45 protein-coding genes (2 of these 45 cut by a window edge) are annotated in these 57,127 nt (G+C 74.1%); 5 read left to right on the top strand and 40 right to left on the bottom strand.

Features of this window, described 5'->3' with window-relative positions; genetic code table 11:
• The 5 genes from purB to HFV08_RS15645 all read right to left on the bottom strand — a co-directional run.
• Positions 1–504, bottom strand: the beginning of a protein-coding gene (gene purB, locus HFV08_RS15625; RefSeq protein WP_168539889.1) for an adenylosuccinate lyase. The gene continues 783 nt to the left of window position 1, outside the view; 504 of the gene's 1,287 nt are visible here — the first part of the coding sequence; the start codon lies at positions 502–504; the stop codon falls past the left edge of the window.
• Positions 505–572: 68 nt separating this feature from the next.
• A complete protein-coding gene (locus HFV08_RS15630; protein WP_168539891.1) occupies positions 573–2,087 on the bottom strand; it encodes a glutamine synthetase family protein in 1,515 nt (504 codons plus the stop codon).
• Between the two features lie 2 nt (positions 2,088–2,089).
• Positions 2,090–3,529 carry an amidase gene (locus HFV08_RS15635; protein WP_168539893.1) on the bottom strand — a complete coding sequence of 480 codons (1,440 nt, stop codon included), beginning with the start codon at positions 3,527–3,529 and terminating at the stop codon, positions 2,090–2,092.
• A 5-nt stretch (positions 3,530–3,534) separates the two neighbouring features.
• On the bottom strand, positions 3,535–5,454 hold the full coding sequence (locus tag HFV08_RS15640) for a hypothetical protein (RefSeq protein WP_168539895.1): 1,920 nt from the start codon (positions 5,452–5,454) through the stop codon (positions 3,535–3,537).
• Positions 5,454–5,789: a 4Fe-4S dicluster domain-containing protein gene (locus HFV08_RS15645; RefSeq protein ID WP_168539897.1), complete on the bottom strand. Its 336-nt coding sequence runs from the start codon at positions 5,787–5,789 to the stop codon at positions 5,454–5,456. The genes HFV08_RS15640 and HFV08_RS15645 overlap by 1 nt, the downstream gene beginning before the upstream one ends.
• A 592-nt stretch (positions 5,790–6,381) precedes the next feature.
• Here HFV08_RS15645 and HFV08_RS15650 point away from each other — a divergent pair.
• The gene (locus HFV08_RS15650; protein WP_168539899.1) at positions 6,382–7,167 is read left to right on the top strand and encodes a DUF3050 domain-containing protein; all 786 of its coding nucleotides are present in this window, start codon (positions 6,382–6,384) and stop codon (positions 7,165–7,167) included.
• Between the two features lie 151 nt (positions 7,168–7,318).
• Here HFV08_RS15650 and HFV08_RS15655 read toward each other — a convergent pair whose 3' ends face one another.
• The 15 genes from HFV08_RS15655 to HFV08_RS15725 form a co-directional block, all read right to left on the bottom strand.
• Entirely contained in the window at positions 7,319–7,609 is a 291-nt protein-coding gene (locus tag HFV08_RS15655; protein WP_168539901.1) for an acyl-CoA carboxylase epsilon subunit, read from the bottom strand.
• Positions 7,610–7,754: 145 nt separating this feature from the next.
• On the bottom strand, positions 7,755–9,329 hold the full coding sequence (locus tag HFV08_RS15660) for an acyl-CoA carboxylase subunit beta (RefSeq protein WP_168539903.1): 1,575 nt from the start codon (positions 9,327–9,329) through the stop codon (positions 7,755–7,757).
• Positions 9,330–9,368: 39 nt separating this feature from the next.
• Positions 9,369–10,043 carry a 4'-phosphopantetheinyl transferase family protein gene (locus HFV08_RS15665; protein WP_312885632.1) on the bottom strand — a complete coding sequence of 225 codons (675 nt, stop codon included), beginning with the start codon at positions 10,041–10,043 and terminating at the stop codon, positions 9,369–9,371.
• A 125-nt stretch (positions 10,044–10,168) separates the two neighbouring features.
• Complete coding sequence (locus HFV08_RS15670) at positions 10,169–11,110, bottom strand: alpha/beta hydrolase (RefSeq protein WP_168539905.1); 942 nt, start codon at positions 11,108–11,110, stop codon at positions 10,169–10,171.
• A 145-nt stretch (positions 11,111–11,255) separates the two neighbouring features.
• Positions 11,256–12,776 carry an FAD-dependent monooxygenase gene (locus HFV08_RS15675; protein ID WP_168539907.1) on the bottom strand — a complete coding sequence of 507 codons (1,521 nt, stop codon included), beginning with the start codon at positions 12,774–12,776 and terminating at the stop codon, positions 11,256–11,258.
• An 84-nt stretch (positions 12,777–12,860) separates the two neighbouring features.
• On the bottom strand, positions 12,861–14,318 hold the full coding sequence (locus tag HFV08_RS15680) for an FAD-dependent monooxygenase (RefSeq protein ID WP_168539909.1): 1,458 nt from the start codon (positions 14,316–14,318) through the stop codon (positions 12,861–12,863).
• Positions 14,318–15,259, bottom strand: a complete 942-nt coding sequence (locus tag HFV08_RS15685) for an aromatase/cyclase (RefSeq protein WP_168539911.1) — start codon at positions 15,257–15,259, stop codon at positions 14,318–14,320. The genes HFV08_RS15680 and HFV08_RS15685 overlap by 1 nt, the downstream gene beginning before the upstream one ends.
• A gap of 52 nt (positions 15,260–15,311) precedes the next feature.
• Positions 15,312–16,106, bottom strand: a complete 795-nt coding sequence (locus HFV08_RS15690; protein WP_168539913.1) for an SDR family NAD(P)-dependent oxidoreductase — start codon at positions 16,104–16,106, stop codon at positions 15,312–15,314.
• Between the two features lie 19 nt (positions 16,107–16,125).
• Positions 16,126–16,395 (bottom strand): acyl carrier protein, encoded by a 270-nt coding sequence (locus HFV08_RS15695; protein WP_168539915.1) that lies wholly within the window; start codon positions 16,393–16,395, stop codon positions 16,126–16,128.
• Positions 16,396–16,489: 94 nt separating this feature from the next.
• The gene (locus HFV08_RS15700) at positions 16,490–17,704 is read right to left on the bottom strand and encodes a ketosynthase chain-length factor (protein ID WP_168539917.1); all 1,215 of its coding nucleotides are present in this window, start codon (positions 17,702–17,704) and stop codon (positions 16,490–16,492) included.
• Entirely contained in the window at positions 17,701–18,972 is a 1,272-nt protein-coding gene (locus HFV08_RS15705; RefSeq protein ID WP_168539919.1) for a beta-ketoacyl-[acyl-carrier-protein] synthase family protein, read from the bottom strand. The genes HFV08_RS15700 and HFV08_RS15705 overlap by 4 nt, the downstream gene beginning before the upstream one ends.
• A gap of 1 nt (position 18,973) precedes the next feature.
• Positions 18,974–19,297, bottom strand: a complete 324-nt coding sequence (locus tag HFV08_RS15710; protein WP_040253440.1) for a TcmI family type II polyketide cyclase — start codon at positions 19,295–19,297, stop codon at positions 18,974–18,976.
• A gap of 581 nt (positions 19,298–19,878) precedes the next feature.
• Positions 19,879–21,366, bottom strand: a complete 1,488-nt coding sequence (locus HFV08_RS15715; protein ID WP_168539921.1) for a multicopper oxidase family protein — start codon at positions 21,364–21,366, stop codon at positions 19,879–19,881.
• Between the two features lie 153 nt (positions 21,367–21,519).
• Positions 21,520–22,209, bottom strand: a complete 690-nt coding sequence (locus tag HFV08_RS15720) for an antibiotic biosynthesis monooxygenase family protein (RefSeq protein WP_168539923.1) — start codon at positions 22,207–22,209, stop codon at positions 21,520–21,522.
• A gap of 67 nt (positions 22,210–22,276) precedes the next feature.
• On the bottom strand, positions 22,277–23,746 hold the full coding sequence (locus tag HFV08_RS15725; protein ID WP_168539925.1) for an FAD-dependent monooxygenase: 1,470 nt from the start codon (positions 23,744–23,746) through the stop codon (positions 22,277–22,279).
• 164 nt (positions 23,747–23,910) lie between these two features.
• Here HFV08_RS15725 and HFV08_RS15730 point away from each other — a divergent pair, with 164 nt between their 5' ends.
• Positions 23,911–24,360 carry a nuclear transport factor 2 family protein gene (locus HFV08_RS15730; protein ID WP_168539927.1) on the top strand — a complete coding sequence of 150 codons (450 nt, stop codon included), beginning with the start codon at positions 23,911–23,913 and terminating at the stop codon, positions 24,358–24,360.
• 203 nt (positions 24,361–24,563) lie between these two features.
• On the opposite strand, the gene HFV08_RS15735 is transcribed toward HFV08_RS15730, so the two are convergent.
• Complete coding sequence (locus HFV08_RS15735; protein WP_168540049.1) at positions 24,564–24,974, bottom strand: pyridoxamine 5'-phosphate oxidase family protein; 411 nt, start codon at positions 24,972–24,974, stop codon at positions 24,564–24,566.
• A gap of 265 nt (positions 24,975–25,239) precedes the next feature.
• Between HFV08_RS15735 and HFV08_RS15740 the strand changes: the two genes are divergently transcribed.
• Positions 25,240–25,848 (top strand): TetR/AcrR family transcriptional regulator, encoded by a 609-nt coding sequence (locus HFV08_RS15740; RefSeq protein ID WP_168539929.1) that lies wholly within the window; start codon positions 25,240–25,242, stop codon positions 25,846–25,848.
• A gap of 95 nt (positions 25,849–25,943) precedes the next feature.
• On the opposite strand, the gene HFV08_RS15745 is transcribed toward HFV08_RS15740, so the two are convergent.
• Positions 25,944–26,411 (bottom strand): ATP-binding protein, encoded by a 468-nt coding sequence (locus HFV08_RS15745; protein ID WP_168539931.1) that lies wholly within the window; start codon positions 26,409–26,411, stop codon positions 25,944–25,946.
• A 468-nt stretch (positions 26,412–26,879) separates the two neighbouring features.
• Between HFV08_RS15745 and HFV08_RS15750 the strand changes: the two genes are divergently transcribed.
• Positions 26,880–29,720 (top strand): helix-turn-helix transcriptional regulator, encoded by a 2,841-nt coding sequence (locus tag HFV08_RS15750; protein ID WP_168539933.1) that lies wholly within the window; start codon positions 26,880–26,882, stop codon positions 29,718–29,720.
• Positions 29,721–29,730: 10 nt separating this feature from the next.
• Here HFV08_RS15750 and HFV08_RS15755 read toward each other — a convergent pair whose 3' ends face one another.
• From HFV08_RS15755 to HFV08_RS15810, 12 genes are all read right to left on the bottom strand, one after another.
• Positions 29,731–30,693 carry a thioesterase II family protein gene (locus HFV08_RS15755; protein ID WP_168539935.1) on the bottom strand — a complete coding sequence of 321 codons (963 nt, stop codon included), beginning with the start codon at positions 30,691–30,693 and terminating at the stop codon, positions 29,731–29,733.
• Between the two features lie 83 nt (positions 30,694–30,776).
• Positions 30,777–32,555, bottom strand: coding sequence for an asparagine synthase (glutamine-hydrolyzing) (gene asnB / locus HFV08_RS15760; protein WP_168539937.1), 1,779 nt, complete (start codon positions 32,553–32,555; stop codon positions 30,777–30,779).
• Between the two features lie 5 nt (positions 32,556–32,560).
• Positions 32,561–34,357 (bottom strand): non-ribosomal peptide synthetase, encoded by a 1,797-nt coding sequence (locus HFV08_RS15765; RefSeq protein ID WP_168539939.1) that lies wholly within the window; start codon positions 34,355–34,357, stop codon positions 32,561–32,563.
• Positions 34,358–34,466: 109 nt separating this feature from the next.
• The gene (locus HFV08_RS15770) at positions 34,467–35,291 is read right to left on the bottom strand and encodes a fumarylacetoacetate hydrolase family protein (protein ID WP_168539941.1); all 825 of its coding nucleotides are present in this window, start codon (positions 35,289–35,291) and stop codon (positions 34,467–34,469) included.
• The gene (locus tag HFV08_RS15775; protein WP_168539943.1) at positions 35,288–36,373 is read right to left on the bottom strand and encodes a hydroxymethylglutaryl-CoA lyase-like TIM-barrel protein; all 1,086 of its coding nucleotides are present in this window, start codon (positions 36,371–36,373) and stop codon (positions 35,288–35,290) included. Before HFV08_RS15775 ends, HFV08_RS15770 begins: the two co-directional genes overlap by 4 nt.
• Before the next feature lie 38 nt (positions 36,374–36,411).
• Positions 36,412–37,254 carry an alpha/beta fold hydrolase gene (locus HFV08_RS15780; protein ID WP_168539945.1) on the bottom strand — a complete coding sequence of 281 codons (843 nt, stop codon included), beginning with the start codon at positions 37,252–37,254 and terminating at the stop codon, positions 36,412–36,414.
• Positions 37,251–39,356, bottom strand: coding sequence for a phosphopantetheine-binding protein (locus tag HFV08_RS15785; protein ID WP_168539947.1), 2,106 nt, complete (start codon positions 39,354–39,356; stop codon positions 37,251–37,253). Before HFV08_RS15785 ends, HFV08_RS15780 begins: the two co-directional genes overlap by 4 nt.
• The gene (locus HFV08_RS15790) at positions 39,353–40,114 is read right to left on the bottom strand and encodes a thioesterase II family protein (RefSeq protein WP_168539949.1); all 762 of its coding nucleotides are present in this window, start codon (positions 40,112–40,114) and stop codon (positions 39,353–39,355) included. Before HFV08_RS15790 ends, HFV08_RS15785 begins: the two co-directional genes overlap by 4 nt.
• 5 nt (positions 40,115–40,119) lie before the next feature.
• Positions 40,120–40,986, bottom strand: a complete 867-nt coding sequence (locus HFV08_RS15795; RefSeq protein WP_168539951.1) for a class I SAM-dependent methyltransferase — start codon at positions 40,984–40,986, stop codon at positions 40,120–40,122.
• Positions 40,983–42,206, bottom strand: coding sequence for a cytochrome P450 (locus HFV08_RS32360; protein ID WP_168539953.1), 1,224 nt, complete (start codon positions 42,204–42,206; stop codon positions 40,983–40,985). The genes HFV08_RS15795 and HFV08_RS32360 overlap by 4 nt, the downstream gene beginning before the upstream one ends.
• Complete coding sequence (locus tag HFV08_RS15805; protein ID WP_168539955.1) at positions 42,196–43,929, bottom strand: AMP-binding protein; 1,734 nt, start codon at positions 43,927–43,929, stop codon at positions 42,196–42,198. The genes HFV08_RS32360 and HFV08_RS15805 overlap by 11 nt, the downstream gene beginning before the upstream one ends.
• A 772-nt stretch (positions 43,930–44,701) precedes the next feature.
• Entirely contained in the window at positions 44,702–45,256 is a 555-nt protein-coding gene (locus HFV08_RS15810; RefSeq protein WP_168539956.1) for an ATP-binding protein, read from the bottom strand.
• A 333-nt stretch (positions 45,257–45,589) separates the two neighbouring features.
• Between HFV08_RS15810 and HFV08_RS15815 the strand changes: the two genes are divergently transcribed.
• Positions 45,590–46,432, top strand: coding sequence for an SGNH/GDSL hydrolase family protein (locus HFV08_RS15815; protein WP_168539958.1), 843 nt, complete (start codon positions 45,590–45,592; stop codon positions 46,430–46,432).
• Positions 46,433–46,954: 522 nt separating this feature from the next.
• Here HFV08_RS15815 and HFV08_RS15820 read toward each other — a convergent pair.
• The 6 genes in view from HFV08_RS15820 to HFV08_RS15845 are tightly spaced (at most 49 nt apart) and all read right to left on the bottom strand, a layout consistent with a single transcriptional unit that may run on beyond the window.
• The gene (locus HFV08_RS15820) at positions 46,955–48,940 is read right to left on the bottom strand and encodes an ABC transporter ATP-binding protein (protein WP_168539960.1); all 1,986 of its coding nucleotides are present in this window, start codon (positions 48,938–48,940) and stop codon (positions 46,955–46,957) included.
• Positions 48,941–48,989: 49 nt separating this feature from the next.
• Positions 48,990–50,177: a glycosyltransferase gene (locus tag HFV08_RS15825; RefSeq protein ID WP_168539962.1), complete on the bottom strand. Its 1,188-nt coding sequence runs from the start codon at positions 50,175–50,177 to the stop codon at positions 48,990–48,992.
• Positions 50,174–51,013: an alpha/beta fold hydrolase gene (locus tag HFV08_RS15830; RefSeq protein ID WP_040253401.1), complete on the bottom strand. Its 840-nt coding sequence runs from the start codon at positions 51,011–51,013 to the stop codon at positions 50,174–50,176. The genes HFV08_RS15825 and HFV08_RS15830 overlap by 4 nt, the downstream gene beginning before the upstream one ends.
• A 1-nt stretch (position 51,014) precedes the next feature.
• On the bottom strand, positions 51,015–51,350 hold the full coding sequence (locus tag HFV08_RS15835) for an acyl carrier protein (RefSeq protein WP_168539964.1): 336 nt from the start codon (positions 51,348–51,350) through the stop codon (positions 51,015–51,017).
• Entirely contained in the window at positions 51,340–56,022 is a 4,683-nt protein-coding gene (locus HFV08_RS15840; RefSeq protein ID WP_168539966.1) for a type I polyketide synthase, read from the bottom strand. The genes HFV08_RS15835 and HFV08_RS15840 overlap by 11 nt, the downstream gene beginning before the upstream one ends.
• Positions 56,023–56,027: 5 nt before the next feature.
• A protein-coding gene (locus tag HFV08_RS15845) for a type I polyketide synthase (protein WP_168539968.1) crosses the window boundary here: on the bottom strand, positions 56,028–57,127 show its final stretch. 6,061 nt of this gene lie beyond the right edge of the window; 1,100 of the gene's 7,161 nt are visible here — the last part of the coding sequence; its start codon lies off the right edge, out of view; it ends in the stop codon at positions 56,028–56,030.

The raw sequence follows: 57,127 nt of genomic DNA on the forward strand, positions 1-57,127 counted from the left end.
CCGGGTCAGCGAGCGGTCCACCGCGAAGGCGTACCCGGCGAGCTTGTGCCCGAAGGTGGTGGGCTCGGCGTGCACCCCGTGGGTGCGCCCGACGCAGACGGTGTCCCAGTGCTCCGCGGCCCGCTCGGCGAGGATCCGGCGCAGGGCGCGCGCCGCGTCGAGCAGCAGGTCGGTGCCGCGGGCCAGGGTGTGGCCGAGCGCGGTGTCGACCAGGTCGTAGCTGGTCATGCCGAGGTGGACCCAGCGGGCCGACTCCTCGGGGATCTCCTCGCAGTAGGCGGCGAGGAAGGAGAGCACTTCGTGGTCGCGCTCCTTCTCGATCTCGGCGACCCGGGAGGCGAGCGGCACGGGCGCCCGCCGCATGTCTTCCAGGGCACTGCCGGGTACGGCGCCGAGCCGCACCTGGGCCTCGGTGGCGAGGATCTCCACCCGCACCCAGGTCTCGTAGCGTGCCTGGTCCGAGAAGAGTTCCGCCATCTCGGGCCGGGTGTAGCGGGGAATCATCGGTGGCTGCCCCTCAGTCGGTGGACGAACTGGCGGTGTGTGTCAGGGAGTTGAGCCCCGAGGCCGGGTCAGAAGGCCTCGAAGTACTCGCGCTGCTCCCACTCGGTGACCTCGCCCTCCGGCGGCTGCTCCTTCTCGGCCCAGGTACGGAAGCGGTCCAGCTCGCTCTGCTTGAGCTTGGCCAGGCAGCGGGCGAGCGGGGTGCCGAGCAGATCGGCGGGGCTGCCCTGGCGGAAAGCGGACAGGGACTCGTCGAGGGAGCCGGGCAGCGTCTCGGCGCCCGCGGCGTCCGGGCCGAGGGCGGGGCGCGGCACCAGGGAGTCGCTGTTCATACCCTCCAGGCCGGCGAACAGCTGGGCGGCCAGGGCGAGATAGGGGTTGGCGCAGGGTTCGCCGGTGCGGTTCTCCAGGTGCCGGGAGCCGCCCGCGCCGACCACCCGGACCATCGCGGTGCGGTCCTCCGGGCTCCAGCCGATCCGGGTGGGCGAGAGGGAGAAGCCGGAGCCGAGGCGCCGGTGGCCGTTGACCGTCGGCACCGAGAGCAGGCACAGCTCGCGGGCGCGCCGCAACAGGCCCTCCGCGTAGGCGAGTCCGGCGGCGGAGAGCGGGGCCGCCGCGGGGTCGTCCGGGGCGAAGAGGTTGCGTCCGGTACGGGTGTCGACGACCGACTGGTGCACATGCCAGCCGCTCGGGTCGAAGCCGTCGACACGCGGCAGCGACATGAAGGTGGCGTGGTAACCGCCTTGCGCGGCCCGCTGCTTGACCAGGGTGCGGAAGAGCAGCATGGCGTCGGCGGTGTCCAGGGCGTGCATCGGCGCGAAGGTGGTCTCGATCTGCCCCGGACCCGACTCGTGCTCCATCGACCGCAGCGGCAGGCCGAGTTGGCGTAGCAGCGCGCTCAGCGGATGGGCGAAGGCCGCCACCGAGGCGAAGGCGTTGTCGGAGTTGAACTGGTAGCCCGGGTTCATGGCCGCCACCCGGGGCGCCTCCCCCTGGAGGCCGAAGCCGTTGCCCGCGTTCCCCACCGGTCCTTCCAGCCTGCGGGTGAGGTACCACTCCACCTCCAGGCCGAGGACCGGGGTGCACTCCTGGGCCGCGTAGGCCGCGATCACCTTGCGCAGGACGTGCCGGGAGGAGAGCGGGTGCGGCCTTCCGTCGGGCAGGTACTCCTCGCCGATCACCCAGGCGGTACGGGCCTCGCCGCCGGGCAGCAGCTGGAAGGTCACCGGGTCGGGGACGACCACGAAGTTGCCCGCGCCGAGGAGTTCGGGAACGTCCACCCCGGGGTTCGAGAGGAAGTCGACGGCGACCGCGTGGCCGGTGTCGAAGAGGAAGGGGCCCGGGCTGTAGTCCATCCCGCCGCGCAGGGCCGCGCGGAAGGCCTCCACGGTCAGCGTCTTGGACCGGGCGAGCCCGTGCGGATCGCCGAACACCAGCCGTATCAGGTCGACTTCGCCGAGGTGCGCCTCGATCTCCGCGGCCGCGGCGCGCTGTCGCTCGTCCCACAGACCGTGCTCGGCGACGAAGTCGCTGCGGCCGACTCCGTCCTCGGCGGCGGGCCGGGACCACTTGCGGGTGTACATCGCTAGAGCATCCTTTCGGAGACGCGCTGGGGTACTTCGGGCAGCGGACCGAGTCCCGCCTCCAGGTCCCGCGCGGTGTCGAGGACCAGGGCGTCCGCGCCGACGGGGCCCACCAGCTGGACCCCGACCGGCAGCCCGGCGCGGCTGAGGCCCGCGGGCAGCGAGAGGGCGGGCTGGCCGGTCATGTTGAAGGGGTAGGTGGCCGGGCTCCAGGCGAGCCAGAGCAGGCTCTCGGGGTCGCTCGCCCAGTCGGGACCGATCGCCTCCGGGGCGAAGGGCTCCACCGGGACGGTGGCCATCGCGAGGAGGTCATGGCGCTCCATCACCGCGGCGAGGCGGGTGCGCAGCTCCATCCGGACCTCCTCGGCGCGCATCACCGCGGCCCCGTCGAGCCCGCGGCCGTGGCGTACCACCGCGAGCCGGCCGGGGTCGCCGTCCGCCTCGTCGCCGGGCGCGGCACCGGCGGCCTCGGCGGCGGCGAGGATGTCCAGGAGCGCCGGGTACGGGTCGCGGAAGGGCACCTCGATGCGCTCCGGGTGGTGCCCGAGGGCGGCCAGGGCCTCCAGGGCGCGTTCGCTGACCCGGCGCACCTCGGGCGCGGTGCCCGGGAACTCGATCCAGCCGACCCTGAGGCCGCGCCGCTCGGGCCGCGACTCCAGGGCGCCGAGACCGGAGTCCGGGTCCTGGCGGTGCGGGCCCGGCAGCACCGCGGCGATCTCCATCACGTCCTCGACGCTGCGGGCCAGCGGGCCGAGGTGGGAGAGCCGGTCGGCGCCCGCGGGGACGTAGGGGACCCGCCCGAAGGAGGGCTTGTAGCCGACCACTCCGCAGAAGGCGGCCGGGATGCGGATCGACCCGGCGCCGTCGGTGCCGAGCGCGGCGGTGCACAGTCCGGCCGCCACCGAGGCCGCCGCTCCCCCGCTGGAGCCGCCCGCCGAGTACGCCGGGTCCCAGGGGTTGCGGGTGGGCGGCGAGACCCGGCTGACGGTGCTGGCGCTCCAGCCGTACTCGGAGGTGGTGGTCTTGCCGACGACGATCGCCCCGGCGGCCTTCAGCCGGGCGACCGCGGGGGCGTCCGCGGCCGGGCGGCGGTTGGGCAGCAAGGAGCCGCGGCGGGTGGGGAGTTCACCGGTCTGGATGAGGTCCTTGACCGAGACCGGGACGCCGAGCAGCGGCTGGTCCTGGAAGGCGGCCGGGCCGAGCGCGCGCAGCCGGGCGTCGGCGGCCGCGGCGGCCCGCAGCGCCTCCTCGCCCGCGACCGCGACGAAGGCGCCGAGGCCGGGGTCGTGTTCCTCGATCGCGGCGAGGTGGGCGGCGAGGTGCTCGGTGGCGGTGCGCTCCCCGCGGCCGAGCAGCGCCCGGGTCGCGGCGATGCCGTAGGCGGTCAACTGGGTCTCCTCGCTGGTGACGGGGCGGACGGATCCGGCCTCGGACGGGCTCATCCGGCTCAGCCGCGCGCCTTCACGGCCGCGCGGACGGACTCCCCGTGCCAGGCCGAGTCGAAGGAGGTGACCTCGATCTCCTCACCGGCGGCGACGAGTTCGGCGGCGAGGCCGGTGGCCCCGGCGACGAAGGCGGAGACCCGGTGGGCGGCGAGCAGGTCCTGTTCGCCGAAGGGGGTGCCCTCGCAGCGCAGCAGCCGGAGGTCCATGAAGCCGTTGAAGCGGCGCCCGTCGACCTCCACCGCCTGCGGGCTGCGGATGCTGAAGCGCACCTTGGCGGCGACGTGCCCGTGGTGGTGCTGGTCGGAGTAGAAGGCGATGTCCGGGAGGGTCGGCGGGACGAAGTGGTCCCGGGCCACCACCGCGGGCACCTTCGGCAGATTGCCCGCGATGAAGTGCCAGGAGTTGTACTGCATCCGGGAGGACATCGCCCAGGCGGTGTCGGCCAGCCGGTCCACCGAGTCGCCGAAGTGGCGGCGGGCCGCCGGGTCGGGCACCACGCAGCAGAAGAAGTCGGTGATCCCCCAGTCGGTGATCTCCGCCCAGGCCTGCGCCCGCAGCGCCTCGCGCAGCCCCGCGAGCGAGCGCATGCCGCGGCTCATCGCGAAGTCGGCCTCGAAGGCCTCGGTGGAGGCGGCCACCGAGGCGTACACCAGCGCTTCGAGCCCGGTGCGGAACTCGCCGTGCGGCTTGGTCAGCCAGGCCGGGGACTCGGCGAGGTGCGCGCCGAGCGCGTCGAGGTCCTCGCCCGCGAGCGGCAGCGCCTCGGTGAGGCGGGCGGTGACCTCGGCCTCGCGGTGGCGGGCGGCCGCGCCCCGGGGGGCGGCGGTCCGCTCGATCTTGTGCATCAGGGGGCCGTGGATCTCCCGGTAGAGCTGCACCTCGCCGAGCACCTCGGTCCGGCGCGCGCGCAGCGCCCCGGCCAGTGCGTCGAGGTCGGCCACCCGCGCCGAGGCGGCGGGCGGCACCGCCTCGCCCCGGGAGTGGGCGTTGTAGTTGCGCCGCACCCCCTCCAGGAGGTGGCCGACGTGGTCCGGGGTCAGCTGGGTGCCGTTGGCCTCCTCGACGCGGGCGTACGAGGCGGAGCGCACCAGGAGGGTCAGGCAGACCACCAGGACGGCCTCGCTGTCCGCCCACTGGTCGAGCGGGAGCCCGGCGAGGCTGCTCAGCGCGCAGTCCGGGTGCCCGGGCCACAGGGTCTTGCCGGTGAGGGTGTTGGGGTCCCGGAAGTTGGTGTACTGCCGGTCCTCCTGGTAGAGCACGAAGGGCGCGGTGCGCAGGGCGGCGTCCTTGAGCAGGTCGAGCAGCTCCTCGCGGGCCTGGGTGCTGTGCGCCGCGAGCCACTGGCGGCAGTCGACCACCGCCGAGGAGTAACGGGCCGCCGCCCGGGCCGACTCGGTGCGGTAGGCGTCGAGATCCGCCGCGGACCAGGGCACCTTGAGCGCCGGGGCGACCAGGTCCCCGCTCTCCGCGAGCGGGCCCTGCGAGGGCACCCGGACCAGGATCCGGCCGGTGGTGGACAGGGCGATCTCCCCGTCGAACACCGCCTCCTCCGGGGGGACTTGGGCCCGTTCGGCGAACACCTCGGACGCCTGGCCGCCGTCGCGCACCCCGCGCCAGGAGGCGCCGCAGAGCACCTTCAGGGCGGCCTCGTCGGCGGTGCGCAGGGCGCGCAGCTGGATGTCGCCGGGGACGTGCCCGTCGAGGGTGAGCAGCGCGTCCACCGCGGCGGGCAGTTCCTCGGCGGCGAGCGCCGCGCGCCAGGCGCGGTCGAGCAGCCCGGGGAAGCCCGCGCCGTCCGCGCGCGGATAGTCGGGGCCGGACGCCGCGCCGGCGGCGCTGCCGTGCCTGCTGGGTCTGCGGCTCTGCCGCTTCCTCGCGTTGATCTCGCGGCGGCTCAGGCCGCGTTCGGCCGGTGAGGGCATCAGGCACCGTCCGCGGTCAGCTCGATGTGCTTCCACAGGCTCTCGTCGGTGGGCGTCCAGTCCTCGTCGACGTAGATGCAGTCGACGGGGCACTCCAGGACGCAGGCCGGGCAGCCCGAGCACAGCTCGGGGATGATGACGACGTCGAGGCCGCGGTCGAAGATGGCGCCGAACTCCGCCGGGCAGCCGCGCAGGCAGCTGTCGCAGGTGATGCACTCGGCGGACTCGATGCGCCGCGGGGGCTTCTTCCAGTTCTCCTCACGGGCGCGTGCGGCGATCCGCGCGTCCCGTCCGCTCGTCTCCCCGCCGGCCGCCTCGTTCTTTTCCCAGGGCATGTCGAAGTCCCCCTCGTGTCTTCTTCTCTCGCGTCCACGGCAAGAGACCAGAAATCGCCGAGCCGGTGTGCCGACCTGTCGGCGCGCGCATGCGGAATCCCATTTCGGGGACAAGCAGGAACGCCGTTCCCGTATTCGGTACGGAGAACACCGCCGCCTGGATTCGCGGTAATCGGACAGCAACCACCGTCCGCAGGGAAGTGCGACCGATGGTCCCCCGATCGGCCAGGGGGCGCAACGCGGTCCAACTTTCACACCGGGCCGCCGCGGAACCCGGCCGCCGCTCCCCCATCAGAGCCCAACTGACCTGCCACGACAAGCCGTTCGACCCGAGACCCGGCAGAACCGGAACCGGGCCGCGGGACCACGGCCGGCCGCGCCGAAGAGCACCCCGGCGTGCAAGGGCGGAAATCCCGCAGTCGCACAGCGCCCCACCGGAAAACCCCATGGGACGCCGCGCAAGCCGCCCGCTTCACCCCGATCGCCCGTCCTCACATCTCCTTGCCGGGCGCTGTGAGATGCGGCCATAGTGCTCACCGAACGCACCGGAACAGTCAGAACACACAGCATTCTTTGGACGGGAGACATTTCTGTGTCGCGCTATGACTGGGGCAAAGAGAACGCTTCCATCGAGAAACTGCGGAAAGTCATCGACGACGCCCGCATCGAAGTCGTGAAGCACCCGATCTACCACCGCCTCGCCACACTCGAAGACGTCAACACCTTCAACGAGAACCACGTCTTCGCGGTCTGGGACTTCATGTCCCTCCTGAAGAGCCTCCAGCGCAGCCTCACCTGCGTGGACGTGCCCTGGGTGCCGCAGGGCAGCTCGGAGAGCCGGCGGCTGATCAACGACATCGTCCTGGTCGAGGAGAGCGACGAGCTCGGCGACGGCTTCATCAGCCACTTCGAGCTGTACGTCAACGGCATGGCCGAGGCGGGCGCCGACGTCACCGTGATCAACAACTTCCTGGACCGCATCCGCGGCGGCGAGGGCGTCAGGGCCGCCCTGGCCGGCGCCTCGGTCCCGGCGGCGGCCGCCACCTTCGTGAACGCCACCTTCGACTTCATCGAGGGGGCCCCGCTGCACTGCCGGGCCGCGGCCTTCGCCTTCGGCCGCGAGGACCTGATCCCGGAGATGTTCGACCAGGTCATCAAGGTCGACGACCAGGGCGGCAAGCTCGCCACCTTCCGCGAGTACCTGGCCCGGCACATCGAGGTCGACGGGGAGGAGCACACCCCGATGGCCATGGCGATGGTCGCCGACCTGTGCGGCGAGGACGAGGCCAAGTGGCAGGAGGCCGCCGAGACGGTGACCGCCGCGCTGCGCGCCCGGGTCGCCCTCTGGGACGGCATCGTGGCGGCCCTCGACGCCTGACCCCGGCGGCCGGGGCGGCCCCGGCGACCGCCCCGGCCCGTCTCCCGGCCCCGGAGGCCGCGTACGCCCGCGCGTACGCGGCCTCCGCGCGTCCCAGGGCGCGCGGGGGCGCGCAAGACTCTCCCGGCACCCGCCCCCGGCCTCCCGGGCCCTACCGCCCGCCGGTCGGGTGCGCGGCGGAGCCGGTGCCGCGCCAGGTGCGCGGGCCGTCGAACATCGAGCCGCGCTCGGGACGCCGCCAGCCGGCCACCGCCCGCCCCAGGGGACCGGCCGCCTCCGCCTCCGGTGCCGAGAGCCGGGCGAACAACAGGGCGGAGAGCGCGGCGAGTTCCTCCGGTGCCGGGTTGCCGCGCACCACCCTCAGCAACTGGCGGCAGGGCGTCTCCCGGCCGCCCTCACCGCTCTCCGGCTCCCCGGCCGCATCCGTGTTCCGCTCGGACATTCGCCTCACCTCTCTGCTGATTCCTTACGCGCTGCCGATTCCGTACGCGCTGCCCGCTCCCGCCCGCGCGACCGCTCCCGTACGAGCCGGGGCGACCGCCCCGCGAGCCGGGGCAGCCGCCTGCTGAGCGGGGGCGACCGCCCTGCTACTGCGGCGGGTTGCCGTGTTTGCGGCGGGGCAGGTCGGCGTCCTTGGCGGCCAGCATGGTGACCGCGCGGCAGAGCACCGCGCGGGTCTCGCGGGGGTCGATGACGTCGTCGACGAGGCCGCGTTCGGCCGCGTAGTAGGGGTGGACCAGCTCCTTGCGGTACTCCTTGATCTTCTGCGCGCGCATCTCCCCGGGGTCCGCGGCGGCGGCGATCTCACGCCGGAAGACCACGTTGGCGGCGCCCTCGGCCCCCATCACGGCGATCTCGTTGGTCGGCCAGGCGAGCGCGATGTCGGCGCCGATGGAGCGCGAGTCCATCACGATGTAGGCGCCGCCGTAGGCCTTGCGGAGGACCACCGAGACCCGGGGGACGGTGGCGTTGCAGTAGGCGTACAGGAGCTTGGCGCCGCGCCGGATGATGCCCTCGTGCTCCTGGTCCACGCCCGGCAGGAAGCCCGGCACGTCGACCAGGGTCACCAGCGGGATGCTGAAGGAGTCGCAGAACTGCACGAAGCGGGCGCCCTTCTCGCTCGCCCTGATGTCGAGGACCCCGGCGAAGGCGTTCGGCTGGTTGGCGACCACGCCGACCACATGCCCGTCGAGGCGGGCGAGCGCGCAGACCAGGTTGGGCGCCCAGGAGGCGTGCACCTCCAGGTACTCGCCGTCGTCCACGACCTCCTCGATCACCTCCCGGACGTCGTAGGCGCGGTTGCCGTCGGCCGGCACCACCTCGGTGAGCCGCTCGCCGGGCCGGTCGGCGGGGTCGGCGCTCGGCAGGTGCGGCGGCATGCTGCGGTTGTTGGACGGCAGGAAGGACAGCAGGTAGCGGACCTCGGCGAGGCAGGTCTCCTCGTCGTCGTAGGCGAAGTGGGCCACCCCGGAGGTACCGGCGTGCACCTCGGCGCCGCCGAGCCCGTTCTGGCTGATCTCCTCGCCGGTGACCGCCTGGACGACATCGGGCCCGGTGATGAACATCTGGGAGGTGTCGCGGACCATGAAGACGAAGTCGGTGAGCGCGGGGCTGTAGGCGGCGCCGCCCGCGCAGGGGCCGAGCATCACCGAGATCTGCGGGATGACGCCGGAGGCACGGGTGTTGCGCTGGAAGATGCCGCCGTAGCCCGCGAGCGCGGAGACGCCCTCCTGGATCCGGGCGCCCGCGCCGTCGTTGAGCGAGACCAGCGGCGCCCCGGCGGCCAGCGCCATGTCCATGATCTTGTGGATCTTGGCGGCGTGCGCCTCGCCGAGGGCGCCGCCGAAGATCCGGAAGTCGTGGGCGTAGACGAAGACCGTCCGGCCCTCGACCGTGCCCCAGCCGGTCACCACCCCGTCGGTGTACGGCTTCTTCGCCTCCAGGCCGAAGCCGGTCGCCCGGTGCCTGCGCAACTGCTCGACCTCGGTGAAGCTGTTCTTGTCGAGCAGCAGGTCGATCCGCTCACGCGCCGTCAGCTTGCCCTTGGCGTGCTGGCGTTCGGTGGCCCGCGGGTCGGGACCCTGCCGGGCCTCCTCCTTGCGCGCGCCGAGTTCCGCGGCGAGTGCGCGCGGGTGGTCGGTGTCCTCGGTGGCTGTGGCCATGGTTTCCCTTCCCCCAGTGGTGGCGTACGCGCCCGGCTGTCATCCGGTCGCGGGTACCCGGAGCGCGGCGGCTGCCGCGTGCCCCGGGCGGGCGGCGGTGTTGTGCACGGTCCAGTCCGGCGGGCGGGCGGCGAGGCCGCCGCTGCCCAGGTAGTCCGCGGCGAGCGGCCGGGCGAGCCCGGTGCCGAGTCCCTTGAGGTAGGCCTCCTTGCGGGTCCACAGCAGGGCGAAGGCGTCCGGGCGCTCCGACTCCGGCAGGGCGGTGAGTTCGGCCCGCTCGGCGGGGTGCAGCGAGGGCAGGCACCGCTCGACGGTGCGCACCCCCGGCACCCGCTGGACGTCCACGCCCACCGGATCGGCGGCGAGGGCGATGGCGACCAGGCCGTGGCTGTGCGAGAGCGAGAAGTGCACCGGCACCGGCGAGCCGAGCAGCCGGGGCTTGCCGCGCCGCCCGCCCTCGCGGCCGAACTCCAGCCGCTCGGGCGCCAGTCCAGTGTGGTCGGCGAGCAGCCGCCGCAGGACCAGATGGGCGCTCTCGTACTGCCTGCGGTCGGCGGGGCGCCTGAAGAGGCGGGCCCGGCGCCGCTCCTCGGGGCCGAGCGCCTCGGGTCCCGCCTCGGCACGGGTGGCCGGGATCCCCTCCTGGGTGAGGGAGTCGAAGATCCAGAGCCGGTAGGTGCCGGGCGCGGGCAGCGGTGCACGGGTGAGCGTCACGGCAGGAGACCTCCGGTCCGGGGGCGGCGGTGGCCGCCGCCCTGTGCGGCCAAGGGCCCGGGGTACGCCTCGGGCCCCGCTCGACGGCGGGCGGTGCGGAAGACCCCGGCGGGCGGCACGGCCGCTCACTCCCGGCCGGTGTGGGTGAGGCAGTCCTCCAGGAAGGCCAGCGAGCGCAGATGGTACGCGCGGGCCGCCCAGCCCAGGCTGATGTTGTGCCCGGCATCGGGCTGACGCTCCACCAGGACCCGTGGTGAGGCGGTGAGTTGGGCGGCCAGGTCGGCCAAGTCCTGTTCGCCGTGGCGCCACCAGGCCTCGTGCTCGGCGAAGGTGAGCCGCACCGGCACGCTGATCCGGGGCGCCAGGGCGGCGAACAGCTCGGGCCAGCGGGCGAGTTCACCCGCCTCGCGGGCCGGGACCGGGGCGACCAGGCCGGTGCTCTTGGCGAAGGTGTTCGGCGGGTAGAGCCGCAGCGGACCCCAGTGCCGCAGGGTGTTCCTGCGGGTGGTCCGGCCCTGGTCCGGCACGACGGCGTAGCGGTGGCCGCAGCCCGAGACGTCGAGTCCGAGCAGGGCGCGGTCCGGCTCGGCCCCGGCGGCGGTGGCCATCACCAGGGCGCCGCCGAGCGAGTGGGCGAGCAGGAAGAGCCCGGCCCCGTGGGCGTAGTGCCGGCGGAAGTCGTCGAGGGCGGCGTGCAGCACCACCGCCTGCTCGCCGAGGGTGAGTCCCTCGGGGAGCCAGGCGGCGGAGCTGCCGTAGCCGGGGCGGTCCACCGACAGGACGGTGTAGCCGAGTTGGGCGCCGAGCGTCATCAGGGACTGCTCCGGGTGGGCCTGCCCGTCGAAGTACCCGGCGCTCATGCCGCCGCCGTGCACCGCGACCACGGTGGCCCGGGGCGGGCCCTGCTCGGGCTCGCTCAGCAGCGCGGAGAGGTCGAGGCCGCCCGCGTCGAGGGTGATCCGGCGGACTCCGGTGGAGAAGGCGCCGGGTACGGGCGGGTCCGGTGCCGGGGGCTCCGGTGCGGGCGGGTCCGTGTCGCCGGTGGGCGTGCTGCCGAGCGCCGTCATGGCCGGGTCTCCCGAGGCCTCGAAGGGGCGAGGCCGGGGCCTCGCAGGGGGGCGGGCGGTGTGCCGGGTGCGCCACGTACCCGGCACACCGCCCTGGGGGTCCGGCACCCGTGCGGGCGGGCGCCGGTGCTCACGGCGGTCGGGATCAGGCGGACGACGCCTCGCCGAACCACTGGCGTACGGCATCCGTCAGCCCCTCGGTGGTCTCCCCGGCCCAGGCCACATAGCCGTCCGGGCGGACCAGGAGGGCGCGGACGCCGTCGAGGCGGTCGGCGTCGCCGGGGGCGGACTTGAGGGTGGCCGTGACGGTGGTGAGCCGGTCGGTCAGCCCCCCGCCCGCCGCGCGGACCCCGGCGTCGTCGGCGAGGTCGAGCAACAGGCCCCGCCCGCCGTGCAGTTCGGCGAAGACGGCGCTCTCGCCCTCCTTGCCGACCAGGGTGTGCTCGCCGAGCCGGTGGCCGGTGAGCGGGTGGGCGCCCTCGGGGGCCGCGTAGTGCACGTCGAGGTGGCTGACGACCCCGGCCAGGTGCTGCTTGACCTCCTCGTGGCCGAGGAGTTCGGCGATGACCGTGCGCAGCGGGTCGGCCGGTTCGCCGCCGAGGAAGACGAAGCCCTGGGCGCGGGTGTTCATCAGCAGGCGGCTGCCGACCGCGTGCCGCTCGGTGTGGTAGCTGTCGAGCAGCCCCGCGGGTGCCCGCCCGGTGACGGTGGCCGCCAGCTTCCAGCCGAGGTTGGCGGCGTCCTGCACACCGGTGCTCAACCCCTGGCCCCCGGCGGGGAGATGGATGTGCGCGGCGTCCCCGGCGAGCAGCACCCGGCCGCGGCGGTAGCTGTCGACCTGGCGGGCGGCGTCGGAGAAGGAGCTGACCCAGTCGGCGCCGCCGTGGCTGATGTCCTCGCCGGTGATGTGCTGCCAGGCGGCGGCGACCTCCTCGAAGGTGACGCTCTCGTCGCGGTCGCGGGCGGGGGTGCCGTGCGGGCAGACGATGATCCGGTCCACGCCCTCGGCGAGCGGGGCCGCCATCACCATCCCGTGCGGCAGGCGCTCGCCGAGGAAGCGGGGCTTGAGGTTCAGGCCGGTGACGTCGGCGAGGAACATCGCGCGGGTCGCGGGCAGTCCGGGGAAGGCGAAACCGGCCGCCTTGCGGACCTGGCTGCCGCCGCCGTCGCAGCCGACCAGATAGCCGGCGCGCAGGGTGCGTACGCCCTCGGGGGTGCCGAAGGTGACCTCGACGCCCTCGCCGGTGAGGAAGCCCTCGGCCAGCTCCAGGAACTCCCAGCCGCGGCGGATGTCCGCGCCGAGTCCGCCCGCCCACTCCTCCAGGACCGCCTCGGTCTGGTACTGCGGGATGCCGCGGGCGCCGAAGTGGGCGCCGGGCAGGGTGGTGAAGTCGAACTGCAGGCCGCCGAAGTGGCCCATCGGGCTGGTCTCCAGGGTCTCGCCCTGGCCGAAGCGGGGCAGCAGCCCGCGCTGGTCGAAGATCTCCATCGCGCGGGCGGTGAAGCCGAGCCCGCGGGACTGCCCGGTGGGCTCGGCGAGCCGTTCGGCGACGATGACGCGGGCGCCGCCGAGCCGGAGTTCACCGGCGAGCATCAGCCCGGTCGGTCCGGCGCCGACGATGACGACATCGGCGTCCACCGCGGTCCCCTGTGCTGTCCCTGCCATGGTTTCGGTCCCTTCGTGAGGTGTGGGCGTGCGGGTGGTGCCCGGCACGGTGGGGGGGCGGTGCCTTCGGGGCGGTGGGTCTCCTCAGGCGGTGGCCTCCCACCCCGGTCCGAGTGCCTCGGCGGGCGGTGGGGTCCCGGTGGAGCCCGCCCAGGCGACATGCCCGTCGGGCCGTACCAGGACGGAGTCCTTGTCGGTCAGCGGCCCCTCCTCGGGGCGGCCGGTGAGCGTGCTGAGACGGGCCCCGTCCGGCACGTCCACGCCCGGGTTGATCCACACTCCGCGTCCGGTGCGCAGCAACTCGCTGACGGACACCCGGCCCTGAGGGCTCGTCAGGACGGTGTGCGGCAGCCGGGCGCCGAGCAAGGGGTGCGCGGGGCCCGGGAGTTGGTAGCGGATGTCGAGTCCGCTGATCATCCCGGCCAGGTGCGCGCGGACCTTCTCGTGGCGGATGAGTTCGGTCAACAGGGTGCGCAGCGGCTCCACTTCGGGGCCGCCGAGCAGCAGCATGGCCTGCGCCCTGATGTTGCCGAGGACCCGGCGGCCGACCGCGTGCCGCTCGGTGTGGTAGCTGTCGAGCAGCGCCTCGTCGCCGGGGTCCCGCAGCTGCCGGGCGAGCTTCCAGCCGAGGTTGAAGGCGTCCTGGAGGCCGAGGTTGAGGGCCTGCCCGCCGATCGGCATCTGCACATGGGCGGCGTCGCCCGCGAAGAGGATGCGCCCGCGCCGGTAGTGCACCAGCTGCCGGGAGGCGTCGCCGAAGGTGTTCACCCACAGCGGGGTGCCGCCGGAGATGTCCTCCCCGGTGACCTGCTTCCAGGCCGCCACGACCTCCCCGAACTCGGCCTCCCCGGTGCGGGGTTGGGCGGTCGAGCCGAAGACGTGGGCCATCACCCGGGTCACCCCGTCGCCCCGCCGGGCGGCGATGGCCAGGCCCCGCGGCAGCCGCTCGAAGCGCCGATCGGGTACCTCGATGCCGTCCACGTCGGCGCGCAGCAGCTCCCGGGTGGCGCTCTGCCCGGGGAAGACGACCCCGGTCAGCCTGCGGACGGTGCCCTCCTCGCCGTCGCAGGCCACCAGGTGGCGGCCGCGCACCAGGACGCGCCTGCCGCCAGGTCCGGTGGCCTCGGCCTCGACGTACTCCGCCTGGTCGCCCGGGTTCAGCGCGTGCACCTGGTGGCCGCGGCGGATGTCCGCGCCGAGGCCGAGCGCCCACTCCTGGAGCAGTTCCTCGGTGCGGAACTGCGGCACCTTCCACTGGCCCGGATAGCGGCTGGGCAGCGTCAGATCGAGCGGGATGCCGCCGAAGTGGCCGCGCGGCTCCTGCGGCGGGGTGCCGAGGCCGGCCAGCAGTCCCCGGCTGTCGAGGATCTCCATGGTGCGGGCGTGCAGGGTGGAGGCCCGCGACTCGGTCGTGGGCGCCTCGCGCTGTTCGAGCACCACCACCTCGGCGCCGCCCAGCCGGAGTTCACCCGCGAGCAGGAGCCCGACCGGACCGGCGCCGACGATGATGACCTGGGTCTCCAGGCGGTCCGCGGTGTCCATCAGCCCTGGCGCTCCGCGTGGTCCTTGGCGTGGTTCAGGGTGGCGGTGCTGTTGGTGGACAGCGCGCCCTGCACATAGGCGCGGGCGTCGGCGACGGTGGCGTCGGCGCCGAGGATCTTCTCGATGTTCTCGGGGCGCAGGGTGACGGTGTGCTGGGAGGAGGCGGTGGTGTGGGTGCCGGTGGGATCCTCCTCGAAGGTCCAGATCCCGGTGTGCAGGGTCATCAGCGCGGGCAGGGTGACCTGCTTGTAGGCGATGCGGTGGTGGGGGAAGGTGACCCGGTAGGACTTGGTGGTGTGGGTGGAGCCGTCCTTGGCCCGGGTGTCCATCTCCAGCTCCTGGAGGCCGGGGGTGTCCTCGGCGAGCCGCACCCGTGCGACGTGCGGGAGCCGCTCGTCCCACTTGTCGGCCTGGTCGATGAAGTCGTACGCGTCCTTGGCGGCGCCCTCGATCCGCACCGTGTCCGTGAACGAGAACGTCAACTCCTCAGCGGCGTGCGCGAGTTCGACGTTCTCCTTCAGCCCGGCCAGTTCCTTGGTGCTGTTCTTGTCGACCGCCGTCTCGATCCACAGCAGATCGTGCGGGTCGTCGCCGATGGCCTTGAAGGCGTGCAGCAGCCGCACCCGCGAGGAGCCGGCGCCCTGCGGCTCGATGATCCAGGTGCCGTTCATCTCCGCCACGGGGGCGGGGCTGACCTCCTGGCGGAAGGTGATCCGCAGGCTCTCCTCGTCCAGCGTCCGGTGCGAAGTCCAGTTCTTGGCCTCGCCGTTGGCGGTGGCCCAGATGTGGATCCGCTCCTCGCCGGGGCCGAGGTCCTCGCGGTCGACGTAGATGGTCGGGGGGAAGATGCGGGGCCAGTTGGCCACCTCGGCGAGCAGCCGGTACACGGCCGCCGCCGGCGCCGCGATGGTGATCTCGTGCTCGACCTCACGGGTCGTCATAGCCACAACTCCAGTACAGGTGAAGGGGGGTGCGGGGGTTGCCGTACGGGCGTCAGAAGTTGCCGAGTCCACCGCAGACGTTCAGCGCCTGGGAGGTGAGGGAGGCGGCGGTGTCGGAGGCGAGGTAGCCGACGAGCCCGGCGACCTCCTCCGGGGTGGAGTAGCGGCCGAGGGGGATCTTCGCCTGGAACTTCTCCAGGATCGCCGCCTCGCTGGTGTCGTAGGCGTCCGCGTAGCCCTGGCGCACCCGCTGGGCCATGGGGGTCTCGACGTAGCCGGGGCAGACCGCGTTCACGGTGATCCCGGTCGGCGCCAGTTCATTGCCCAGCGCCTTGGTGAACCCGACGACGCCGTGCTTGGAGGCCGAGTACGGGGCGCCGAGGACGACACCCTGCTTACCGGCCGTGGAGGCGATGTTGATGATCCGGCCCCGGCTCTTGGCACGCATGCCGCCCGCGTTCAGGACCTCCTTGGTCATGCGGAAGACGCTGGTGAGGTTGGTCTCGATGACATCGGCCCACAGCTCGAAGGGGATGTCCGCGGTCACCCCGCCACCCGAGCGGCCCGCGTTGTTGACCAGCACGTCCACCGTCCCGAAGCGGTCCACGGCGGCCTGCACGAAGGCCCGCACCGAAGCGTCCTCCCGCACGTCCAGGACGGTGCCGTCCACGTCCAGGCCCTCGGCGGTCAGTTCCTTGACGGTCGCCGCGACCCGGTCGGCGTCCCGGGCCCCGAGGAAGACCCGGTGCCCCTGCTCGGCGAGCAGCCGCACACTCGCCAGTCCGATACCACTGGTGCCGCCCGAGACGAGGGCGAGGCGGCCGTTCTCCTGGGTGTTCTCGGTCATGGTGAAGGTTCCTTCGGGCTCAGGCCGCACCGGCGGTGGACAGGTGGGCGTTGACGGCGTCGATGAGGGCGCGCGGGGTGTCCGCGTCGGTGATGACCTCGTCGTCCAGCGAGATGCCGTACTCGCGCTCGATGGCGCCGCCGGTCTCCAGGAGGGCGAGGGATTCGTAGCCGAGGACCTCGAACTCGGTGTCGAGGATCTCGCCGTCCAGGTCGACGCCCTCGGCGGCGCCGGCGGACTGCAGCAGGATCCGCTTCAGGTCGTCGAGGGTGAACGCGGCGGTGGCCATGGGGTGTCCTTCCATCGGGATGTCACGGGGCGAGCGGGGCGGCGCGGGGACGGGGAGCCGGCGCGCACTCAACTGCGCGGCGGGGCAGGGTGGTTCACTCGGGGCCGCAGACCACGAGCGCGGAGTTGAAGCCGCCGTGCCCGCGCGCGAGGACCAGCGCGGTGCGCAGCTTCGCGGGCCGCGGCTGGGCGAGGACGAGGTCGAGCCCGTACTCGGGGCAGGGCTCCACATGCACGGTCGGCGGGATCACCTGGTCGCGCAGGGCGAGCAGGGCCGCGGTGACGTCCAGCGGCGCGGCCCCCGAGTACAGCCGCCCGGTCATGGTCTTCGGCGCGGTCACCGGGACGCCGCGGATCCCGAAGAGCGCGGTGAGCGCCTCGGCCTCGGCGCGGTCGGCGGCGGGTTCGCCCGCGGCGTCCGCGAAGACCACGTCGATGTCGGCGGCGTCCACGCCCGCGTCCGCGAGCGCCGTCCGCGCGGCCCGGAGCAGGGCGGGCGGGCGTCCGCTGCCCGGCCTCGGGTCGAAGGTGGCGCCGTAGCCGAGGATCCGGCCGTGCACCCGGGCGCCGCGGGCACGGGCCGCCTCGGCGTCCTCCATGATCAGGATGGCGCCGCCCTCACCGGGCACATAGCCGCGGGCCTCCCGGTCGAAGGGCAGATAGGCGCGGGCCGCCTCGGCGCTGGTGGACATCCGGCCGCCGGAGAGCTGCGCCACCCAGCCCCAGGGGCAGAGCGAGGCGTCGACCGCGCCGGTGACGATCAGCGGGGTGCCCCGGCGGATCTGCCGCCGCGCCTGGGCGAGGGCGTCGAGCCCGCCGGCCTGGTCGCTGACCACCACCCCGCTCGGGCCCTTCATGCCGTTGCGGATGGAGATCTGGCCGCTGTTGACCGCGTAGAACCAGGCGAAGGACTGGTACGCGGAGACGAACTGGCTGCCCTGGCTCCAGAGTTTGCGCAGCTCGCCCTGGCCGAACTCGAAGCCGCCGGAGGAGCTGGCGGTGACCACGCCCATGTCGAAGGAGGGCAGTTCGGCGGGGGTGATGCCCGCGTCGGCCAGCGCCCAGTCGGCCGCCGCGAGCGCCATCCGGGTCATCCGGTCGGTCTGCGGGATCAGCCTGCTCGGCAGGTGGTCCTCGGCGACGAACCCGGGTACCTCGCCCGCGAGTTGGGCCGGATAGCCGGAGGGGTCGAAGTGGGTGAGGCGGGCGATGCCGCTCTTGCCGCCGAGGGTGGCGGCCCAGTAGTCGCGCAGGCCGAGGCCGTTGGGCGCGGCGACCCCGATTCCGGTGATGACCGCCGGTGCGCTCATGCCGGGCTCCTCTCCGGGCGGGCGAGCACCATCGCGCTCTGGAAGCCGCCGAATCCGCTGCCGACCGAGAGCACCGCGTCGGTGCGCTGCTCGCGGGCGTGCAGGGGGACGTAGTCGAGGTCGCACTCCGGGTCGGGGGTGGTGAGGTTGGCGGTCGGCGGCACCGTGTGGTGCTCCATCGCGAGCGCCGAGGCGGCGATCTCGATGGAGCCGATCGCGCCGAGGGAGTGGCCCACCATCGACTTGATGGAGCTGACCGGGGTCGCGTAGGCGTGCGCGCCGAGGCTCTTCTTGAAGGCGGCCGTCTCGTGCCGGTCGTTCTGCTTGGTGCCGGAGCCGTGCGCGTTGACGTAGTCGATGGCCTCCGGGGCGAGCCGCGCCTCGTCGAGGGCGAGCCGGATCGCCTCGGCCATCTCCGCGCCGTCGGGGCGCAGTCCGGTCATGTGGTACGCGTTGGAGCGGGTGGCGTAGCCCGCGAGTTCGGCGTAGACGTGCGCGCCGCGGCGGCGGGCCGACTCCCACTCCTCCAGGACGAAGAAGGCGCTGCCCTCGCCGAGCACGAAGCCGTTGCGGGTGCCGTCGAAGGGCCGCGAGGCGTGCTCCGGGTCGTCGTGGCGCGGGGTGGTGGCCTTGATGGCGTCGAAGCAGGCCATGGTGATGGGCGAGATGGGGGCGTCGGAGGCCCCGGCGACCATCACGTCCACCGAGCCCTCGCGGACCAGTTCCAGGGCGTAGCCGAGGGCGTCGATGCCCGAGGTGCAGCCGGTGGAGACCACGGTGCTGGGGCCCTCGGCGCCCACCGCCCAGGCGACCTCGGCGGCGAAGGAGCTGGGCACCAGGTGGTTGTAGAGGTGCGGCACCGCGTAGGCGTGGTCGACCAGGTCGAGCCGGCCGCCGTCGCTGACCACCCGGTACTCCTCGTCCAGGCCCATGGTCGCGCCGACCGCGCTGCCGACGGTGACGCCGGTGCGGTGCGGCTCCAGGGCCGCGGTCTCCAGGCCGCTGTCGGCGAGGGCGCCGCGGGCGGCGACCACGGCCAGCTGGGCGGCGCGGTCCATGCGGCGCACCTCGTGCGGGCTCAGCCCGTGCGCGTACGGGTCGAAGTCGATCTCGGCGGCGACCCGGGAGCGGAAGGGCGCGGGATCGAAGAAGGTGATGCCGCGGGTGGCGGTGCGGCCCTCGCTGAGCAGGCTCCAGAAGTTCTTGGTGCCGACACCACCGGGGGCGAGGACCTCCATCCCGGTGATCACGACTCTGCGCCCGGGCACCTCACGCCTCCCAGGTGTAGAAGCGCTGGGCCATCGCGTCGGCCGGGGAGCGCCAGGTGGCGGGGTCGTAGGCCTCGATGAAGGGCTTGAGGTCCTGGCTGATGCCGATGAAGCGCGGGTCGGTCTTGGCCTCCTCGATGCGCTCGCCGCCGTTGTCCTCGTCGAAGTCCTGGAGGTGGAAGTACAGGCCCTTGTACGCGAAGAGCTGGCGGCGCCGCGTACCCATGCGGTGCGGCATTTCCGTGGCGTCGAATTCACCGAAGAGCCCGGCCACGTCCTTGCTCGAACCGAGGTCCATCCGGGCGACGATCAGCGTGCTGTGCATATCTTCTCGCTCCTTGGCAGTTGCGGTCTGTGCGGCACTCGGCTGCGCCCGCGAAAGCGCCGCCCCCGCGCCGGAGACACAAACCGGCCCGGGAATTGCATTCACGAATCCATTCGGCCGCCCATGGGAGCTCGGCGGTGTTCTGCGGCCCGCCGCAGGCACTTTTCCGGCACTCGGTGAAAAGGAGTGGCGGGGAAGTGCCTTACCGGCGGCCGCCCCCCGGTGACATCGCCCGGTGTGGTAAATGGTTCTTCCAAAGCCCGCGTCCTACAAGGCGCCCTTGTGCATTTCTCGGTACGGAATCGTCAGGTACCGCAGAGCCGCCCCCGCAATGTCAGAGGACCGCCAGGCGAACGTCAGGAAGCGGCACGGACGGGTCAGGGAAGTGACCGGACGCCACCCGGGAGGCGGCTGGGGCGGGGGCGCGAGCGGGTGCGCGGGGTGGTGCCGGGTCAGCCGGGGCGCCCGGGCCGGTACGGGCGCGGGGGCGCACACCGGTTTCGGGCATGACCCGGAGGCGTACCGGTACACCGGCACGCCCCCGTGGCGTCAGGGATCCCGGCGGCGCGGCCGCCGCCCGCTCAGCCGACCCGCATGGTGGCCATCATCCCCATCGCCGCGTGGTCGATCATGTGGCAGTGGTAGACGAAGTCCCCCCGGTAGCCGCCGAAGGTGGCCTGCACCTTGACCGTCTCCCCCGGGGCGAGCCGCACGGTGTCCTTCAGGCCGCTCTCCGGACCGGCCGTCACCGGCTGGCCGTTGCGCTCCACCACCCTGAACTGCACCAGGTGCACATGGAAGTTGTGGCTGCCGCGGTCGTTGGCGTTGCGGATGGACCACAACTCGGTGGAGCCGAAGGGGATTTCGGCGTCGACCCGCCCCTCCTCATAGGCCTTGCCGTCGATCAGGCCGATGCCGTCCGCGCCCATCAGGAGCTCGATCTCCCGGGTGCGGTCCGGCGCCGGGAGCGGCGGCAGCGAGCGCAGGGTGTCCGGGATCCGGCTGCGGTCCTCGGCCCGCTCGCCGACCCGGAATTCGAGCAGGTCGCCGATCTGGTCCTCGGGCCCGGGCGGGCTGGCCACCGCGTTCTTCAGGACGAGCCTGGTGCCGGCCGCGTACCGCGCGAAGTCGACCACGATATCGGCGCGTTCACCGGAGGAGAGGGTGAGCGAGGCGGTGGTGAAGGGCTTGGCGAGCAGTCCGCCGTCGGAGCCGATCTGCACATAGGAGGAGCCGTCGGAGAGCCGCAGGTCGAGGGTGCGCAGATTGGAGGTGTTGACGATCCGGAAGCGGTACTTGCGGGCGGCGACGGCGAGATACGGATAGGCGACGCCGTTGGCCAGCATCAGATTGCGGTCCTTGCCGTCGTTCATGGCGTAGACGATCTGCCCGGCCTCGTCGAGGCGGATGTCGCGGATCGCGATCGGCACGTCGTAGGCGCCCGAGGGCAGCGGCAGCCGCTGCTCGGTCTCGTCGGTGAGCAGATACAGGCCGGTCAGCCCGCGGAAGACGGTCTCGGACTCCTGGTGGTGGGCGTGGTCGTGGAACCAGAGGTTGGCGTGCGCCTGCTCGTTGGGGTAGGTGTACGTGCGGCTCGCGCCCGGCTGGACCAGGTCCATCGGCCCGCCGTCGCTGGACTCGGGCACATGGCCGCCGTGCAGATGGACCGAGGTCGGCACGGTCAGCTCGTTGACCTGCCGGATCACGGTGCGGCGGCCCCGTACCGCCTTGATCACCGGCGGGGCGAAGCAGCCGTCGAAGGTCCGCACCCGGGTCTTCAGGCCCGGCACGATCTCGCACTCCGTCTCCCGCTGGCGCAGCTCGTACGTCTCCGCGCGGGCGGTGCGGCGGCGCGGGCTCAGCACGGGCAGCGCGGGCAGCGGCCGGGTGAACTTCACCAGCGCCGAGACGTCGAGGTCGGCGGCCCCGGCGGCGGCCTCCCCGGCCGCCTCCCCGGGCGCGGCGGCCCCGGCCTCGGTGCCGCCGAGCAGCGGTACGGCGAGCCCGGCGGCGCCGAGGGTGCCGGTGAGGGCGGCGCCGGAGCGGAGTGCGGTTCTGCGGGTGAACATGTCTTCTCCCCGTTGAGACGACGACAGCGGGGGCCGGGCGGCGTCCGGCCCGGCCCTTCTTCGGTGCGAGACGACGGCGAACGCCCGGCCCCGTCGGAGGGCCGGGCGTCGCCGCGGCTGGCCGGCCCGGAACTCCCGGGCCGGGCAGGGGTGTTACTCGCCCGCCGAGCGGGTGTGCACGACCCGGTAGGTGTTGGAGTCCACCGAGGTGATCAGCGAGCGGACGGTGGCCTCGGCCTCCTTGCGCTCGGCCGAACGCTCGCCCTCCGGCTGGGAGTTGAAGGCGTCGTAGGCCTCCTTGCTCGCCCACTGGGAGTAGGCGACCACGAAGGAGCCTTCGAGTCCGCGGGCGGCCCGGCCCTTGAGGACGGAGTGCGAGCGGTAGCCGTCGACCTTCAGGAAGTGGTCCTGGGAGAGCGCCTCGACGAGCGCGTCCTGGTTCTCCTTCTCCACCCCGAAGACCGTGATGACGGTGTAGTCGTCGCGGTCCGGGGAGATCTCGGTGACGCCGTTCAGCTCCGGGGCGCGCTGGGTGTAGACGATGTCGTTCTGCAGCAGCCGGATCGAGGTGGTCATCTCGCCGAAGACCGGCAGCGTGCGGTGCTTGAACTCCTCGCCCGCGTACCGCTTCTCGAGGTCCTCGCCGCTGCGCCACTGGATGAAGTTCGCGGTGCCCGGCTGGTCGACGCCCGCGTGCACGGTGCTGGAGATCCAGCCCTCGTAGGTGGCGGCGTCGACGATCTTGCGCATCTCACCGAGCAGCTTCTCCTGCTTCTCGGGGGCGTCCGCGGTGAAGAGGTTGAGCACGGTCAGGTAGCCGTCTTCGGTGGAGATCTTGGGCATGCTGTCGTCGCTTCCTTCTCGGAGGGTGGGAGAGCAGAGGTACGTGGCGGGGCGGGGCCCCGGGGGCTCAGTCGGCGGTGCCGAACCAGTGGTCGAGGGCCTCGGGGAGCCCCTCGGCGCCCGAGCCCGCGGGGGCGGCCCAGGCGACATAGCCGTCGGGGCGCACCAGCAGGGCGTCCAACTCGGCGCCGATGCCGTGGCTTTCGGCGGTGACGACCTCGACGCGGCCGGCGTGGCCCTCGGCCGCCTTGCGGGCCTCGGCGCTGCCGGAGAGGTCGAGCAGGACGCCCCGGCCCTCGGCGAGCAGGGCGAAGACGGTGGTCTTCTCGCCGCCGACGGCCAGCTCGCGGTCGGGCAGGCGGCGGCCGAGCAGCGGGTGCTCGCCGGGGACGGTGGAGTGCCGGATGTCGAGGCCGGTGACCATGCCGACCAGGTGCTTGCGGACCACCTCGTACCCGGCCAGCTCACCCATCACGTCGACCAGCGGCTTCATCTCCTCGCCGCCGAGGTAGAGGCTGCGCTGGGCGAGGGTGTTGACGAGGATGCGGCGGCCGACCGGGTGCCGCTCCTCGTGGTAGGTGTCGAGCAGCCCCTCGGGCGCCTTGCCCTTGAGGTCCAGGGCGAGCTTCCAGCCGAGGTTGACCGCGTCCTGGATCCCGGCGCTCATGCCCTGGGCGCCGATCGGCAGATGGATGTGGGCGGCGTCGCCCGCGACGAAGACCCGGCCGCTGCGGTAGGCCTCCGCCTGGCGGCTGACGTCGGTGGTGGAGCTGACCCAGTGCGGGGTGGCGCCGCTGATGTCCTCGCCGCACAGCCGCTGGAAGGCCTCGGAGGCCTCCTCGAAGGTGATCGGCTCGGCCGACTCGCGCAGCGGCTGCGTACGGTCGAAGTAGATGATGCGGCTGCGGTCGGGCCCGAGCGGCAGCACCATCACCATGCCGCCGGGGACCTTCTCGCCGATGAACCGGGGGCGCAGCTGGATCCCGGAGATGTCCGCGAAGCGCAGCTCGATCTCCGCCTCGCTGCCCGGGAAGCCGATCCCGGCGGCCTTGCGGACGACGCTGCGGGCGCCGTCGCAGCCGACCACGTACCGGCCGCGCAGCCGGGACTCGCCCTCCCCGGTGCGCACCTGGAGGGTGACGCCCTCACCGTCGTCGTCGAGGCCGGTGACCTCGACACCGCGGCGGATCTCGGCGCCCTTCTCGCGGGCCCACCCGGCGAGGACGCCCTCGGTGCGCGACTGCGGAATTCCGCGGGCGCCGTAGGAACCGCCCTCGACGATCTGGAAATCGAGCGGCACTCCGCCGAAATGCCCGAACGGGATGACGTCGACCTGACCGAAACGGGCGAGGAGTCCGCGCTGGCCGAATTCCTCGATGGTCCGCGCGGAGAAACCGAGGGCGCGGGACTGCTGGATCGGTTCTTCGAGCCTGTCGACCACGAGGGCCGAAATTCCGTGCAGCCCGAGTTCCCCGGCGAGCATCAGTCCCGTGGGTCCGGCACCGACAATGATCACGTCCGCGTCAAAGTTTTCCATCTGCCCTCTCCCGACGGTGTTGCCTCATTCTTCCCAGGAATGCGGCAAGGGGTAAACAGTCGTCAAGTACAGGCCTTGGGGCGGCTACTACAGGCCTTCGACAGGAACGTCAGATCCATGACAGGAAGCCTGGCAGGCCACGAATGGCGGGCAATCCTTCAGGTATGACGCCAAGCGAATCGACCGCCGAAATCGCGGAACTCCTGGACCGGTACCTGATCACCCTGGACGACGAGAAGCTGGACGACGACTGGACGCGGAGCCTGTTCACCGAGGACGCCTCGGTGACCTTCCCGGTCGGCGGCCACCAGGGCGCCGCGGGCATGGGCGCCTTCCACCAGCGGACCCTGGACGCCTTCACCTGTACCCAGCACATGGGCACCCACGCCTTCGTCGAGATCGAGGGCGGCGGCGACACGGCCCGGCTGCGCGCCAACTGCACCTCGACCCATGTCCACCGCCCGGAGAACGCCGCGGAGCTGGGCCCGCTCTTCCAGACCGGCACCTTCGTGGACGGCCGCGCCCGCAGGACCCCCGAGGGCTGGCGGCTGTCGGCGCTGAGCTTCCGCCTGATGTGGAAGCACGGCACCCCGCCGGGCGGCAAGGGCCGGTAGCGCACCCGCACGGGCCCGTCCGCCGGGGGCGGGCCCGCACACCCCCGCCCGGAACGTCCCCCGGCACACGGGAAGCGGGGCGCCGCTCGGACGCCCCGCTTCCTCTGCGTACCCGTACGTACCCGCACGTCCCCGCACGGATCGGTACGCGCTCACCCCTCGCGTACGGAGCCGCGCACGGCGGCCGAAGTACCCGCCCCCGCTCAGCTGTTGAGGCTCATCACCCGGTCCACGGCGATCTCGACCACGACCCGGCCCGGCGGATTGGGCGGCGGCGAGAGGTAGCGGGCGGCGTAGCGGCGGGCGCCCTCGGTGACCCGTACGGGGTCCTCGGAGACCGTGGCGGCGCCCTCCAGGGTGACCCACTTGAACCCGGCGACCTGGCAGAGCGCGGCCCGGCCGCCCGGCGCCGCGAGCACATTGCGCACCTTGCGGGAGTCCCGCACGGTCATCACCCGGGCGAGCCCCGACCGCGCGTCCCAGGTGAAGCGGACGGCGACCACATGCGGGGTGCCGTCGGGGCGGAGCGTGGTCAGGGTGGCCAGGTGGGGCTCGGCGAGGAAGGCCTCCACCGAGGGCGTCACCTGTGGCGCGCTCGCCCGTTCCCGGGACATCGACATCGTGTACGTCCTTCCCTGTTCCCTCGGTTCCCCGGTCCGGGCCTGCCACCGCGGACGGGCCACCGGTACGGGAATCGGACTCCGCTTCCGATATTTCAGTACAGGCGAGAGCGCGAAGAGGTGTCAACCACCGCCCGGCGGCCCGCGGTTGATCACCCAACCACCCCAAACCACCCGCCGGGTGTGCAAGTTGGCCGATTGCACGCTCCGCCGAGCGCCCGGAGGGGGCATAGTAGAGTCAACCGGAAGGAGGTTCCGCATGGCGGCAGGCAGCGAGAAGACGACCGGCGCCGAGAAGGCGCAGAGCAACCGTCCCCGGCTCCGCGCGGACGCCGAGCGCAACCGGGCCCGCGTGCTCAACGCCGCGCGGGAACTCTTCGCGGAGCGCGGCGCCGAGGTGTCCATGGACGAGGTGGCCCGCCGGGCCGAGGTCGGCATCGGCACCCTCTACCGGCACTTCCCCACCAAGGAGGCCATGGTCATCGCCGCGGGCCAGCAGCGCTTCGGGGAGATCCTGACCTACTACCGCACGGTCTGCCGCGACTCCGCCGAACCGCTCCAGGCCCTGCATCTGCTGCTCACCCGGATCGCCGAAGTGGAGTCCCGCGACCGGGGGTTCGCCACCGCCGTCACCGAGGGCAGCCTCGGCTCGGAGGGCCCGCGCAGCCCGCTGCGGGAGGACCTCGAAGCGGAACTCATGGCGCTGATCGGCAAGGGCCAGGAGGGCGGCAGCATCCGCCAGGACATGGCGAGCGTGGACATCCTCTCGCTCACCTGCGGGCTGACCTCGATCGTGCACCGCCGCAGCGGGGACTGGCGCCGCTACATCGACATCATGCTGGACGGGCTCAAGTCCCAGGCGGCCTGAGGCCGTTCGGCCCGCGGAAGCCGGGGAGGCACGGGCTCGGGCGCGAAAGCCGGAGAGGCACGGGCTCGGGCGCGGAAGCCGGGGAGGGACGGGGCTCAGGCCGCCGCGACCGCGATCTCGGCCCGCACCCGGGTCCCGCGCTCCGTACGGTCCACATCGCAGGCGACCGCGTAGGCGTCGACGAGTTGCAGGCCCCGGCCGCAGCGCGCGCCCGCGTCCTCGGCGGCGAGGCGGGCGGCGGGGCGGTGCTTCCAGCGGCCCTCGTCGTCGACATGGACGGTCAGGGCGAAGTCGCTGAGCACGATCCGCAGGGTGACGTCCCGGCTGCCGCTGTGCAGCAGGACGTTGGTGACGAGTTCGGTGACGATGACGCAGGCCGCTTCCTGGGCGCTGCCGGGGAGGTCCCACTGCCGGGAGGTGTCCCTGGCGAACCGCCGCAGCAGGGGGACCGCTTCGGCGCTCACCGGCATCGAGCACAGCGCCTCGGTCTCCCGCAGGGCGGTCGCCCGCGGCGCGAGACGGACGGGAGCGGCGAGCGGACCCGGGTCCCTGACGGTGCTCATGTGTAGCTCCAGATCTCCCTGACCGGGGTGAGTCGGGATGGTGGATTCACACGCTGACGGTGAAGGGCCGAAGGCCCGACTGCACAGGCACTCGGAAGGTGAGGGGGAGAGACCGGACCGCCTTGTGGGGAGACGGCCCGGACGCTCACCGACCGCGCCCGGCACCTTGATCAGGTCCCGGACACGTACCTGGGGGGTGGTGTCTCTACATTCGGGGCTGGCCGCCGGGCCACACAATCAGGGACACTGAACTACGGATACGCAAACAACTCCTGACCCCGCGGGTCTCCCCGGGGCGCCCCGCATCCGGGCGGGCCCGGTCCGTACCGCACGCCGCCCCGCAGGGAGCCGCCCACCGGCCGGAAGACCGCGGTCAGGAGCACGGGAGGCGAGCGTGGCGACGGAGGGCAGGGGCGTGAGCGTGCGGTGACCGCGAGTGAGCCTACCGCAGACCTCCGGCTGCGCCGCATGCTGACCTCTCAGGGCAGCGCGCTCGGCCTCGCCCTGGTCGCCGGACGCGCCGGTACGGGCAAGAGCCGCCTCGTCGGCCGCCTGCTCGAACTGCCCGACGCCCGCGGCCGCTCGGTCCTCGTCGTCTCCTTCACCGCGGGCGAGTCCGTCCTGCTCAACCGGCTCCCCGCGGCGGGCACGGCGCACCCGCTCGGCGAGGAGCGCCGGCTGCCCGGCCGCCGCGGTCAGCTCGCCCGCTCCGCCGGGGAACGGGTGCCGCCCGCCCGCCGCGGGCCCGGCGGCGAGGCGCGGGCCGCCGCCCCTGAGAAGAGCGCCGACGCCGCCCGGGCCACCGCGGGATCGCGCGATGTGCTCACCGCGCTCGGCGCCCTCGCCCACTCCGGCGGACCGGCCCTCCTTGTCGCCGAGGACGTGCACCGCGCCGACCCGGCCGCCCGCGCGGCCCTGCGCCAGCTGCTGACCCGCCCACCCGCCGCGCTGACCGCCGTGCTCACCTACCGCCCCGAGGAACTCCCCGAGCGCGGACTGCCGTTGGGCGCCCCGGTGGACTATCCGCCGGAGGCCGCGGTGATCCGCCTCGACCTCGGCCCGCTCACCGAGGAGGCGCTGGCCGCCCACGCCGTCGAGGTGCTCGGGGAGCAGCGCTGCGCCCCCGGCTTCACCGCCCGGCTGCACGAGCGCACCGGTGGCGTCGCCCAGGTCGCCGCGGACCTGCTGCGCGCCCTCGACGACGGCGGCCGGGACCCGCTCGGCCCCGCGGACGTGGACGCGGCGGGCGTGCCGGTCCGCCTCGCCGAGCTGACCGCCGGGCGCACCGGCGCGGTGCCCGAGGAGTACCGCCCGGTGGTGTGGGCCGCCGGGGTGCTCGGCGAGCCCGCGCCCGCGCAGGAGCTGGCGGCCGTCGCCGGGATGGAGCTGCCCCGGGGCCGCGAGGCGCTGCTCGCCGCGGAGACCGCCGGGGTGCTCTGCGAGTTCGACCGCGGCCGCTACGGCTTCGACGTGCCGCTGGCCGCGCTCGCCGTGCACGAACTGCTGCCCGGCACTGTGCGCGAGGACCTGCACCGCCGGGCCGCCAAGGTCCTCGGCCGCAGGCAGCCGGTGCCCTGGGCACGGCTCGCCCGGCACCACCGGCACAGCGGCCGCACCCGGGACTGGCTGCGCGCGGTGGAGCGGGCCGCCGAGCAGTTCGCCGCGGGCGGCCGCCACCTGGAGGCCATCGCGCTGCTCGACCGGACCCTGGCCGCGCCGGAGATCCCGCAGCAGCACCGGGTGAAGCTGGCCCTGCTGCTCGCCCGCAGCGCCGTGGTCGCGCTGCGCACCGACGAGACCGTGGGCGTGATGCGGCACATCGTCGACGATGTCGACCTGCCCGTGGAGGTGCGCGGCGAGATGCGTCTCGACCTCGCCCTGCTGCTCTCCAACACGGTCGGCCTCGGCGAGGGCGGCCGCGCCGAACTCACCCAGGCGGCCGAGGAGTTGGAGTCCCGCCCGGATCTGGCGGCGCGGGCCATGTCGGCGCTCGCGATGCCGTACTGGCCGGGCCCGCCGCTGGCGGAGAACCTGCGCTGGCTGCGGCGCGCGGAGGAGGCCGCGGAGGAGAGCGGCAACCTCGCGGTGCAGATGGCGGTGGCCGCCAACCGGGCCACCGTGATGCTCAACATCGGCCACCCGGACGCCTGGCAGCTGGTCGACCGGCTCCCGCGCGACATCGAGGAACTGGCGGCACGGCAGCAGGTCGCCCGCGGCGTGGTCAACGCCATCGACTCCGCCTTCTGGCTCGGCGAGTACGACCGCGCCGCCGAACTCCTCGCCGAGGGCCGCGAGTTGTCCGAACGCACCGGCGCCATGGGGGCGCACCGCACCGGCCGCAGCACCGAACTCCTGCTGCTGCTCGCCACCGGCCACTGGCAGGGCCTCGGCGAGAGCGCGAACGCCTACGCCGCGGAGGTCGGCGAGACCCACCTCGCCGCCGTGGACGCCGACTTCGTACGGGCCGTCCTCGCCCTCGCCAAGGGCGACTGGAGCCGGGTCACCGAACTCACCTCCGGCAACGGCCCGTTGACCCGCTCCCCCGCCGTACCCCTGGACGCCGCGAGCGCCATGCTGCGCATCCGCCTGGCCCTCGCCAAACGCGAGACCGAGGCCGCCGCCGAGGAGGCCCGCGGTGCCTGGGAGCGCCTGCGCCGCAAGGGGGTCTGGGCCTGGGCCGCCGACCTCGCCCCCTGGGCCGTCGAGGCGCTGGCCGCCGCCGGGCACCGGGAGACCGCCGACACCTGGGTCGCGGAGTTCGCCGCGGGTGTCGAGGGCCTGCTGGTGCGCATCCCCCGGGCCTCCCTCGCCCGCTGCCGCGCCGCCCTCGCCGAGAACGCCGAGGAGCACGGCAGGGCCGCCGCCCTCTACCGCGAGGCGGCCGCCGCGTACGAGGAACTGCCGCGCCCCTACGAGGCCGCGCTCGCCCACGAGGGCGCGGGCCGCTGCGCGCTGGCCGTCGGCTCCGCCGCCGAGACCGACCGCGGCGTGGACGAACTCACCGGCGCCGCGAAGGTGCTCGACGACCTCGGCGCCGTCTGGGACGCCGCCCGGGTCCGCGCCACCCTGCGCAGCAACCACCAGGTCGCCGACCGCCGACCGCCGGGCCGCCCCGGCTACGGCGGCCAGCTCTCCCCCCGCGAACGCGAGGTGGCGGTCCTGGCCGGCACCGGCCTCACCAACCGCGAGATCGCCGAGACCCTCCACCTCTCCTCGCGCACGGTGGAGCAGCATGTCGCCCGCGCGCTGCGGAAGTTGGGCGCCCACTCACGGCAGGACCTGGCCGCTGCCGGGGAGGCGGAGGAGTAGGGCGGGACCGCTACCGGGGCGCCGGTCCTCCGGCCGGGCTCCCCGCGCCGTCGTCGTCCGGCAGCCGGGTGGCGGCCGTCGTCCTCGTCGTGTCCGCCGCCCCCGTGGTGGCGGTCGTCCCCGTGGCGGCGGTCGTCCCCGTGGCGGCGGTCGTCCCGGTGGTGGCCCGCCTCCCCGTGCCGGCGGTCGCGCCGGTCGCGGGCGGCGTCACCACGGCGTTCACGCGGGCGAGGAACTCCGGCGATGCCAGGACGTCCGTGTGCCCGCCGGGCAGGGCGGCGGAGGCGAATCCGCCGGTGGTCGTGCCGGCCCACGCCGCGATCCGCTCGTCGGCCGTGATCGGGTCCTCGCGGCCCCGTACCGCGAGGACCGGGCAGCGCAGCCGTACCCCCGCCGGGCCCGGGAAGGCGGTCAGCAGCGCGAGGTCCCACCAGGCGGTGTCGACGGCGATCGCCCGCCACTCCTCGTCCGGCACCTGCCCGAGGACGTCCTCGCCGAGGCCCTCCAGATACGCCCGGGTCGCCTCGCGCGAGCGGGCGGCCTCGACGGGCAGCCGCACCCGGTCCGGGGCATCCGCCCCGACGACGACCAGCGCGGCGACCTCGGTTCCGGTGGCCTGGAGCGCCGCGGCGGTGGCGTAGGCGAGGAAGGCGCCGAAGCTGTGCCCGAGCAGGACGCGCGGCGGTCCTGGCAGGGCGCGGATCCGGGTGGCGCAGGCGGTCACCAGGGCTTCGAAGGAGTCCGGGCCGGGGGGTGCCGCGGCCCGCCCCGGGTACTGGAGGGCGAGGAGCCGCGTGCCGGGCGGCAGGGCGTCGCGCAGGGTACGGAACTCGCTGCCGAAGGCGCCCGCGCCGGGGAAGGCGACGACGTCCCGGGGCACGGCGTACGCCTCGTGCACCGCCGGGGCCTCGTCCGCCGCCGGGGCCGACTTTCCGTCCGGGTCCGCCTTCCCGTCCGGAGCCGTGTTCCCCACCGGAGCCGCCTTCCCGTCCGGAGCCGCTTTCCCGTCCACGGCTGCGTTCCCGTCCAAGGCCTCATTCCCGTCCAGGGCCCGGTTCACCATCGCAGCCCCAGCTCGTCGACGATCATCGCGAGGCTGAGCGCGCTCAGCCGGAAGTCCCATTTGCCGCCCGTGGGGCCGGGTGCCTGGTCCATGCAGGACGGGTCGAACACCCCGCTCGCGGCGACCAGTTCGCGCCAGTCGCGCCAGGTGCGCTCGTCGGCGACCGCATGCAGGCCCTGGGCGGTGAACCCGCGCTTGGCCCGGTCGATCACCCGGTCCGGCACGATGCCGCGGTAGGCCGCCTTCAGCACGGCCTTGCCCTCGAAGTCCTCGACCTTCGCCGCGTCCGGGATCCGCTGGGCGTGCTCCACCACCGCGTTGGCCAGGAAGGGGTAGCGGCCCTCCACCGAGTTCGCCATGAGCATCGCGTCGCCGTGGTCGCCGAGCAGATGCCCGCCGAGCTGTACGTGCACATCGGCCACCGACCGCAGCTGGGCCCGCGTCAGCGACCGCGCCTCGGCGTCGGTGAACGGGATCAGCCGCGTCCGCCAGAACTCCCGTCCGCGCACCGCCTCTTGAGCGGCGGCCGACAGGTATCCGGCGCGGCGGGACTCGGCCGCGGCGGGATCGGCCTCCCAGCCGAAGTCCGCCCGGCCCCAGGCGGTTTCGTTCTCGGGGTGGGCGGGGCGCTTCAGGCGCGGGGCGGTGTCGAAGGCGTAGGAGTCGTAGCCGAAGAAGAGTTCGTCGGCGCCCTCGCCGGAGATGACGCCCTTGATGCCCGCCGCGCGCACCCGCTCGGACAGCATCAGCGCCGCCACGTTGTAGGTCTCGCGCTGCGGCACGCAGCAGTGCCGCACCATCTCCTCGAACCGCCCGGCGATGTCCGCGCCCCGGCAGACGACCTCCTCGTGCTTGCTGCCCGCGGCGGCCACCACCTCGCGCTGGTACTCGGCCTCGTCCAGCGCCGGATCGTCGAAGACCACCGAGAACGAGCGGACCCGGTCGGAGAGCGCGGCCGCCTCCATCAGCAGCGCCGAGGAGTCGAAGCCGCCGCTGAGGTACGCGCCGATCTCGACGTCGGCGTCCAGGCGCGCGGCGATCGCCGACCGTACGCTCTCCCGCAGTTCCCCGGTGGACACCGGAGCGGCGCCGTCCGCGCGTCCCGTCCAGCCCTCGCCGTACCGCCAGAACCGCTCGGTGCGCTGCCCCTCGGCGTCGCAGCGCACGGCGCAGGCCGGTTCGACGGCGTGCACCCCGCTGACCACGGTGCGCGGGGCGACGATATTGCCCAGCGAGAGGTACTGGTCGACCGCGCCCAGGTCGAGCCGCCACGGGCCGTCCAACACCCGTACCAGCGGCTTCAGTTCGGAGCAGAAGTGCACCCGGCCCTCGACGACCGCGAAGTACAGCGGGCAGATGCCGAACCGGTCCCGCGCCAGGTAAAGGATGTTCTCGGCCTGGTCGAGCACCGCCGTGGCGAACTGGCCGTCGATCCGGGCCAGTCCGTCCACCCCGTACCGCGCGAACAGCTCGGGCACCACGGCCACGTCCACGCCGTTCACCGGCTCGACGCCCAACTCCCGCCACAGCTCACGGGCGTTGAACACCTCGCCGTTGGTGAGCGCCACGAACCGGCCGCCGCGGTCCTGGGCGGGCTGCCACCCGTCGGCGAGGCCGGTCATGCCGAGCCGGGCGAGCTTGGCCGACAGCGCCGGGGTGTCCAGCGAGTACGTCTCGTCCGGGCCGCGGTGGCCGAGCCGGGCGTGCAGCTCGACCGGGATCCCGCGGTCGAGACGTCCGTCCGGGGCGAAGGTGCCGCTGATGCCGCACATGTCCGCTACACCGTGCCCGTCGGCAGCCGGTCGACGAGCGCCTGGAGGTTCTCGGCGCGCAGCACGTCCCGCACGCCCGCCTCGGCCCAGCCGAGTTCGCGGAGCCTGCCGACCAGGAGCAGCGTCGTGGCGGAGTCCCCGCCGATCTCGAAGAAGTTGTCCTCGGCGCGGACGTTCTCCAGGCCGGTCAGCTCGCGCACCAGAGCAAGGACCTCGTCCCCGGCCGCCCGCGGCGCACCGGCGGTGTCCTCGGCGACGGCCGGCTCGGGGGCCGGTGCCGTCTCGCGGCTCCGGCGCAGCGCCTCCCGGTCGACCTTGCCGTTGGGGGTGTACGGCATCCGCTCCACCCGCTTCACCACCGAGGGCACCTTGTACCGCTCGACCACCGACTCCAGGTGCGCGCGCAGCTCCCGCGGGTCGGCCTCGCCCACGTAGTAGCAGGCCAGCACCTCGGCCGCGGTCCCCCCGCCCTCGGTGCCCGCGACGGACTCGGCAAGGACCACCGCCTCGCGCACCGACGGCAGGCGGCAGGCCACCGCCTCGATCTCGCCGGGGTCGATGCGGTAGCCGCGCACCTTGAGCCGGCGGTCCAGGCGTTCGACGTAGAACAGCTCGCCGCCGCGGCGCTCCACGACGTCCCCGGTGCGGTAGACGGGGCGGCCGTCGTCGTCGCGGAAGCGGACGATGCCCTCCTCGGTCAGATAGCCGACGCCCACGCTCCGCCCGAGCACCACGAGTTCGCCGCGCTCCGGGTCATGCGCGCTCCTGTCGGCCGCGTCGAGGGCCGGGTCGAGGGCCGCGTCGGGCTCGGCACCGGGCGGCAGCAGGGCGTACGCGCAGTCGCCGACGATCTCGCCGAGCGGCACCCCGTCGTGGCAGTCGGCCGCGTCCAGCGGCGGGGTCAGCAGATTGCAGACGGTCGTCTCGGTGAGCCCGTAGGCGTTGTGGAAGGCGGCGACGGCCGACCACCGCTGGACCACGGCCTGCCGGCACGGTCCCCCGCCGTTGATCACATGGACCAGCGCGCTGTCCTTCGGCGGCCGGGTCTCGGTGAGCGCGAACGGGGTCGTCTTCAGATGGGTGATCCGGAAGTCGCCGAGGGTGGCGGCCAGTTCGGTGCCGGGGGTCAGCGCGTCCTCGCCGACCACGACGAGGCAGGCGCCCGAGGTGAGCGTCCACAGGATCTCGGTGACGCACCCGTCGAAGGTCAGCCGCGCGAACTGCAGGGTGCGGCAGCCGGGCCCGGTCTCCAGGCGGCTCACATGGTCGGCCACCATCGGGGCCAGCGCCTCGGCGGCGACGAGCACGCACTTGGCCTCGCCGGTGGAGCCCGAGGTGAACACCGCGTAGGCGAGCTGCTCCTTGACCTCCCAGGGGGTCTCCAGGCCCGCGGCCCCGGCATCCGGCGCGGGCCGGGGGCGCGGGGTGCGCCCCGGCCGCGGCACCAGGTCGACCGCGGGGGTGCCGCCGGGGCCGCCGGGGTACCGGGTCACCGCCTCGACGTCCAGCGCGGCGAACTTCTTCTCCGTCGAGGCCTCGCTGTCCCGCGGGTCCACCACGACGAAAGGCCGGTCGGCCCAGAGGGCCGCGACCATCGCGAGGATCGGCCCGGCGCCGCGGGTGCCGTCGATGCCGACGAAGCCGCGCGGGCCGACGAGGGTGTCGAGCCGGTCCGCGAGGCGCTGCGCCGCCGCGCCGAACTCGCGGTAGGTGAGCGCCCCTTCGGGGGTCTGGACGGCGAGGCTGTCGGGGAAGGTCTCGACGGCGTGCCGGATCGCCTGGGCCACCGGGGTGTCTCGCATGAGCAGGGTCGTCCTCATCCTCGATGTCGCTCGGTGTCGCTCGGTGTCGCTCGGTGTCGCTCGATGACGGCAGATGCGGTGGGCCCCCGGCCGGGGGCCCGCGGCCGGGTCAGGTGACGGGGTGCCCGAGGTGCCCGACGCCCTCGACGACGGCCTCCACCCGGTCGCCGGGGTTGATCACCGCGGCGCCCGGGGTGCCGGTGCAGATCACGGTGCCGGGCGCGAGCGTGCGGCCCGCGGTGAAGTGCTCGACGAGGCGGCCCAGGTCGTAGCGCATCCCGGAGACCGGCGCCGAGGCGATCACCTCGCCGTTGCGGACGGTCGACACGGTCAGCGACCGCAGCCGCTCGTCGTCGAACTCGTCCAGGGTCACCAGCTGCGGACCGATGCTGCAGAAGGTGTCGAAGCCCTTGGACCAAGGGATGTGCCGCGGGTTCTCGCGGATGGCGTCCTCCGCGGTGAGGTCGAGCACCGCGGTCACCCCGGCGACCACGTCCCGCCAGCCGTCGCGGGAGACGTTCTTGCAGGGGAAGCCGATGACCAGGCCGAGTTCGGCCTCGGCGGTCACCCGGTCGCTCTGCCGGGGCAGTTCGATGGTCCCGGCGTTGTCGATCAGGCAGCTGCCGGGCCGCAGATACGAGCCGGGGGCCGAGGTCGGCTGGTCGGCGCCCAGGTCCTGGGAGTGGCCGAGGAAGTTGAGCCCCGCGCCCCAGATGTCACCGCCGTCCATCACCGTGGCCGCCCGCGTGAGGTCCAGCTCCGCTCCGGGGGCCTCGGCCAGCCGCGGTTCCACCAGCCGCGCCCGCCCCTCGGGGACGGCCAGGTCCACCAGCCGGACGCCCGCGGGCAGGCCGTCCAGCCGCGTCCACCGTGCACCGTCGGCGCTCGCGTACCGCTCGGCCTCGTCGCCGTTCTTCCACCGTACGAATCTCATCGGGCCCCTCCTGCTGGTTGCCCCGGCCCGGTGGCCGAAGCGGTGGCACTGGTCGCGAGCCGGGACTTCGGCGCGATGCTGCGCGCGGCGAGGCCGACCTCGCCGCGGCCCGCCTCGTACCGGGCGATCCGGACGGCCTCCGCCATCACGGCCGCCTCGCCGAGCCCGAACTCCGCGCTGGTCTTCTCGACGAAGTCGAAGAGACCCGAGTGCATGCCGATCACCCCGCCGAGCACCTGCATCCGGCGGTCCTCGGGGACGACGTCGAGCGTGCTGCGGCACAGCTGCGCGAGGCGGGCCAGCTCCTGGTAACCGAAGCGGTCCTCGCCCTGCACCGCGAGGATGCCCGCGAGCGATTCGATGCTCGCGTTGCCCGCGCCGCGCCCGAGCCCGTCCAGGGTGGCGTCCACGACCGACGCCCCGGCCTGCGCGGCGGCCAGGCTGTTGGCGTTCGCCATGCCCAGGTTGTCGTGGCCGTGGAAGCCGACCGTGCCGGTCACCTCGGCGACCGCCCGTACGTAGCGTTCGACGTCGGCGGGGAGCATCGAGCCGTTGGAGTCGACGACGTACACGCCCGCGAGTCCGGCCGGGATGTCCTTGAGGAAACCCGCCAGCTCCCCGGCCGGGGTGTCGCTGGTCTTCATCAGGTTGAGGTACACCCGCTCGCACAGCTCGACCGAGGTGCTGAGGTAGTCGAGGACCTCGGGGACCCGGTGCGCCTCCACGCCGACCCGGACGAAGGACATGCCGTCCGCGCAGAGGGCGGCCAGCGTCGCGAGGCTGCTGAACTCGGGCTGGGCGAACATGCCCCAGGCCGTCGAGTGCAGCCGGGCGGCCGCGAGTTCGCACCAGCCCTTGAGGTCGATGGTGCACGCCGGAGCGCCCTTGCGTTCGGCCTCGAAGCCGAAACCGTGCCCGAGTTCCACCAGCCGCACCGGTGTCCGGTCGAGCCCGGTCAGCAGCTCGCCGACGAACTCCGTCTCGAACCGGAAGTCGACCGCGTAGCCGCCGTCGCGCAGCGTGGTGTCGAGCAGTTCCCAGGGCCGGCCGTCGTCGGCCGCCCCGTCCGGTGTCCCGTGCATCTCGTCCCCCTTGGTTGTGTGGGCCCCTGTCCGCCCGTTCATCGGTTCCGCGCACCCGCCCGCAGCAGCCGGATCGCCGACTCCCGCCAGGCCGGCCAGGTGTGCCCGGCCACCGGGCAGACCTCCAGGCGCAGCGCGCCCTCCGGAATCCGCCGCAGGAAGTGCTCCGTGCAGCGGCGGGCCACCCGCTCGTCGAGAGAGGCGAGTGCCGAGGCGCGGGTGCCGCCGCCCCGCCGGGGTGCCCGGCCCGCCACCGCCAGCGTGACGTCGAGCGACCGCCGGGGCACGAACCCCCGCCAGGCCTTGCGCCAGCGCAGCAGCGCCCGGAGCTGCCCGAGCGAGCGGCCCCGGCGCAGGGCCAGATAGACGCAGCCCGGCAGGAACTCGCCGCCCGCGTAGCCGGAGACGCACACCACCCGCTCCACCGAGTCGAGCGCGCTGCCCACGGCGAGCGCGAGATCGCATCCGGCGGAGTACCCGACGGCCGTGACCAAGTCGAGCTCCAGGCCGCAGAGTTCGGCGACCCGGTGGACGTCCTCGGCCAGTGCCGCGGCGAGTTCCCCGACGCCGGTGCCGGTCTGCTGGGCGGACGTCCAGTCCGGGGTGACGAAGACGGCCACGTCGTGCCCGGCGAGCAGCTCGGGCCCGGCCGTCTGCCAGCACTGGACGTCGTCACCGCCGCCGATCCCGCCGAAGCAGACCACGGCCCGCGCGGTCTCCGCCCGGTCGAAGTCGCGGGAGACGGTGAAGCGCACACCGAACCGCCCGGCGGACCGTCCCGCGGGGGTGTGCCGGTCCGCGGCCGTCGCGGACGTGGCGGCTGCCGCCGCCGTCGCGGTCGTGGCAGTCGTGTCAGTGGTCGTCGTGGTCGTGGCGGTCATGCTCCGAACACCTCCCCGAAGACGGAGTGCGCGACCGGGCCGAGGCCGCAGGCCGCCGCCGCCCGGGCGACGGCAGCGTGGATCCCGGCCTCCGTGGCGGCCCGCTGGGTACGGACGGCCAGCCGCACCCGCGCGGCGCCGGGCGGCCACTCCGCGCGGAGCGAGAGCAGTCCGGTGGCCGCGGCCGTGGTGACGAGTTCGGCCACCTGGTCCGCGGCCGGGGAGACGGGGCCCTCGTCCGTACCGGCGCCGCGGTGGGCGATCGCACCGGCGCTCGGGTGGGCGTCCCAGGCCCCGGCCACCTGCCCGAGCAGCTGGGCGAGGACCGTGGTCCGGACCTCCGCGGAGCTGGTACCGGCGGCGCCCGCGTCGAGGACGAGGTACCCGGCGGTCTCCCACCCCGCCGCGCGGTCCTCGCCCGCCTCGGCCCCGGCGGCGGCGATGGAGGCGACCAGTTCGGCGAAGGTCGGGTGGTAGAAGAGGGTGGCCGGGTTCAGGGGGCGGCCCAGGGCCTCGGAGATCTCCTTGACCAAGTTCACCGCCTCCAGCGAACTGCCGCCCGACTCGAAGAAGTCGTACTCCTCGGGGTCCGATCCCGCTCCGTACCGCGCCCGCAGCACCTCGGCGACCACGGCGCGCACCGCCGCCTCGCCGGCGGGGCCGCCCGCGGTGCCCGCCGCACCGGCCCCGGCCGCCAGCTCCCGGTTCAGCGCGGTCAGCGGGGCCAGGTGCGCCCGCGCGCTGCGCAGGACCTCGGCGGCGGGCGTCGCGGGGTCGGCGGCGGCGAAGTCCTCCAGGACGGCGCGCAGGGCGCGCTCCACCCGGCGGAAGTCGGCGGCCGAGAGCCCCTCCATGCCCACCTGGGCGTGGACGTCCAGTGCCGTACCGGCGAAGGCGGACACGATGTCGACGTCCTCGACCGGCCCGGAGGAGATGAGGTCGTAGTGCCAGCGGGCCCCCAGGGCGTCGGTGCCCGCGAAGAAGTCCACCGGGAAGAGGTTGACGTTCGGGCCGAAGGAGCGGCGCAGGCTGCCGCTGTGGAAGCACTGACTCCAGCGCTTGTCGCGGATGTCGGTGGCGATGCCGTCGAGGAACTCCGCCACCGAGGCGTCCTCGGGGCGGCGCACCGCCAGCGGGAGGGTGTACGCGAAGCTGCCGAGCGGCTGGACCGCGGCGCGGGAGACGCCCGCGCGCGGCACGGACAGCTGCACCGCCGACTCGCCGGTGGCCGCGAGGAGCAGCACCGCCGTGTAGCCGCACAGCCAGGCGAGCGAGGCCTGCGCGTCCGGTGTCCCCTCGGCGCCCTGCTCCGCGCCCGGCAGCGCGCGGGGCCGCACCTGGCCGAGCCGGGCGACCCGGGGCACGGTCGACGCGCGCCGCTTCGGGCCGATGAGCACCGGCGCCGTCCGTCCGCCGTCGGTGATCCGGTCGAGCACCCCGGCCTCGGCCTGCTGCCGCCGCGTGAACATGGCAGCGGCCAGCTCCCGGGAGTCCTCCCAGCTCGCGTACGGCCACATCAGCTCCCCGGCGTCACCGGAGTCCTTGCTGTCGAGCGCGCGCAGATACTCCTGCCGGATCATGAACATGTGGAAGACGAGGCCGACCCCGTCGAGCACGGAGTGGTGCACGAAGACCGACCACACCACCGAGCCGTCGGTCAGCCGGTGCAGCCGGGAGAAGAGCGCGGCGCTCGTGGGCTCGGCCAGGGCACGCCGGTCGCGGGAGACCCGGACCGACTCCGGCACCGGGTCGCCGGGCGGCGCCAGCGGCTCCACCTCGAACAGCCGCCGGCCCTTTGCGTCGTGCGAGATCCGGTCCCCGCAGCGGGCCCAGACCGCGGCCAGCCGGGCGACGTCCAGCTCGCCGTCGATGACGAACGCGGTCCCGGTACGGATCTCCAGCCCGCCGAGCAGCGTCTCCGCCACCCGCATCTCCTCGGCCTGCGCCGTGGGCTCCTGGTGCGGCGAGTGCTCCGCCGAAGGTGCCGCCCCGGTGTCCGCCGCCTCTGCCTCTGCCGCCTCGGTCTCCGCCGACTCTGCCTCGGCCGTCTCGGTCTCCGCCGACTCTGCCTCGGCCGCCTCGGTCTCCGCCGTCCGGGTCATCCGCGCTCACCCGCCGCGCACAGCTCCTCGATACGGCGGATCGCGGCGTTGCCCGCCACCAGGTAGTGCTCCGGGGCGCCGTCCGCCTCCAGCACGGTGGTCTCCGCGAAGCCGCGCCAGTAGTCGAGGTCGTCCGCCGGTACGAAGGCGTCCTCGCTCCAGTGCACGACGGTGCGGGGGAAGTCCCGTTCGCCGCCCTCGCCGAAGTACCGCGAGAGCAGGTCCACGTCCTCGCGGAGCGTGCGCACCGCCAGCGCGGCGAAGGCCTCGTGCACCGGCGGCCTGCCGGAGCCGGCCAGCGCGGCGTTCATGAGGGTGAGGATCTCCTCGTCGGACATGGACGCGGCGTAGGCGCCGTACAGGCCCTCCTTGGCCGGGCGCATGCTCGACAGGACGGTGGTGACGCGCATCCTGTCCCGCAGCCGGGCGGCCACCGCGTCCGCCACCAGGGCTCCCATGCAGTGCCCGGTGAGGACCAGCGACTCGGCACCGCGCGTGCCGAGGGCGGCGAGCGAGGCCTCCAGGTCCGCGCAGAGGTCCTCGATCGAGGCGGCCGCGGGCTCCGCGCGCCGCCGGTCCCGTCCGGGGAGGTGGTAGCGCAGGAAGGGGGCCTCGCCGAAGGCGGTGGGCCACTCGGAGAACATCGGTACGCCCGAGCCCGCCTGCGGTACGCCGACCACGATCGTGCGCTGACCGTCGAATCCGCCGCTGAACCGCTTCACCGGGTCCGTACCCGTGGTGCGTGTGCTGTCCGCCATGCCCTTCACCTCACCGTTCCGATGGCGACGCCGTAGAAGCAGGTCCGCAGCTGCTTCAGCGGCAGGTGCCGCAGCGAGGCGCCGAGGGCGCGCACGGCCAGGCCGTCGCCCTCCAGGCCGTAGTCGTCGCGGACGTGCGCGATCCCCGCGCAGGAGGCGTGCAGCTCGGCGCCGCTGCGGTAGGCGGCCTTGAGCCCGCCCTCGACCGCGCGGTTGCCGGGGTGCCACAGCTTCAGCAGCGGCGACATGAAGTCGGTGACCACCAGGCTCCCCGCGGGGCAGCCCTCGCTGATCCCGTCCAGGTACCCGGCGACCTCGGCCGCCTCCAGGTGGTAGCTGAGCCCCTCCGAGACGACCACCGTGGGCAGTTCGGCCCCGGGCAGCTCCCGCATCCAGTCCCGCTGCCGGATGTCGACGGCGACGTTGGTGGCCCCGGCGCCGAGGCCCAGCTCCTCGCGTACGGCGACGACGGCGGGCAGGTCCACGTACACCCACTCCACGGTCGTCCCGTCGGGGAGCTGGCCGGACAGCCGCCTGCTGCGGTCCTCCAGGCCGCAGCCGACCTCGACGACCCGCAGCCGCCGGTGGCCGCCGCGCCAGGCGAAGCCCGCGATCTCGAAGTCGTACAGCTGGGCCCGGACCACGCAGCCGCGCATGATCGTCTTGTTGAAGTCCGCCCAGTGCTCGGCGTCCCCGAGCTCGGCGGCGACCCGCTTGGCGACCACGTCGCGAAAGCGCAGCTCCGGCCAGAGTTCGTCCGCGCGCCCGCGGGCGAGCGCGGTCAGCACGGAGGTCGACTCGCTCGACCCGGCCGCGAAGACCCGCCTGGCCGCGCCCGTGCCGGGCCCGGTGTTCTTCGTCTCGGCACTCATCCGGCCATCCCGACCTCGGCGGAGGTGTACCCCCGCATGAACGTGGAGTGGAGTCGTTCGAAGGGGCCGGGCAGCGTCATCGCCCCGGCCCGGGAGAAGAACCAGTCGAGGTAGCACTCGATCTCCACCGCGGCCACCTGCGCCCCGATGCAGCGGTGCGCGCCCACCCCGAAGGACAGATGCGGCCGGGAGTGCGGGACCTCGGGCGTGAAGCCGGGGCCGAAGTACGCCTCGTCGAAGTTGGCCGAGTAGTTCCACAGCACGACGAACTCGCCCTGCTTGATCTCCTGCCCGCCGATCTCCAGGTCGCACAGGGCGCGCCGCTGCACATAGGCGTTGGTCGACGTCCAGCGGAAGACCTCGGCGAGGAACCCGGTGCGGTCGCGCGCCCAGCTCTCCGCCAGCTCCTCGGTGTCGCGCCCGAGCACGTACTCGGTGAAGGAGGCGGCGGTGTAGGGCGTGGTGTCGTTGCCGCCGACGGTGACGTTGAGGAAGTTGTACAGGTACTCGTCCTGCTGCAACTGCTCCTTCATCTCCGCGAGGGCGTCCGCGCGTTCGGCCGGCGCCGCCACCGGGCACCCCGCGGCGGCCGCCCCCCGGGCGTTCAGCTTCATGATCGCGGTGAGCAGTTCGAGGTGCGCCTCCGCGCGCCGGGCGGCGGGCCGCTCCGCGTCGCCGATCCGGGGGTCGGCGTAGCCGATGAGGCGTTCACTCAGGCGTACGAGCCGGGCGGCGTCGGCCGGTTCGATGGCGTAGGCGAGCGAGAGGAAGGAGACCGGGAGCTCCTGGAGGACCGCGCTGAGCAGGTCCCCGCCGCCGCCCGCCGCGAATTGCTGCGAGGCCTCGGCGAGCCGCTGCCGGGTCGCCGTGTCGGTGGCCTTCAGCATCGACCGGAAGAACAGCGGGCTGTGGATCTTCCGCAGCCGCTGGTGGCTCGGGTTGTCGGAGCAGATCAGCATCCGGTTGGAGGCGCTGTCGCTCTGCCCGTTCAGCGAGCCGCCGATGATCGTGCCGTCCTTCGAGGACAGCCGTTGGTCGAGATAGGCCTGCCGTACGTCGTCGTAGCCGAAGAGCATCCAGCGGCCGTACTTCTCGTCCCGTGCCACCGGGTTGTCGCGGCGGTGCCGGGCGAAGACCTCGGCGTATCCGTCCGTGACGAAGGTGGTCTCGTCGAGCAGGCTCTCGGCGGTCGCCGCCGTGGTGGTGGTGTCAGTGGTCACCGGTCGACCTCTCCTGGATCAGGCGGGCCAAGTCGTCCAGATCGGGGGCCGAGAGGAGTTCCTCGGCCGTCAGCTCGACCCCTTCGTTCTCGGTGAGCGCGAGCAGCAGCATGGCCATCTGGAGCGAGCTGAAGCCCAGGTCGTACAGGTCCGCGCCGTCGGGCACCGGTCCGCCGTGGATCGACTCGACCTGCGCCACCAGGCGCGCCCGCACCGCCGGGTCGCCCGCGGGGGCCGCGGCCGGCGCGGTGCCGTCCTCGGCGGCCTCGCTCGCCAGGAGCAGGGCGGCGTCGTGCTTGCCGTTGACGTTCACCGGGATCCCGTCGACCGCGCGCACCCGGGGCACCGCGGAGGCCGGTCCGATCCGGCGCATGGCGGTCAGGAACGCCGGGGTGTCCAGGGCGGGCGGCAACTGGACGAAGAGGATCGGCTCGCCCGCCTTCTCGGCCACCGCGGCCGCGACGGCACCCGCGGCACGGGCGTTGCCCTCCAGCTCGGACTTCGAGGTGCGGACGCCGTTCACCTTCAGTACACCGCCGGTACGGCGTACGAAGCCGAGACGGCCGTCGGCGGCCCTGCTCACCACGTCACCGGTCAGGAAGGTCCGCCCGTCCTCGCCGAAGGGCGTGCAGAGCAGCTCTCCGTCGGCGTCGCGGCTCAGGTATCCGGCCGAGATCCCCTCGCCCGCGATCACCAGGCGCCCGGTGTCGGACGAGGCCGGAAGCGGCAGTGAACTCTCCTCGTCCACCAGGGTGGTGGTGATGCCGGGCAGCGGCCGGCCGAGCGGCATCACCGGGACCCCGCCGTAGTCGCTGGCGTGCTCGGCCGGATCGATCTCGTGGCCGGTGCAGGCCACCACGCCCTCGGCCGGGCCGTAGAGGTTCACGAAGGACGCGGTGCAGCCCGACTTGAGGATCGCGGAGACCGAGTCGGCGTACAGCTCGCTGCCGCCCGAGTACAGGATCCGCAGCGGGTTGAAGGCGCCGGGGGACATCCGCGCGGTCGAGTTGACCAGCGTGGCGGGCGCCAGCATCACGGTGACGCCGGTGCGCCTGAGCGTCGCCTCGACCCCGTCGCGGAAGACGTCCTCGAAGCGGGGCAGCACCGTCACGCAGCCGCCGCCGAGCAGGGTCCGTACCACCTCGAAGAGATAGGTGTCGAAGCCCGCGCTCGAACAGTGGGCGACCCGCTCACCGGGCTCCAGCGGCGCCAGGCCCGCGTTGCCGGTGAACCAGCGCAGCTGCCGGCCGGTCTGCAGGATCGCCCGGGGGGTTCCGGTGGTGCCGGAGGTGAAGAGGATGTTCGCGCTGTCCTCGGGCAGGTTCCCCGGCGACGGCGACACGCTCACCTCGTCGTCGTGGACGCGCAGCCGGGGAGAGAGCAACTCCGCCGCGCCGCGCAGGAATTCCTCGGAGCGCCGGGTGTCGAGCGCGCAGTAGGCCGCTCCCGCGTGCTGGGCCGCAAGGAAGTTGACGATCTGTCCGGTGCCGCGTGCGGAGGAGTCGGCGACCACGTGCCCGGCGAGCGCCCCGCCGCTCCGGTCGAGCCAGCGCGCGCTGACGGCCCGCGCCCGCTCGGCCAACTCCTCGTAGGTGACGTGCGGTTGACCCGGAGTACCCGGTGCTCCCGGCACCAGGGCGGCGGGCTCCGGCGCGTGCCGGGAGACGGTGTCCGTGAACCGCGTCCACAGCGAGGTGTGGACCTGGGGCAGGGTGGCGGTCACCGTGCTGCGGTCTCACCCGTGCGGCGGACGGCCTGCCCGGCAAGGGCCGCGGCCGTCCGGACCGATCCGGCCCGCACGGCGCGGGCAGCTCGGGCGCCACCCGCCGATGCGAGCGCGTGCGCGCACACCCCGATGTCGGAAAACATTGCTCGACCCCCGTCGAAAAGTGTTGCCCCAGCAAGAAATCCAGCCACCGTGCCCGTCCGCGCCGACGGCAGCGCCCACTGCTGCGCTGCGCGCCACCCGCCGGGAAGACCCGCCGGGAAGGGCGGTGAAGTGAGCCCCGACGGCGCCTCGGCGCCGACCCGTCCGGCGAGTCCGAACCGGTGAACTCCCGCAGATGCTAGGCAGGCCGCGACCACCCCGTGAGGCCCACACCCCAACTGTGATCTTCTCAACATGGGTGGCTCCGGCGCGCGTTGGCGGTCCGCGTTCCCACCCGTACCGGGGTGCCGTCGATGAATGCGCCACCAACCCCGCATTTACGACCGGGGACTGCTCTGACCTGGGATTTCACCGGATGCCACGGGCGCGATCGAGGGCGCGTTACACCATCCCGAGGGCAGGTTCACCCCTCCCGGCCGCGGGACGAACGGCTCTCCTCGCCCGACCGCGCGGCCCTCCTCCGCGGAACCGACGGCTCCTCTTCCCGGGCGCCCGGGACGGCGGACGGATCCGCCGCGAGGGCGCGGTGCGGGCCGCGACGGCGGCACCCCGAGGGGACCTCGCGGGGAGGGGAGGACGGCGTCAACAGCCGTCCGGCGGGCCGCAGTTACTCCTCCCCTGGCCCGCCTCGCTTGCCCGGCTTCTCCGACTCCCCCGACCCCCCGCGCTCCTCCGGCTTCTCCCGCTTCTCCGGCTTCTCCCGCTTCTCCGACTCCCGACGCGGCTCCTCCGGTACCGACTGGGACAGCCGCGCCCACACCGTCTTGCCGAGGTCCCGCCGCTCGCGGTGGCCGAGCCCGTCCGCGACCGCCGCGGCGACGAGCAGACCGCGCCCGTACTCGTCCTCCTCGCCCGGCGTCTTCCGTTGCGGCATGCGGGAGTTGGCGTCGGAGACCTCGACCAGGCAGCCGTTCTCGATCCGGATCAGCCGCACCTCCCAGCGGCGGCCGGCGACCCTGCCGTGCACCAGCGCGTTGGTGGCCAGCTCGCTGGTGACAAGCACGACCCGGTCGATGTCCTCCCGCGCGTACCCCCACCTTTCGAGGACCTTCCCGACCTGGCGCCGGGCCAGGGCGACGGAGGCGGACCGGGAGGTGAACTGCCGGTACCACTCCTTGGCCTCCCCCTGGGTCGCGGCCTCGCGCCCACCGGTGATCTCCACTGCCGCACCTTTCCCTCGGTGAGGAACCCTTCCCAGGATGGAGTGCCGCCGACCGGACTCGCCAGGGGTTCCGGGGGTGACGGGACTTCGCCGTACGGGCCCCGAGGCGCCGCCTGCGCGTCCGGATCATTACGGGCAGTGCCCGCCGGTGCCGGTCCGGCACGGGGAGACCGGCCCCGCGGGCGTGATGATCGAGAAATCCGTGAACCCATTTCCGCCTTTCCGGACAGAATGCGCGGACAGGGGCCGCGAATTTCCCCGAAGCTGTATTTTCCGCCTCTCGGATCTGGTATTCCATAGTGGTCAGGCACCCCCACATCCGAGGAGTGAAGAATGCGCTCTTTAAGAGGACGTAGACCCCTCACGTCCCTTTTCGCCGCAGCTGCCGCCGCCTGCCTCGCCTTCACCGCCGCGCCCGCCGCGCAGGCCGCCGAGGGCAAGGCCGAGCCGGCCGCCGCCCAGAAGTACGTCGCGCTCGGTGACTCGTACGCGGTGGGCCCGGGCACGGGCACCTACGACAACCCCGACGACCCGTGCCGCCGGGGGCCGTTGACCTACCCGCGCCTGTGGGCGCAGGCGCACAGCTCGTACAGCTTCGTGGAGGCGTCCTGCTCCGGGGCGACCACCGCGGAGCTGAAGGCCCAGCAGGTGCCGCAGCTCACCGCGGACACCACGCTGGCGACCGTGCAGGTCGGCGGCAACGACGTGGGCTTCGTCGAGGTGCTGAAGAACTGCATCCTCACCCTGGACGACAAGGACTGCATCGCGGGAGTCGAGGCCGCCAAGGCCGCGGCGACCGGCAGTCTGCCCGGCGCCCTCGCGGACACCTACGGGGCGGTGAAGGCGGCGGCACCCAACGCCAAGGTCATCGTGGTGGGTTACCCGCGGCTGTACACCATCGGCGGCGACTGCGGGATCCTCGGCCTGAGCGACGCCGAGCGCACCGCGCTCAACTCCGCCGCGGACACCCTGGACGGCGTCCTCGCCGACCAGGCGTCGAAGGCCGGGTTCAGCTTCCTGGACCCGCGCAGCGCCTTCGACCCGCACAGCATTTGCTCGGGTGGCTCGCAGTGGGTGACCAGCCTGGAGTGGAGCGACCTCGACGAGTCGTACCACCCGAACCAGGCCGGTCACCGCGACGGCTACCTCCCGCTCCTGAACGCCCTCGCGGGCTGAAGCGAGTGAGCTGAGCCCGGTGGGCTGAGCCGAGCCGAACGGCCGGGCGCGGTCACCCGGAGCCCTCAGGGGTTCCGGGTGACCGCGCCTTTGTGCGTGCGCGACCGCGCCCTTGTACGTGCCCTCGTCCTCGTGCGTGCGCCCGCGCCCCCGCCCTCGTGCACGCACTCCTTCCGCGCGCCTGTCCGCGCGCATCTCCTCGCGGCTGTCCTCGCGCGTGCGCCTGTGCACATGGACATTGCCCGCCGGATTACCCGGGCACGCGGCACCGAATACGCCCGCCGGCAGCAGTCGTCGAATGCGCGGGTAGCGCGACGACGGCATGATCATGAAATCCGCGGCGGAGAATACGGAATGCGGGTACGGGAAAAGGTGGCGCGGCGCCGGGGCGGTGGATGAATTCTTTCCCGGATTCCGCGTCACCTTGTTCTCGGTCCCGCTTCGGTTTCCTTACCCCGCGGGTTTCCTTATTCCCCGGCTGACCCGTCGTGCCCGGGGGCCCGTCGTGCCCGGGGGTCCCGTCTAGCGCACCGCTTCCTCCGGCGGCCGCTCCTCGGCGGGTACGAGCATCTGGGAGGCGGCGAGTTCGCGGTAGAGGAGGTCGGCGCCGACCAGGTTCTCGTGGGTGCCGGCGGCCCGGACCGAGCCGCCTTCGAGGACGACGATCTGCTCGGCGTCGGTGACCGTGGACAGGCGGTGGGCGATGAGCAGGACGGTGCAGCGGCGGGCGGCCTGGTCGACGGCCTCGCGCAGGGCCTGTTCGTTGCTGGCGTCGAGCTGCGCGGTGGCCTCGTCGAGCAGCAGCACCTGCGGGCGGCGCAGCAACGCCCGGGCGATGGCGAGGCGTTGGCGTTCACCGCCGGAGAGGGTGACCCCGCGGTTGCCCACCTCGGTGTCGAGGCCCTCGGGCAGCCGGGCGAGGAGGGTGTCGAGGCGGGTCAGGCGCAGCACCTCGGCGATGTCCTCGTCGGTGGCGCCGGTGGCGGCGTAGCGGAGGTTGTCGGCGATGGTGCCCGCCATCACCGGTGACTCCTGCTCCACGTACGCGATGCGGCGGCGCAGTTCGGCGCGGGTCAGGCCGGCGATGTCCTGGCCGTCGATGCGGATCTGGCCCGACTCCGGTTCGTAGAAGCGCTGGAGGAGGGCGAACATGGTGGTCTTGCCCGCGCCGGAGAGGCCGACCAGGGCGGTCCTGGTGCCGCCGGGCACGGTGAAGGAGATGCCGCGCAGCGCGGGCGCCCGGCCGGGGTAGGCGAAGCGGACGTCCCGGAACTCCACCGGCGGCGCGGACCAGGCGTCCGGCTGCGCGAGCGGAGCCGCGGCACCGGGGCGCCCGGCGGAACCGGCCGCCGCGTACCCGGTGGAGCCGGCGCCCGCGGCCCCGGTCGGGCCGCCCCCCGCGTACGAGCCGCCCTGCGCGCCCACCTGTGCCGCCGGCAGGTCCACGTCCTCCTCCACCGGCAGGCTTCTGACCTGCTCGATGCGGCCGATGGCGCCGAGGCCCTGCTGGAGCATGCCGAGTCCGCCGAGGAGGGAGGCGAGGGGGCTGGCCAGGTAGAAGATGTAGAGCAGGAAGGCGATCAGCTCGGAGGCGGCGAGGCTCCCGGAGGCGACGAGGGCGCCGCCGACGCCGAGTACGGCGAGGAAGGCGGCCTGGATGGCCACCCCGGAGAGCACGGTGACCAGGGCCGCGTACTTGGCCCCGGCGAGTCCGGCCTCGTAGGCCTCGCCGATGGCCTCCTCGGCGCGGGCGGTCTCGCGGGCCTCGGCGCCGTTGGCCTTCACGGTGCGGCCCGCGCCGAGCGAGCGGTCCAGGGCGGCGCCGATCGCGCCGACCGAGGCCTGTGCGCGGGCCACCGCCTGGCGGATGCGCGGCAGGATGAGGCCGAGGACGGCGCCCACCCCGAGCAGGACGGTCAGCGTCACGGCGAGCAGGCCGAGGTGGACCACGCCCATCAGGATCACGGCGCCGGTGAGGGTGAGGGCGCCGTTGGTGACCATGACCAGGCCCTCGGTGGCGGCGTTCTGGACCTGGGCGCTGTCGGAGGTGACGCGGGCGACGAGGTCGCCGGGGGGCCTGCGGTCGAGTTCGGGCACCCGCAGCCGGATCAGCCGGAAGACCAGGTCGCGGCGGATGGTGCGGACCACCTTCTCCGAGGTGCGCCGCTGCCACCAGGACTGGAGGCCGGTGAGGGCGGCGCCCGCGACGACCAGGACGCCGAGCAGGACCAGGGCGGTGGTGACGTTCCGGTCCTCGCTGAGCCCGTCCAGGACCTCCTGGGCCACCAGCGGCTGGATCAGGCCGGAGATGCTCGCGCCGAGGCCGAGGAAGAGGGTCGCGGTGAGCACGAGCCGGTGCGGGCGGGCCTGGCGGAGCAGGGCGCGCAGCGGGCTGCCGGGCGCGGCGGGCTCGGACGGCGGGCCGGTCGGGGCGGTGCCCGGGCCGGGGCCCTCCTGCGGCGCGGGGGCGGAGACCTCGTCCGGCAAGGGTGCGTGGGCCGTCGTCATGCGTACTCCGGGAAGGCGGTCGGAGGGGGGCCGTGGGGCCCTGGTCGGGTCAGTGGGCGGCGAAGGGCGCCGGGTGGCGGGCGGTGAGCTGCTCCAGGTGGTCCGCGGCGGCGCGCTGACCACCGGTGGCGCGCAGCGAACGCCCGATCTCCGCGGCCCGGCTGCGGTGGCCGCCGGTGTCGTCGAGGACGGTGCGCAGCGCCTCGGCGAGGCGGGCCGCGTCGACCCGGCCGAAGCGGACCCGTACCCCGGCGCCGGCCTCGACGACCTGCCGGGCGACGATCGGCTGATCGTCGCGGATGGGGGCGAGCACCAGCGGCAGACCGTGCCACAGGGTCTCGCAGACGGTGTTGTGGCCGCTGTGGCTGACCACCGCCTTCGCCCGGCTGAGCAGGTCGAGTTGGGGCACGTGCGGGCGGACCAGGGTGCCGGGCGGCGCCTCGGTGAGGAGTCCGCCCGGGTCGGCGAAGACGCCCTGGACGCGGTCGCCGAGGAGGGCGAGGGCCTTCGCCGTCTCGCGGAGGAAGCGCAGCCCGGCGTCGGTGTTGGCGGTGCCGAGGGAGACGAAGACCAGATCGCGGTCCGGGTCCAGTTCCTCCCAGGGGAACTCCGGGTCCTCGGGCCGGTCGGCGATCACCGGACCGACCAGGTGCACGCGCTCCCACGGGAGTTCGCCCTCGCCGAGCAGCTCGCGGCTGGTGAAGGCGAGGATGCCGTACGGGGAGAAGCGGGGGTCGGCGGTGGCCCGCGGGTCCCCGACGCGGGCCCGCAGCTCCGTGAGGCGGCCGGTGAGCCAGGCGGCGACCTTCGGCAACTCGGCCAGCGGGTCGATGAGTTCGGCGGAGGTGCTGGCCGAGGTGAGGTACGGGACGCCGAGCCGTTCGCTGACCAGGGACCCGGCGAGCGCGTGCTGGTCGGTGAGGACCGCGTCCGGCGCGAAGGAGCGGACGGCCGCCTCCACGCCGGGCGCCATCGCCCCGGCGAGCGGGAGGAAGAACTCCTCCCACAGGAAGCGGAAGGCGGCGGGGCCGGTGAGCCCGGGCGGCCGGACCAGGTCGCCGCCGTCCGGCATGGCGCACTCGTAGACCTCGGCCCCCTCGCCCACGAGGTCGCGCAGGCGCTCCGAGTGGCCGCACCAGGCGACCTGGTGCCCGCGCCGGGTGAGTTCGGTGGCGACCCCGGCCAGCGGGTTGATGTGCCCGACGAGCGGGGGCACCACCAGGAGGAAGCGGCTCATCGCGCCGCTCCGGCGACGGCGGCCGCGCGGCGGCCCGGGACGTGGTGGGCGCGCACCCAGTCCAGGACCAGGTCCCGGGTGCGGGTGGGCTGCTCCACCAGGACGGAGTGGCCCTGCCGGGGCAGCACGACGGTCCGGCAGTCGGGCAGCTTGGCCTCCAACTCCGGTACCTGGGCGCTGAGTCCGGACTCGTCGCCGAAGACGGCGAGCAGCGGGCAGCGGATCGCGGAGAGGTCGTCGTCGATGACCCGGCCGCTCGGGATGTCCTCGGCGAGGGTGGTGGAGGCGAGGATCCGCCCGGCGCCGCGGGAGAGCCGCGCGGTGTGCGCGCCGTGCTGTTCGGCGATCCAGTCGATGGCCTCGTCGCGGACCAGTTCGCGGCGGGCGTGCGCGAGGCCCTCGGCCATGTGCCCGGTCCAGGCGGCCACCGGCGGCTCGGACTCGATCATGGTGACGCTGGCGGCGCGCTCCGGGTGCCAGGCGGCGAAGGCGGCGGCGACGGTGCCGCCGAAGGAGTTGCCGACCAGATGGACCGGCCGCTCCTCCTCGAGTCCGTCCAGGAGGTACGCCAAGTCCTCGACGAAGGCTTCGAGTTGGTAGCCGGTCCGGGGCCGGTCGGTGCGGCCGTGCCCGCGCAGGTCGTACATCACCACGTCGACTCCGGCCGCCGAGAAGGCCGGGCCGAGGGTGAAGTAGTAGCTGGCGAGGGAGTCGGTGAGCAGTCCGTGCACGAAGACGACCACGGGTGCCTCGCCCTCGGGGGCGGTGCCGCCCGCGGCGCCCGCGGGCAGCCGCTGCACATGGGTGGTGATGTCGCCGGTGCGTATCTTGGCCATGTCAGCCCCGTTCCGCCGCGCGCAGCGACTCGGCGACGTAGTCGACGAGTTGGCCCACGGTCAGTGCGATGATCTCGTCCAGTTCCAGGTCGGCGATGAACAGGGCGACGTTGACCCGTTCGCCGTAGTGCTCGCGCAGCGAACCGGCGAGCGCCACCAGGTCGATGCTCTCCAGTTCCAGATCGTCGTGGAAAAGCGTCTCGCGGGTGATCTCGGCGTCGTCGAGACCGGCGTCGGGCAGTTCGCGGAGCATGGTGGCGATCTGCCGCAGCACCGTGCCCTCGTCGTGCTCGGCGCCCGGAGTGCCGGTGGCCGTCGTGGTCGCCTCAGTGGTCATGTCGTTCTCCTGACTCGTTGACGCCTGCGGTCCAGGCGACGACGTACTGCCGCTCGGGCAGCCCCCGCGGGGCCGCCACCTGACTGCAGCGCACTTCCCAGGCGCTGCCCTGGTGCTCCACTCGCAGCCGCTCCGGCTCCGCGGCGCTCACCCGGAAGTCGGTGGGGCGGCCGCCGAGTCCGGTGCCGAGCGCCTTGGCGACGGCTTCCTTCGCCGTCCAGAAGCGGGTGAACCAGAGGTCCTCGCTCTCGCCGGTGGCCGAGACCACCTGGGCGAGGAGTGCGCGTTCCGCGGGTCCGCAGGCGGCCCGCACGGTCGCCGCCGGGCGGGCGGTGACCTCCTCCAGGTCGATTCCGCAGGGCCCGCGGCCGGCCAGCGCCACCGCCGCCTCGCCGCTGTGCGCGAGGGAGACGGTCAGGCCCTCGCCCAGCTCGCGGCCGTGCACGCCGCTCGCGAAGGGCCGGCCCCGCTCGTCGTTGTCGAGGGCGATCTCGGCGGGGTAGACCTCGCCCGCGCCCTCGGCCCACAGCACGCCGCGCAGGGCGTCCTTGGCGGCGATCCGGCCGAGCAGCCAGCGGCGCCTGCGCACCGGGGGCTGGGCCTCGTAGCGGGCGCGTTCGGCGCCGCCGAGCATGTTGCGCATGATGAGTTCGCGGGTGGCGAGGTCGGGCCAGCGCTCGTGGACCAGGGTCCAGCCGCCGTCCTGCGGGGTGGACAGGGTGTGGCGGCCGGGGAAGCGGTCCACCGCGCGGATGCCGGGGTCGGTGTCGAAGCGGCGGTCGGTCCAGCCGGTGAACTCCGCCCAGACGCGGCTCTGGTGGACCAGTTGCATGTCGGCGGTCAGGGTGGTGTCGGTGACCTCGGTGATGCGGATGTGGCAGTCCAGGTCGGTGCCCGCCGCGGGAGCGGGCCCGTGGAAGGTGATCCGGGCCATGCCGACCGGGAAGACCGTGGTGCGCTCGGTGAGGGTGGCCATGATCCAGTAGCCGAGGAGCTGGCCGACGTTGTCCAGGAGGGCGCCGGGCGCGGCCGGGGTGGTCAGCACCCCGCGCACATGGCGCTCGCCGAGCGCGGTGAGTTCGCTGACCCCCTGGAAACGGGGCCCGTGGAACATCCACCGCTCGCTGTACAGCTGCTCGGCGCTGAGGTCCGGGCGCCGCTCCGCGGCGGTCTCCACCGGCCAGGGCGCGGGCGGCTCCCGGTGCCCGGGGGCGAGTTCGACGACCGCGCCCGCGTACCCGGTGAGCTTGACCTCCACCCGGTCGGGGCCGAGGGCGCGCGCGGTGACCGGGACCTCGGAGGCCGGCATCGCCTCGATCCACTTCTGCAGCCGCACCTGGTGCACCGCGACCGCCCGCAGCCCGGGCCTCGCCTGCTCGGCGAGGCGCATCAGATGCTCGATGACCGTGGTGGCGGGCACGATCGGCCAGCGGTCGGCCTCGTCGGGCCAGCCGGGCCGCTGCCGGAAGAAGCAGTGGTCGAGGAGGTACGGCATCTCCTCGACGTCGATGCGCAGGGTGGCGGGCAGCGGGGCGAGCGGCGGCGTGGTGTCCTTCGGCCCCTCCGCCGAACTCCGCTGCTGGGGACGGCCGTCGGTCGGCTGCCCGGCGCCGGGGGACACGGGTGCGGCCGGGGGCGCGGCCGGCGGCTGTGCGCCGCGGTGCGCCGGTACGCGGGGGCCCCTGCGCGGCGCCACGGGCCGCGCCGCGCGCCCGGAGTGGACCGCGTCGAGGAGTTCGCCCGCGACCGAGGCCGTCTCGTCGAGCAGCGCGGAGAGTTCGGCAGCGACCGGGAACCGCCCCTGGGCGCGCCCGAGTTGGTCCAGGGCGGCCGCCCGGGGCGTGACGGCGCGGGACGGGGCCGCGGTGAGACCCGTCCGTACCGCGGGAGTCGCGGCGAGCGGGGAGGCCGGAGCCGCCCGGTCGAGCAGCCCCCGGACCTGGCCGGGCAGCGAGACCAGGGCGCCGCCGAGGTCGAGGCGGGCGGTGGGGCGCCGGGCGCCCTCCCGTACCGGCTTGGTGGTACGGGCGGTGGCGCCCGCCGGGAGCAGCGGGGCGAGGTCGGGGGCGGCGCCCTCGGTCCACAGGGCGGTGGCGACCCGGCGGAGCTGGGCGAGGCTGTCCCGGGCGCCGGAGTGCGCGGAGACCACCAGGCGGTCGCGTCCGGCGAGGGTGTCGTCGAGCAGCGAGCCGAGCTGTCCCGCACCGAGGACGAGGAAGGCGCGGAAGCCCGACTCGTAGAGGGCGAGGACGAGTTGGCGGAAGCGGACCGGTTCGAGCAGGTGGCGGACGAACAGCTCGCGGACGGCGTCGGGTTCGGCCGGGAAGGGCGCCGCGGTGGTCGCGGACCAGACCGGGACGTGCGGCGGGTGGAGGGTGTACGCCTCGGCGGCCTGCCGGATGGGGGCGAGGTAGGGGCCGAGCATCGGGGTGTGGAAGCCGGAGCGGAAGGGCAGCACCTGGGCGATGACGCCCTCGGCGCGGAAGGCGTCCACCAGGGCGGCCACCTGCTCCTCGGGGCCGCAGATCATCGACTGGTTGGGCGCGTTGTCGTGCGAGAGGACGACGTCCTCGCGTCCGGCGAGGCGCTCCAGGACCCGCTCGGCGGCGGTGCCGAGGACGGCGAAGGCGAGTCCGGGCACCCGCAGCGCGTCGGGGTCGAAGCCCGCGAGGAAGGCGTCCACCTCCTCGGGCGCGTGCACGCCCGCGGCGGCCATCGCGGTCCACTCGCCCACGCTGTGCCCGGCGACCGCGTCCGGGACCACGCCGAGGCGGCGCAGCGAGGTGTCGAGGATCCGGCCGAGCTGGAAGACCGCGGCGCCGTGCCGTCCGACGTCGCCGACCTGGGCGTCCTCGCCGAACTTCCAGTCGAGGCCGAAGACTTCGGCCAGCTCGTCCACCTTGGCGCCGAACTCGGCCTCCAGGCCGGGGAAGACGAAGGCGGTGCGGCCGCCCGCCGGGCCGAGGACCGGGCGCGGGGTGAACCAGACGTCGCTGCGGCCGCGCCAGGGCTCGCCCTTGGCGACCGCCTTGCGGGCGAGCTTCAGCCGCCGCGCGGTGGGGTCGGCGATGCCGAGGCGCACCGGGCCCGCGGCCTCCGAGCCGGGGCCGGTCTCGGGCAGGCCGGTGGCCAGCAACTCGCTGTCCCCGAGCTGGAGTTGTGCGGCCAGCTGCTCGGTGCTCCCGGCGGCCAGGCGCAGCACCCGCTCGGGTTCGCGGACCTGGACGCGGGGGCGGCGGGCCGGCACCCGGGCGGGCTGCTCCAGGACGAGGTGGGCGTTGATGCCGCCGAAGCCGAAGGCGTTGACGGCGGCGCGGCGCGGCCCACCGCCCGCGACCTCGCCCCAGCCGGTGGCCGTGGCGAGCGGGGCGAACCGGGTCTGCTCCAGGGCCGGGTTGGGGTCCTCGCAGTGCAGGGTGGGCGGCAGCACCTCGTGGTGCAGGGCGAGGGCGGCCTTGATGAGACCGGCGACCCCGGCGGCGGGCATGGTGTGCCCGATCTGCGACTTCACCGAGCCGATGGCGGCGCGGGCGCCCGCGGCGGGCCCGAACACCTCGGCCACCGTGGCGAGTTCGGCCCGGTCACCGGCGGCGGTCGCGGTGCCGTGCGCCTCCAGGAGCTGGAGCGCGCCGGGTTCGCGCGGGTCGAGTCCCGCGGCCTCCCAGGCCTGCCGTACGGCGCGGATCTGGCCGCCCGGGTCGGGGTTGAAGAGGCTGGCGGAGCGGCCGTCGCTGGCCACCCCGGTGCCGCGGATCACCGCGTAGATCCGGTCGCCGTCGCGCTGGGCGTCGGCGAGCCGCTTGAGGACGACGACCCCGGTGCCCTCGCCGATGAGGACGCCGTCGGCCTCGCGGTGCAGCGGGCGGATGCGCTCGCTCGGGGAGAGCGCGCCGAGCTGGGTGAAGACGCTCCACAGGGTGAGGTCGTGGCAGTGGTGGACGCCCCCGGCGAGCATCACGTCGCAGCGCCCGGTGGCCAGTTCGCGTACCGCGTGGTCGACGGCGACCAGCGAGGAGGCGCAGGCGGCGTCCACCGTGTAGGCGGGGCCGCGCAGGTCGAGGCGGTTGGCGACCCGGGAGGCGACCAGATTGGGCACCAGGCCGATCGCCGACTCCGGCTGCTCGGGGCCGAGCTTCTCGCAGAACGCCTCGCGCACCGACTCCAGTTGCTCCTCGCCGAGCCCGGGGGCCAGCTCGCGCAGGGTGTGCACCAGCTGGTTGGCGGTGCGCACCCGCTGGTCCAGGCGGACGAGGCCGGGGGTGAGGTAGCCGCCGCGGCCGAGCACGATCCCGGCCCGCTCGCGCGCGGCGGGCAGCACCGACTCGCCGCCCGCGTCCTCCAGGGAGCGGTGGGCCACGTCCAGGGCGATGAGCTGGTCGGGGTCGGTGCCGGGCACCGAGTTCGGCATGATCCCGAAGCGGGTCAGGTCGAACTCGGCCGAGGTGTCGGTGAATCCACCGCGGCGGCAGTAGAAGCGGTCGCTGCGCCGCGGGCCGCCGGGATCGTAGAACTCGGGGTCCCAGCGGTCCGGCGGCACCTCGCTCACCGAGTCCACGCCGTGCGCGATGTTGTGCCAGTAGGCGGCCAGGTCGGGGGCGCCCGGCAGGAAGACCTCCATGCCGACCACGGCGACCGGGGTCGCCGCGGCTGCGGTCCGGGGTTCGCGCACCATGCCGGTCACCAGCCGGAGGCGGTGTAGACCACGGTGTGGCTCTCGGGCGCACCGTAGGCGAGTTCGCGCAGCAGGCTGAGCGGGCCCTCGTCGAGGTCGATCAGCTTGATGCCGCGGGCCGCGTACGAGCGCATCAGCTCGGGGCTGACCATGCCGCCGCCGGTCTCGGAGGCGGCCCAGGGGCCCCAGTGCACGGTCAGCCCGCGCCGCTCGGGGGTGGACCAGCGGCGGCCCAGCTCCTCCAGGGCGTCGTTGGCGCTCGCGTAGTCGCTCTGGCCGCGGTTGCCGAGGGCGGCGGCGATGCTGCCGAACAGGACCGCGAAGCGCGGGCCCTCGGGCAGCCCCTCCACCGCGTCCAGCACCGTGCGGGCGCCGTCCGCCTTGGTGGCGAAGACCCGGGCGAAGGACTCCGGCGTCTTCTCCGAGATCAGCTTGTCCTCGATGACCCCGGCCGCGTAGACCAGCCCGTCCAGGCGCCCGTACTGGGCGTGCGCCTCCTTCACCACGGCGGCGACCGCCTCCGCGTCGAGGACGTCGACCTGGTGGTACTGGGCCTCGCTGCCGAGCGCGGTCAGCTCCGCGAGGGTGGCGCGCACCTCGCGGGCGGCGAGCAGCGCGGAGACGGCGCGTTCGGTCTCGGCGGGGGTGCTGGTGGTCCCCGAGGAGAGCAGGGCGGCGCGCAGCGCGGCCCGGTCGGGGGCGCCCGCGGTGGCGGCGTCCTCGGTCCCGGCGGGTTCCGGGGTGCGGCCGAGGAGGACCAGGCGGCAGCGCGAGGCGGCGGCCAGGGTGCGGGCGAAGCGGGCGGTGATGCCGCGGGCGCCGCCGACGAGCAGCACCACCGAGTCGCGGTCCAGGCCCGCAGCCTCGGCCTCCGCGGCGCCGTCGCCCGCGGGTCCGGCGCCGGTCGCGGCGAGGGCGCCCAGCGGGTCGAGGTCCAGGTCGAGCGCGCGGCGCTCCCGGCCGTCGGTGAGGACCACGGGGTCGGCGCCGGTGGCGGCGAGTTCGGCGTACAGCGCCTTCGCCACCTGCTCCGGGCCGGCCTCGGCGGGGACCTCGACCAGGGTGGCCCGGACCTCCGGGTACTCGCGGGCCACGCTGCGGAAGA

This window comes from Streptomyces physcomitrii, from assembly GCF_012273655.1.
GTDB lineage: Bacteria > Actinomycetota > Actinomycetes > Streptomycetales > Streptomycetaceae > Streptomyces > Streptomyces physcomitrii.

Bases quoted from the DNA above. Each gene is read 5' to 3' on its own strand.
- HFV08_RS15630 (WP_168539891.1), bottom strand. From the start codon at position 2,087: ATGTACACCCGCAAGTGGTCCCGGCCCGCCGCCGAGGACGGAGTCGGC.
- HFV08_RS15635 (WP_168539893.1), bottom strand. From the start codon at position 3,529: ATGAGCCCGTCCGAGGCCGGATCCGTCCGCCCCGTCACCAGCGAGGAG.
- HFV08_RS15640 (WP_168539895.1), bottom strand. From the start codon at position 5,454: ATGCCCTCACCGGCCGAACGCGGCCTGAGCCGCCGCGAGATCAACGCG.
- HFV08_RS15645 (WP_168539897.1), bottom strand. From the start codon at position 5,789: ATGCCCTGGGAAAAGAACGAGGCGGCCGGCGGGGAGACGAGCGGACGG.
- HFV08_RS15655 (WP_168539901.1), bottom strand. From the start codon at position 7,609: ATGTCCGAGCGGAACACGGATGCGGCCGGGGAGCCGGAGAGCGGTGAG.
- HFV08_RS15660 (WP_168539903.1), bottom strand. From the start codon at position 9,329: ATGGCCACAGCCACCGAGGACACCGACCACCCGCGCGCACTCGCCGCG.
- HFV08_RS15670 (WP_168539905.1), bottom strand. From the start codon at position 11,110: ATGACGGCGCTCGGCAGCACGCCCACCGGCGACACGGACCCGCCCGCA.
- HFV08_RS15675 (WP_168539907.1), bottom strand. From the start codon at position 12,776: ATGGCAGGGACAGCACAGGGGACCGCGGTGGACGCCGATGTCGTCATC.
- HFV08_RS15680 (WP_168539909.1), bottom strand. From the start codon at position 14,318: ATGGACACCGCGGACCGCCTGGAGACCCAGGTCATCATCGTCGGCGCC.
- HFV08_RS15685 (WP_168539911.1), bottom strand. From the start codon at position 15,259: ATGACGACCCGTGAGGTCGAGCACGAGATCACCATCGCGGCGCCGGCG.
- HFV08_RS15690 (WP_168539913.1), bottom strand. From the start codon at position 16,106: ATGACCGAGAACACCCAGGAGAACGGCCGCCTCGCCCTCGTCTCGGGC.
- HFV08_RS15695 (WP_168539915.1), bottom strand. From the start codon at position 16,395: ATGGCCACCGCCGCGTTCACCCTCGACGACCTGAAGCGGATCCTGCTG.
- HFV08_RS15700 (WP_168539917.1), bottom strand. From the start codon at position 17,704: ATGAGCGCACCGGCGGTCATCACCGGAATCGGGGTCGCCGCGCCCAAC.
- HFV08_RS15710 (WP_040253440.1), bottom strand. From the start codon at position 19,297: ATGCACAGCACGCTGATCGTCGCCCGGATGGACCTCGGTTCGAGCAAG.
- HFV08_RS15715 (WP_168539921.1), bottom strand. From the start codon at position 21,366: ATGTTCACCCGCAGAACCGCACTCCGCTCCGGCGCCGCCCTCACCGGC.
- HFV08_RS15720 (WP_168539923.1), bottom strand. From the start codon at position 22,209: ATGCCCAAGATCTCCACCGAAGACGGCTACCTGACCGTGCTCAACCTC.
- HFV08_RS15725 (WP_168539925.1), bottom strand. From the start codon at position 23,746: ATGGAAAACTTTGACGCGGACGTGATCATTGTCGGTGCCGGACCCACG.
- HFV08_RS15730 (WP_168539927.1), top strand. From the start codon at position 23,911: ATGACGCCAAGCGAATCGACCGCCGAAATCGCGGAACTCCTGGACCGG.
- HFV08_RS15735 (WP_168540049.1), bottom strand. From the start codon at position 24,974: ATGTCCCGGGAACGGGCGAGCGCGCCACAGGTGACGCCCTCGGTGGAG.
- HFV08_RS15740 (WP_168539929.1), top strand. From the start codon at position 25,240: ATGGCGGCAGGCAGCGAGAAGACGACCGGCGCCGAGAAGGCGCAGAGC.
- HFV08_RS15745 (WP_168539931.1), bottom strand. From the start codon at position 26,411: ATGAGCACCGTCAGGGACCCGGGTCCGCTCGCCGCTCCCGTCCGTCTC.
- HFV08_RS15750 (WP_168539933.1), top strand. From the start codon at position 26,880: ATGCTGACCTCTCAGGGCAGCGCGCTCGGCCTCGCCCTGGTCGCCGGA.
- asnB (WP_168539937.1), bottom strand. From the start codon at position 32,555: ATGTGCGGCATCAGCGGCACCTTCGCCCCGGACGGACGTCTCGACCGC.
- HFV08_RS15765 (WP_168539939.1), bottom strand. From the start codon at position 34,357: ATGCGAGACACCCCGGTGGCCCAGGCGATCCGGCACGCCGTCGAGACC.
- HFV08_RS15770 (WP_168539941.1), bottom strand. From the start codon at position 35,291: ATGAGATTCGTACGGTGGAAGAACGGCGACGAGGCCGAGCGGTACGCG.
- HFV08_RS15775 (WP_168539943.1), bottom strand. From the start codon at position 36,373: ATGCACGGGACACCGGACGGGGCGGCCGACGACGGCCGGCCCTGGGAA.
- HFV08_RS15780 (WP_168539945.1), bottom strand. From the start codon at position 37,254: ATGACCGCCACGACCACGACGACCACTGACACGACTGCCACGACCGCG.
- HFV08_RS15785 (WP_168539947.1), bottom strand. From the start codon at position 39,356: ATGACCCGGACGGCGGAGACCGAGGCGGCCGAGGCAGAGTCGGCGGAG.
- HFV08_RS15790 (WP_168539949.1), bottom strand. From the start codon at position 40,114: ATGGCGGACAGCACACGCACCACGGGTACGGACCCGGTGAAGCGGTTC.
- HFV08_RS15795 (WP_168539951.1), bottom strand. From the start codon at position 40,986: ATGAGTGCCGAGACGAAGAACACCGGGCCCGGCACGGGCGCGGCCAGG.
- HFV08_RS15815 (WP_168539958.1), top strand. From the start codon at position 45,590: ATGCGCTCTTTAAGAGGACGTAGACCCCTCACGTCCCTTTTCGCCGCA.
- HFV08_RS15820 (WP_168539960.1), bottom strand. From the start codon at position 48,940: ATGACGACGGCCCACGCACCCTTGCCGGACGAGGTCTCCGCCCCCGCG.
- HFV08_RS15825 (WP_168539962.1), bottom strand. From the start codon at position 50,177: ATGAGCCGCTTCCTCCTGGTGGTGCCCCCGCTCGTCGGGCACATCAAC.
- HFV08_RS15830 (WP_040253401.1), bottom strand. From the start codon at position 51,013: ATGGCCAAGATACGCACCGGCGACATCACCACCCATGTGCAGCGGCTG.
- HFV08_RS15835 (WP_168539964.1), bottom strand. From the start codon at position 51,350: ATGACCACTGAGGCGACCACGACGGCCACCGGCACTCCGGGCGCCGAG.
- HFV08_RS15840 (WP_168539966.1), bottom strand. From the start codon at position 56,022: ATGGTGCGCGAACCCCGGACCGCAGCCGCGGCGACCCCGGTCGCCGTG.